At 60.7% G+C, this 57,671-nt stretch carries 48 protein-coding genes (1 of these 48 running past the window's edge); 15 read left to right on the top strand and 33 right to left on the bottom strand.

The genetic code is table 11. The features are described 5' to 3' along the window. The 3 genes in view from mfd to N8H71_RS26125 are tightly spaced (at most 11 nt apart) and all read left to right on the top strand, a layout consistent with a single transcriptional unit that may run on beyond the window. Positions 1 to 215: the final stretch of a transcription-repair coupling factor gene (gene mfd / locus N8H71_RS26135; RefSeq protein ID WP_262196205.1), read on the top strand. The gene continues 3,235 nt to the left of window position 1, outside the view; 215 of the gene's 3,450 nt are visible here — the last part of the coding sequence; its start codon lies beyond the left edge, outside the window; the stop codon is at positions 213 to 215. Between the two features lie 10 nt (positions 216 to 225). After that, the gene (locus tag N8H71_RS26130) at positions 226 to 792 is read left to right on the top strand and encodes a peptidoglycan binding protein CsiV (RefSeq protein ID WP_262196203.1); all 567 of its coding nucleotides are present in this window, start codon (positions 226 to 228) and stop codon (positions 790 to 792) included. 11 nt (positions 793 to 803) lie between these two features. After that, a complete protein-coding gene (locus N8H71_RS26125; protein WP_262196202.1) occupies positions 804 to 3,494 on the top strand; it encodes a DEAD/DEAH box helicase in 2,691 nt (896 codons plus the stop codon). Between the two features lie 100 nt (positions 3,495 to 3,594). Here N8H71_RS26125 and N8H71_RS26120 read toward each other — a convergent pair whose 3' ends face one another. From N8H71_RS26120 to N8H71_RS26110, 3 genes are all read right to left on the bottom strand, one after another. After that, positions 3,595 to 4,332 carry an S-methyl-5'-thioinosine phosphorylase gene (locus N8H71_RS26120; protein WP_262196200.1) on the bottom strand — a complete coding sequence of 246 codons (738 nt, stop codon included), beginning with the start codon at positions 4,330 to 4,332 and terminating at the stop codon, positions 3,595 to 3,597. 13 nt (positions 4,333 to 4,345) lie between these two features. Further along, entirely contained in the window at positions 4,346 to 5,344 is a 999-nt protein-coding gene (gene nagZ, locus N8H71_RS26115; RefSeq protein WP_262196214.1) for a beta-N-acetylhexosaminidase, read from the bottom strand. A 170-nt stretch (positions 5,345 to 5,514) separates the two neighbouring features. Further along, complete coding sequence (locus N8H71_RS26110; protein WP_007953037.1) at positions 5,515 to 6,222, bottom strand: TetR/AcrR family transcriptional regulator; 708 nt, start codon at positions 6,220 to 6,222, stop codon at positions 5,515 to 5,517. 230 nt (positions 6,223 to 6,452) lie between these two features. Between N8H71_RS26110 and lexA the strand changes: the two genes are divergently transcribed. Continuing rightward, the gene (gene lexA / locus N8H71_RS26105) at positions 6,453 to 7,061 is read left to right on the top strand and encodes a transcriptional repressor LexA (RefSeq protein WP_007953044.1); all 609 of its coding nucleotides are present in this window, start codon (positions 6,453 to 6,455) and stop codon (positions 7,059 to 7,061) included. A 10-nt stretch (positions 7,062 to 7,071) separates the two neighbouring features. Further along, positions 7,072 to 7,545 (top strand): SOS-induced cell division inhibitor SulA, encoded by a 474-nt coding sequence (gene sulA / locus N8H71_RS26100; protein ID WP_262196199.1) that lies wholly within the window; start codon positions 7,072 to 7,074, stop codon positions 7,543 to 7,545. 86 nt (positions 7,546 to 7,631) lie between these two features. Here sulA and N8H71_RS26095 read toward each other — a convergent pair whose 3' ends face one another. The 7 genes from N8H71_RS26095 to N8H71_RS26065 form a co-directional block, all read right to left on the bottom strand. Then, the gene (locus N8H71_RS26095) at positions 7,632 to 7,865 is read right to left on the bottom strand and encodes a hypothetical protein (protein WP_007953047.1); all 234 of its coding nucleotides are present in this window, start codon (positions 7,863 to 7,865) and stop codon (positions 7,632 to 7,634) included. A gap of 106 nt (positions 7,866 to 7,971) precedes the next feature. After that, positions 7,972 to 8,496: a DUF6586 family protein gene (locus tag N8H71_RS26090; RefSeq protein WP_262196198.1), complete on the bottom strand. Its 525-nt coding sequence runs from the start codon at positions 8,494 to 8,496 to the stop codon at positions 7,972 to 7,974. 174 nt (positions 8,497 to 8,670) lie between these two features. Continuing rightward, entirely contained in the window at positions 8,671 to 11,301 is a 2,631-nt protein-coding gene (topA, locus tag N8H71_RS26085; RefSeq protein WP_262196196.1) for a type I DNA topoisomerase, read from the bottom strand. 114 nt (positions 11,302 to 11,415) lie between these two features. Next, the gene (locus N8H71_RS26080) at positions 11,416 to 11,652 is read right to left on the bottom strand and encodes a DUF1653 domain-containing protein (protein ID WP_065260700.1); all 237 of its coding nucleotides are present in this window, start codon (positions 11,650 to 11,652) and stop codon (positions 11,416 to 11,418) included. 99 nt (positions 11,653 to 11,751) lie between these two features. Then, the gene (gene fadA / locus N8H71_RS26075; RefSeq protein ID WP_262196195.1) at positions 11,752 to 12,927 is read right to left on the bottom strand and encodes an acetyl-CoA C-acyltransferase FadA; all 1,176 of its coding nucleotides are present in this window, start codon (positions 12,925 to 12,927) and stop codon (positions 11,752 to 11,754) included. A 29-nt stretch (positions 12,928 to 12,956) separates the two neighbouring features. Beyond that, a complete protein-coding gene (fadB, locus tag N8H71_RS26070) occupies positions 12,957 to 15,104 on the bottom strand; it encodes a fatty acid oxidation complex subunit alpha FadB (protein WP_007953061.1) in 2,148 nt (715 codons plus the stop codon). Between the two features lie 540 nt (positions 15,105 to 15,644). Beyond that, positions 15,645 to 16,082: a hypothetical protein gene (locus N8H71_RS26065; RefSeq protein ID WP_262196194.1), complete on the bottom strand. Its 438-nt coding sequence runs from the start codon at positions 16,080 to 16,082 to the stop codon at positions 15,645 to 15,647. Between the two features lie 103 nt (positions 16,083 to 16,185). On the opposite strand from N8H71_RS26065, the gene N8H71_RS26060 reads away from it, so the two are divergent. After that, positions 16,186 to 16,623, top strand: coding sequence for a universal stress protein (locus tag N8H71_RS26060; protein ID WP_007953063.1), 438 nt, complete (start codon positions 16,186 to 16,188; stop codon positions 16,621 to 16,623). Between the two features lie 76 nt (positions 16,624 to 16,699). On the opposite strand, the gene N8H71_RS26055 is transcribed toward N8H71_RS26060, so the two are convergent. Next, complete coding sequence (locus N8H71_RS26055; RefSeq protein ID WP_011335198.1) at positions 16,700 to 18,622, bottom strand: ATP-binding cassette domain-containing protein; 1,923 nt, start codon at positions 18,620 to 18,622, stop codon at positions 16,700 to 16,702. Positions 18,623 to 18,837: 215 nt separating this feature from the next. On the opposite strand from N8H71_RS26055, the gene N8H71_RS26050 reads away from it, so the two are divergent. Further along, positions 18,838 to 20,766, top strand: a complete 1,929-nt coding sequence (locus N8H71_RS26050; RefSeq protein WP_074689255.1) for a transglycosylase SLT domain-containing protein — start codon at positions 18,838 to 18,840, stop codon at positions 20,764 to 20,766. Positions 20,767 to 20,871: 105 nt separating this feature from the next. Here the strand turns inward: N8H71_RS26050 and N8H71_RS26045 are convergent, their stop codons facing one another. After that, entirely contained in the window at positions 20,872 to 22,665 is a 1,794-nt protein-coding gene (locus tag N8H71_RS26045; RefSeq protein WP_262196193.1) for an ABC transporter transmembrane domain-containing protein, read from the bottom strand. A gap of 259 nt (positions 22,666 to 22,924) precedes the next feature. On the opposite strand from N8H71_RS26045, the gene N8H71_RS26040 reads away from it, so the two are divergent. Continuing rightward, a complete protein-coding gene (locus N8H71_RS26040) occupies positions 22,925 to 23,104 on the top strand; it encodes a PA1571 family protein (RefSeq protein WP_074689257.1) in 180 nt (59 codons plus the stop codon). Between the two features lie 57 nt (positions 23,105 to 23,161). On the opposite strand, the gene pdxB is transcribed toward N8H71_RS26040, so the two are convergent. Further along, positions 23,162 to 24,304 (bottom strand): 4-phosphoerythronate dehydrogenase PdxB, encoded by a 1,143-nt coding sequence (pdxB, locus tag N8H71_RS26035; protein WP_262196192.1) that lies wholly within the window; start codon positions 24,302 to 24,304, stop codon positions 23,162 to 23,164. A gap of 180 nt (positions 24,305 to 24,484) precedes the next feature. Here pdxB and N8H71_RS26030 point away from each other — a divergent pair, with 180 nt between their 5' ends. Continuing rightward, a complete protein-coding gene (locus N8H71_RS26030; RefSeq protein WP_262196191.1) occupies positions 24,485 to 25,894 on the top strand; it encodes an MATE family efflux transporter in 1,410 nt (469 codons plus the stop codon). A gap of 51 nt (positions 25,895 to 25,945) precedes the next feature. On the opposite strand, the gene tusA is transcribed toward N8H71_RS26030, so the two are convergent. Together tusA and rlmM are read right to left on the bottom strand one after the other, a co-directional pair. Continuing rightward, the gene (gene tusA / locus N8H71_RS26025) at positions 25,946 to 26,197 is read right to left on the bottom strand and encodes a sulfurtransferase TusA (RefSeq protein ID WP_007953079.1); all 252 of its coding nucleotides are present in this window, start codon (positions 26,195 to 26,197) and stop codon (positions 25,946 to 25,948) included. Between the two features lie 65 nt (positions 26,198 to 26,262). Then, on the bottom strand, positions 26,263 to 27,336 hold the full coding sequence (rlmM, locus tag N8H71_RS26020) for a 23S rRNA (cytidine(2498)-2'-O)-methyltransferase RlmM (protein WP_064598139.1): 1,074 nt from the start codon (positions 27,334 to 27,336) through the stop codon (positions 26,263 to 26,265). A gap of 222 nt (positions 27,337 to 27,558) precedes the next feature. Here rlmM and acnA point away from each other — a divergent pair, with 222 nt between their 5' ends. Next, complete coding sequence (gene acnA, locus N8H71_RS26015; protein ID WP_262196190.1) at positions 27,559 to 30,300, top strand: aconitate hydratase AcnA; 2,742 nt, start codon at positions 27,559 to 27,561, stop codon at positions 30,298 to 30,300. A 289-nt stretch (positions 30,301 to 30,589) separates the two neighbouring features. Here acnA and N8H71_RS26010 read toward each other — a convergent pair whose 3' ends face one another. Further along, positions 30,590 to 31,405 (bottom strand): aminoglycoside phosphotransferase family protein, encoded by an 816-nt coding sequence (locus N8H71_RS26010; RefSeq protein ID WP_262196189.1) that lies wholly within the window; start codon positions 31,403 to 31,405, stop codon positions 30,590 to 30,592. Next, positions 31,398 to 31,886: an SRPBCC family protein gene (locus N8H71_RS26005; protein ID WP_007953087.1), complete on the bottom strand. Its 489-nt coding sequence runs from the start codon at positions 31,884 to 31,886 to the stop codon at positions 31,398 to 31,400. The genes N8H71_RS26010 and N8H71_RS26005 overlap by 8 nt, the downstream gene beginning before the upstream one ends. Before the next feature lie 196 nt (positions 31,887 to 32,082). Between N8H71_RS26005 and N8H71_RS26000 the strand changes: the two genes are divergently transcribed. Together N8H71_RS26000 and N8H71_RS25995 are read left to right on the top strand one after the other, a co-directional pair. Further along, entirely contained in the window at positions 32,083 to 33,000 is a 918-nt protein-coding gene (locus N8H71_RS26000; RefSeq protein WP_262196188.1) for an ADP-ribosylglycohydrolase family protein, read from the top strand. A gap of 58 nt (positions 33,001 to 33,058) precedes the next feature. Next, the gene (locus tag N8H71_RS25995; RefSeq protein WP_262196187.1) at positions 33,059 to 33,463 is read left to right on the top strand and encodes a lysozyme inhibitor LprI family protein; all 405 of its coding nucleotides are present in this window, start codon (positions 33,059 to 33,061) and stop codon (positions 33,461 to 33,463) included. Between the two features lie 112 nt (positions 33,464 to 33,575). Here the strand turns inward: N8H71_RS25995 and peaD are convergent, their stop codons facing one another. The 5 genes from peaD to N8H71_RS25970 all read right to left on the bottom strand — a co-directional run bounded on the left by peaD (position 33,576) and on the right by N8H71_RS25970 (position 38,940). Continuing rightward, positions 33,576 to 34,697, bottom strand: coding sequence for a quinohemoprotein amine dehydrogenase subunit beta (gene peaD / locus N8H71_RS25990; protein WP_262196186.1), 1,122 nt, complete (start codon positions 34,695 to 34,697; stop codon positions 33,576 to 33,578). A 23-nt stretch (positions 34,698 to 34,720) separates the two neighbouring features. Then, positions 34,721 to 35,044, bottom strand: a complete 324-nt coding sequence (gene qhpC / locus N8H71_RS25985; protein WP_008016081.1) for a quinohemoprotein amine dehydrogenase subunit gamma — start codon at positions 35,042 to 35,044, stop codon at positions 34,721 to 34,723. A gap of 1 nt (position 35,045) precedes the next feature. After that, the gene (gene peaB / locus N8H71_RS25980) at positions 35,046 to 36,476 is read right to left on the bottom strand and encodes a quinohemoprotein amine dehydrogenase maturation protein (protein WP_262196185.1); all 1,431 of its coding nucleotides are present in this window, start codon (positions 36,474 to 36,476) and stop codon (positions 35,046 to 35,048) included. 82 nt (positions 36,477 to 36,558) lie between these two features. Next, positions 36,559 to 38,139: a quinohemoprotein amine dehydrogenase subunit alpha gene (gene peaA, locus N8H71_RS25975; protein WP_262196184.1), complete on the bottom strand. Its 1,581-nt coding sequence runs from the start codon at positions 38,137 to 38,139 to the stop codon at positions 36,559 to 36,561. 600 nt (positions 38,140 to 38,739) lie between these two features. Further along, complete coding sequence (locus N8H71_RS25970) at positions 38,740 to 38,940, bottom strand: hypothetical protein (protein ID WP_085686895.1); 201 nt, start codon at positions 38,938 to 38,940, stop codon at positions 38,740 to 38,742. A gap of 356 nt (positions 38,941 to 39,296) precedes the next feature. On the opposite strand from N8H71_RS25970, the gene N8H71_RS25965 reads away from it, so the two are divergent. Next, positions 39,297 to 40,787 carry an aldehyde dehydrogenase family protein gene (locus N8H71_RS25965; RefSeq protein ID WP_262196183.1) on the top strand — a complete coding sequence of 497 codons (1,491 nt, stop codon included), beginning with the start codon at positions 39,297 to 39,299 and terminating at the stop codon, positions 40,785 to 40,787. Between the two features lie 16 nt (positions 40,788 to 40,803). Here N8H71_RS25965 and qhpG read toward each other — a convergent pair whose 3' ends face one another. The 7 genes from qhpG to N8H71_RS25930 all read right to left on the bottom strand — a co-directional run bounded on the left by qhpG (position 40,804) and on the right by N8H71_RS25930 (position 50,357). After that, positions 40,804 to 42,099: a flavin-dependent monooxygenase QhpG gene (gene qhpG, locus N8H71_RS25960; RefSeq protein ID WP_262196182.1), complete on the bottom strand. Its 1,296-nt coding sequence runs from the start codon at positions 42,097 to 42,099 to the stop codon at positions 40,804 to 40,806. Beyond that, positions 42,096 to 42,773, bottom strand: a complete 678-nt coding sequence (gene qhpE / locus N8H71_RS25955; RefSeq protein WP_262196181.1) for a subtilisin-like serine protease QhpE — start codon at positions 42,771 to 42,773, stop codon at positions 42,096 to 42,098. The genes qhpG and qhpE overlap by 4 nt, the downstream gene beginning before the upstream one ends. After that, positions 42,763 to 44,481 carry an ABC transporter ATP-binding protein gene (locus tag N8H71_RS25950; protein WP_262196180.1) on the bottom strand — a complete coding sequence of 573 codons (1,719 nt, stop codon included), beginning with the start codon at positions 44,479 to 44,481 and terminating at the stop codon, positions 42,763 to 42,765. The genes qhpE and N8H71_RS25950 overlap by 11 nt, the downstream gene beginning before the upstream one ends. Then, entirely contained in the window at positions 44,481 to 46,385 is a 1,905-nt protein-coding gene (locus tag N8H71_RS25945) for a sigma-54-dependent Fis family transcriptional regulator (protein ID WP_262196179.1), read from the bottom strand. The genes N8H71_RS25950 and N8H71_RS25945 overlap by 1 nt, the downstream gene beginning before the upstream one ends. A 248-nt stretch (positions 46,386 to 46,633) precedes the next feature. Next, entirely contained in the window at positions 46,634 to 47,659 is a 1,026-nt protein-coding gene (locus N8H71_RS25940) for a histone deacetylase family protein (protein WP_262196178.1), read from the bottom strand. A gap of 135 nt (positions 47,660 to 47,794) precedes the next feature. Then, positions 47,795 to 49,024 carry a Zn-dependent hydrolase gene (locus tag N8H71_RS25935; protein WP_262196177.1) on the bottom strand — a complete coding sequence of 410 codons (1,230 nt, stop codon included), beginning with the start codon at positions 49,022 to 49,024 and terminating at the stop codon, positions 47,795 to 47,797. A 22-nt stretch (positions 49,025 to 49,046) separates the two neighbouring features. Next, a complete protein-coding gene (locus N8H71_RS25930) occupies positions 49,047 to 50,357 on the bottom strand; it encodes an MFS transporter (protein WP_262196176.1) in 1,311 nt (436 codons plus the stop codon). 162 nt (positions 50,358 to 50,519) lie between these two features. On the opposite strand from N8H71_RS25930, the gene N8H71_RS25925 reads away from it, so the two are divergent. Beyond that, a complete protein-coding gene (locus N8H71_RS25925) occupies positions 50,520 to 51,455 on the top strand; it encodes a LysR family transcriptional regulator (RefSeq protein WP_262196175.1) in 936 nt (311 codons plus the stop codon). Here N8H71_RS25925 and N8H71_RS25920 read toward each other — a convergent pair. From N8H71_RS25920 to N8H71_RS25910, 3 genes are read right to left on the bottom strand one after another with little or no spacing between them, the layout of a single operon-like run. Continuing rightward, a complete protein-coding gene (locus N8H71_RS25920; RefSeq protein WP_262196174.1) occupies positions 51,449 to 52,378 on the bottom strand; it encodes a 2-hydroxyacid dehydrogenase in 930 nt (309 codons plus the stop codon). The two genes, N8H71_RS25925 and N8H71_RS25920, sit on opposite strands and share 7 nt — an antisense overlap. Next, on the bottom strand, positions 52,375 to 53,130 hold the full coding sequence (locus N8H71_RS25915; RefSeq protein ID WP_262196173.1) for a class II aldolase/adducin family protein: 756 nt from the start codon (positions 53,128 to 53,130) through the stop codon (positions 52,375 to 52,377). Before N8H71_RS25915 ends, N8H71_RS25920 begins: the two co-directional genes overlap by 4 nt. Continuing rightward, positions 53,127 to 54,428 carry an MFS transporter gene (locus N8H71_RS25910; protein ID WP_262196172.1) on the bottom strand — a complete coding sequence of 434 codons (1,302 nt, stop codon included), beginning with the start codon at positions 54,426 to 54,428 and terminating at the stop codon, positions 53,127 to 53,129. Before N8H71_RS25910 ends, N8H71_RS25915 begins: the two co-directional genes overlap by 4 nt. 144 nt (positions 54,429 to 54,572) lie before the next feature. Here N8H71_RS25910 and N8H71_RS25905 point away from each other — a divergent pair, with 144 nt between their 5' ends. Continuing rightward, on the top strand, positions 54,573 to 55,532 hold the full coding sequence (locus tag N8H71_RS25905; protein WP_262196171.1) for a LysR family transcriptional regulator: 960 nt from the start codon (positions 54,573 to 54,575) through the stop codon (positions 55,530 to 55,532). A 12-nt stretch (positions 55,533 to 55,544) separates the two neighbouring features. Here the strand turns inward: N8H71_RS25905 and mrdA are convergent, their stop codons facing one another. Beyond that, positions 55,545 to 57,437, bottom strand: a complete 1,893-nt coding sequence (gene mrdA / locus N8H71_RS25900) for a penicillin-binding protein 2 (RefSeq protein ID WP_262196170.1) — start codon at positions 57,435 to 57,437, stop codon at positions 55,545 to 55,547. Between the last annotated feature and the right edge of the window lie 234 nt (positions 57,438 to 57,671).

The following is a 57,671-nucleotide window of genomic DNA, read 5'->3' as shown; positions in this document are numbered from 1 at the left end:
AAGTCGATGGCGGACCGCAAGGTGGGCGCATCGAGTTCGCGGCGCAGACGCCGGTCGACCCGATGACCCTGATCAAACTGATCCAGAGCCAGCCAAAACGCTACAAATTCGAAGGCGCCACGATGTTCAAGTTCCAGGTGCCGATGGAGCGCCCGGAAGAGCGCTTTAATACTGTGGAGGCGCTGTTCGAGCGCCTCATCCCGAAATCTGTTTGAAGGACGCCAAATGCGCCTGTTCCGCTCTCTGACTTTGCTGCTGACATTGGTAGCCCCTTCGGTCTTTGCTGATGACCTTTATCAGGTCGAAATGATTCTGGTGCGCCAGAACGCAGTTCCGGCGATTGTCAGCCGCGCCGCACCCGAAGACTGGGCGGCCGGTGCCCAACGTTTGGGCGATGACAGCAAACGCACCCCAGCGCTGAACGACGTAGTGACCAAACTCACCGCCAGCGGCGAGTACAGCGTGCTGATGCACAAGGCCTGGCAACAGACACTCGGCGAAACGCCGGCGAAGGTCGCGGTCAGCGAAGGTCAGGAGCAGTTCGGCCAATTCCCGATCGAAGGCACGATTGAAATGAAGCTCGGGCGCTTCACCGACGTGAACGCCGACTTCTGGGTCAATCAGATCGACGCCAACGGCATGGTCACCGCCAGCGAGCGCCTGAAACAGGACAGCCACACCAAGAACGGCCAGCTCAACTACCTCGACAATGGCCATCTGGCCCTGCTGATCAAGATCACTTCACTGACGGCGCCCGCGCCTCGGGAAGCGCCTGAAGTCGTTCCGGACTGATAGAAGTCCTTATGTCTTCGCCTCTGAGCAAACCGCTGGCATCCTCTTGGGTCAGCCGATTCAAGGAACAAAGTCTGGAGCGTGGCCGCCGCTACGCGCTGGAAAACCGGGTGCGGATCGTGCAGGTCGGCGATGCGACCATTACCGCCAGCTGCGAAGGCTCTGGCGGTAATGTCTACCGTCAGACGATTCATCTACGTGAGTCAGCCAAAGGCACGCTGCTGATGGTCGACGCCACTTGCACATGCCCGGTGCACAGCAACTGCAAACATTGCGCGGCGGTGCTGCTGCAAGTGCAGGAAACCCTCGAATACCCCGCCGCCGCCAAAGACGCCGAACTGCTGGAAAAACTCCAGGCCGTGCTGGAAAACCGCAGCCCGAAGGCGCCGCCGCAAGTGCTGGTGGACAATGTGCAACCAGTGCCGCGCCTGTGGCTGGCGAGCGTCGAGTTCAGCGCGTTTGAACCGCGCAACGGCAAGATGCAGCGTTACATCCAGCACCGTGCGGCGCTGTCCTTCAGCTACCTCGACGAATACGTCAGCGGCCAGAAAAACAGCGACATCCTGATTCGCCAGGAAGCCCAGACCCTGCGGGTCAAACGCCATCCGGATGTCGAGCAAAGCTACCGCGAGCAGCTGCGAATCCTCGGTTTTCGCATCGCCACCCGGCAGAGCAAGGCCCTGCCGGAAAGCGCCGGCGAACTCTACGAGATGGTCAACGACAGCGCCTGGCTGACGTTCACCCTCAACGATCTGCCGAAGCTGCGCACCCAGGGCTGGGAGCTGCTGGTCGACGATGAATTCGGCTTCGACCTGACTGCCGTAGACGACTGGTACGCCACCGTAGAGCAGACGCCGGAGCGTGACTGGTTCGATCTGGAGCTGGGGATCATCGTCAATGGCGAGCGCCTGAGCCTGCTGCCGATCCTGCTCAATCTGATGCGCTCGCACACGGAAATCCTCAACCCGGAACGTCTCGCTCGCCGTCGCGACGATGAACTGATTCTGGTGAACATCCCGCAACGCAACAGCGAGCACGGGCCGTTGCAGGTCGCCCTGCCCCTCGGCCGGCTGAAGCCGGTGCTGGCAACCCTTGGCGAGTTCTATCTACAAGAGCCCGGCGAGACCACCCTGCGCCTGAGCAAGGCCGACGCCACGCGCCTGAATTCGCTGGAAGGCATTCCCCTGCTGTGGGAGGGTGGCGAGCAGATTCGCAGCTTCGCCCAACGCTTGCGCGACATCCGCGATTACAGCGCCAAAGCACCGAAGGGACTGAATGCAACGCTGCGCCCTTATCAGCTCGAAGGCTTGAGCTGGATGCAGTCGCTGCGGCAACTTGAGGTCGGCGGGATTCTCGCGGATGACATGGGCCTGGGTAAAACCCTACAGACGCTGGCACATATTCTCAGCGAGAAGAACGCCGGACGCCTGGATCGGCCCTGCATGGTGGTGATGCCTACCAGCCTGATTCCCAACTGGCTCGATGAAGCAGCGCACTTCACGCCACAGCTCAAGGTTGTCGCCCTGTACGGTGCCAGCCGTAAAAAGCATTTCGAGCATCTGGCCGAATATGACTTGATCCTCACCACTTATGCGCTGCTGCCCAAGGATGTCGAACGTCTGGCCCGGCAGCCACTGCACGTGCTGGTGCTGGATGAGGCGCAGTACATCAAGAACCCGAACAGCAAAGCCGCCCAGGCAGCCCGCGAATTGAACGCTCGTCAGCGTCTGTGCCTGAGCGGGACGCCGCTGGAAAATCACTTGGGCGAACTGTGGTCGCTGTTCCACTTCCTGCTCCCCGGCTGGCTCGGCGACGTCAAAAGCTTCAACGCCGATTACCGCGTGCCGATCGAAAAGCGCGCCAGTGAAGTCAGACTTCAACACCTCAACGGTAGGATCAAACCGTTCCTGCTGCGCCGCACCAAGGAACAGGTCGCGACCGAGCTGCCGCCGAAAACCGAGATCATCCATTGGGTCGAACTCAACGAAGCGCAGCGCGACGTGTACGAAACCATGCGCCTGGCCATGGACAAGAAGGTTCGCGACGAGATCACCCGCAAAGGCGTGGCGCGCAGTCAGATCATCATTCTGGAAGCACTGCTCAAGCTGCGGCAGGTTTGCTGCGATTTGCGCCTGGTCAATGACGCCACCCTGCCCGCTCGCGGCAGCACCTCAGGCAAGCTCGACAGCCTGATGGAAATGCTCGAGGAGTTGTTTGAGGAAGGCCGGCGGATTCTGCTGTTTTCGCAATTCACTTCAATGCTGTCACTGATCGAGGACGAGCTGAAAAAACGCAATGTCGCCTATGCACTGCTGACGGGACAGACCCGTGATCGGCGTACACCAGTGAAGGAATTCCAGAGCGGCAAGCGTCAGATCTTTCTCATCAGCCTGAAGGCTGGCGGCGTGGGTCTGAACCTGACGGAAGCGGATACGGTGATTCACTACGATCCGTGGTGGAACCCGGCGACCGAGAATCAGGCAACCGACCGCGCGTATCGCATTGGTCAGGAAAAACCGGTGTTCGTCTACAAGATGATTGCCCGGGGCACGGTCGAAGAGAAAATTCAGCACTTGCAGCGGGAAAAATCCGACCTGGCGGCCGGCGTGCTGGATGGGCGCAAGGCCGGGGACTGGAAATTGCAGAGCGATGATATCGAGGCGCTGTTTGCACCGCTGCCGGACAAGCTTGAAAAGCGCTGAGATTCTCAGCGTCAGCAGGAAAGCCATCGCTAGCAAGCTCGCTCTCACTGGACTTGCGTAAATCCTGTGGGAGCGAGCTTGCTCGCATCTGACGCCAGACTCAGCCTTTGAGCACCCGCGCCAACGTCGACTTCACCTTGCCCATGCCATCGTGCAACGCCTGCTCGATCTCGGCCATGGTGATCACTTCAGTGGTCTTGCCCGCTGCCGGGTTCACCACCAGCGACAGGCAGGCGTAATCCAAATCCAGCTCACGGGCCAGCGCCGCTTCCGGCATGCCGGTCATGCCGACGATATCGCAGCCGTCACGCTCCAGCCGTACGATCTCGGCCACGGTTTCCAGACGCGGGCCCTGAGTGCAGGCATACACACCTTGATCGCTGTATTCGCAGCCCTCAGCGGCCAACGCAGCAATCAGTTGCTGACGTAGCGGTTCGCTGTAGGGAAAGCTGAAGTCGATGTGTGTGACATGTTCCAGATCATCCGCGAAATAGGTGTGCTCACGGCCGCTGGTGTAGTCCACGATCTGATGCGGCACGCAGAAATGTCCGGTGCCCATTGCAGGATGAATCCCGCCCACGGCGTTGACCGCGATGACCGCTTCGGCTCCAGCCTGCTTCAACGCCCATAGATTGGCGCGATAGTTGACCTTGTGCGGCGGGAAGCGATGCGGGTGACCGTGACGAGCGAGGAACAGCACTTCCTTGCCGGCGTATTCGCCAATCTGAACCTCGGCCGATGGCGCGCCATAAGGCGTATCCACCGCCAGCGACTGACGAATGCTCAGGCCTTCCAGCTGGGTCAGGCCGGTGCCGCCAATGATTGCGTAAACCGTCATAGCGAAAAAATCCTTAATCGATCAGTTGAGCGTCTTTGAGCGCGCCGACAGCGGTCAGCCAGCGCGGATCCTGACGGTATTCGGTGTTGGCGAACGCCTGACCGCACATACGTGCGATCCGCGGGGACGGCTTGACCTTCATGCGCTGCGCGGCGCTCAGGGCCAGTTCGGCGGCTGCTCGGTCGTTGCACACCAGGCCCATGTCGCAACCGGCACTGAGCGCGGCTTCGATACGGCTGGCGGCGTCGCCCACTACATGCGCGCCGGCCATCGACAGGTCATCGCTGAAGATAACGCCGTCGAACTGCAGCTCACCGCGCAGGATGTCCTGCAACCAGCGCCGGGAGAAACCGGCGGGCTGTGCGTCGACTTGCGGATAAATCACGTGAGCCGGCATGACGGCGGCCAGTTGCTTTCTGAGCCTGGCGAACGGCACGAGGTCGTTGGCGCGGATCTCTTCGAGGCTGCGCTCGTCGTTGGGGATTGCGACGTGGGAGTCGGCTTCCGCCCAGCCGTGGCCGGGGAAATGCTTGCCGGTGGCGGCCATACCGGCGCTGTTCATGCCTTTGATGAAAGCACCGGCGAGTAGCGCGGCGCGCTCCGGATCGCCCTCGAACGAACGGGTGCCAACTACAGCACTGCGCTGGTAATCCAGATCCAACACAGGAGCAAAACTCAGGTCGAGTCCGACTGCCAGCACTTCAGTAGCCATGATCCAGCCGCATTGCTCGGCCAGATACTCGGCGTTCGGGTTGTCAGCGATGGCGCGCATGGCTGGCAATCGGACGAAGCCCTGACGCAGACGCTGAACGCGACCGCCTTCCTGATCGACAGCCAACAGCAAGTCCGGACGAATGGCACGGATCGCCGCGCTCAGCTCACGCACCTGACGCGGATGCTCGATGTTGCGGGCAAAGATGATCAGGCCGCCCACTTCGGGCTGGCGCAACAATTGGCGATCTTCAGCCGTCAGCCAGGTACCGGCGACGTCCACCATCAACGAGCCTTGCAGGCCAGCAGTCATAGAGATTCCTTGAAAACGAAAAACCCGTCGCCCACGAAATCACCAGCTGGGGCATGGCCCGGCGGGTTGGTGATTTCAATGAGGGACGGGTTCAGAACGAGAGTCGACATGGGCGGCTAGCTTAGCGGATGTCAGCTGCCGCGCCCACCCATGGACGGTTAAACCTTGGCAGGTGCCGGTGCGGACTTGCTGCGTGGTCGCAACTGCGCAGTGGCCATCGCCGTGTCGGTGACGCCGGTTTCGGCACGCATGCCGGCTGCCAGGAACGGCACCATCAGACGCATCACCTGCTCGATGGAGGTGTTGACGCCGAAATCGGTCTCGGCAATCGCACGCAGGGCCTTGATACCCGACATGCTGAATGCTGCGGCACCGAGCATGAAGTGCACGCGCCAGAACAGTTCGATAGGAGGAATGCGCGGTGCAGCTTCGTTCACCAGCAACATGTAGCGACGGAAAACCTTGCCGTACATGTCCTCCAGATAACGGCGCAAGTGACCCTGACTCTGACTGAATGCCAGACCGAGCAAGCGCATGAAGATCGACAGATCGTTGCCGCTGCGTGGCTGAACCACTAGCGCTTGCTCGACGAGAATTTCCAGCAGCTCTTCGAGCGAAGGCTTGTTCTCTGGTTTGGCCTGGCGGCGCTCCAGCTCTTTGTCGAGGCTGATGCAGAACGGACCGAGGAAGCGCGAGAAAACCGCCTGGATCAGCGCCTTCTTCGAGCCAAAGTGATAGTTCACCGCAGCGAGGTTGACCCCTGCCTTGCTGGTGATCAGACGCAATGAGGTTTCAGCGAAACCTTTTTCCGCGAACAGCTGTTCTGCAGCATCAAGAATGCGTTCAACGGTTTCCGACTGGGCCATGGCTACTCCGCCTGACAAACACTTGTTTGAAACATACGTTTCAGCCTATGCCTTGTCAAGCCTGCCAGTTCGTTTTGGGAATGGTCGGTCAGTTATTTAACCACAACAAGGACGCCACATTAATCAGCGTCGTCACTGACCGTCCGGCGGCATGGCAAAAAACGATCATTGCCAAGACTGCTTCACTGTATATAATCCCAGTCACTGTATAAAAAGACAGAGCGATCAATATGCTTAAGCTGACGCCACGCCAAGCCGAGATTCTGGCCTTTATCAAACGCTGCCTCGAAGACAACGGCTACCCGCCGACCCGTGCGGAAATCGCTCAGGAACTGGGATTCAAATCGCCCAACGCGGCCGAAGAGCACCTCAAGGCACTTGCCCGCAAAGGCGCGATCGAGATGACTCCCGGCGCCTCTCGCGGCATTCGCATCCCTGGCTTCGAAGCCAAGGTCGACGAATCCACCCTGCCGATCATCGGTCGAGTGGCTGCCGGCGCGCCGATTCTCGCCCAGCAGCACATCGAAGAGTCCTGCAACATCAATCCGGCCTTCTTTCATCCACGTGCCGACTACCTGTTGCGCGTCCACGGGATGAGCATGAAGGACATCGGGATTTTCGACGGCGACCTGCTGGCGGTTCACACCACCCGCGAGGCACGCAACGGTCAGATCGTGGTTGCCCGGATCGGCGACGAAGTCACCGTCAAACGCTTCAAGCGTGACGGCAGCAAAGTCTGGCTGATTGCCGAAAACCCCGAGTTCGCCCCTATCGAAGTCAACCTGAAAGACCAGGAACTGGTCATCGAAGGCTTGAGTGTCGGCGTCATCCGCCGCTAAAGGAGGCTTTATGCAGTTCCCACACGTACCTCAGCAAACACAACTGCCGTTGTTCGAGGCATTCCTGGCACAACCGCTTGCCCCCATCCTCAAGGATGTAACCGAGCGTACATGGAATGTAGAACCCGAAGCATTCAGTGAACTGTCACTGCGTGGCGCGGCCGGGAACTGCCTGAACCTGCTGGCACCGATTCTTCGCGAATTGAGTGAGGATCAGGACGCACGCTGGCTGACCCTGATTGCACCGCCAGCCAGCCTGACCCAGACCTGGCTGCGGGACGCAGGATTGAATCGCGAACGCATCCTGCTGTTACAACCGCGCGGCGCTCAAAGCGCTCAGCAACTGGCCTGCGAAGCATTACGCCTGGGCCGCAGCCACACGGTCGTCACGTGGCTAAATCCACTGAGCGCAGGGGCGCGGCAACAACTGATCAGCGCCGCCCGCACCGGGGACGCTCAAAGCCTGAACATTCGTCTGGGGTGATTCAGCAACAATGCGCGCCATGTAAAGCGCTGGGCTTCTCCAGGGATAGAGAAGCCGATCTGGAGCAGTAACTGACAGACAGCGGATCAATGAAGAACCCGCGGCCCCTCATCCTTATCGAATTCGCCTTCAACCATACGCCCTGCCATTTGCACGCCGACGCTCAACATCGCTTTGGCAATTTCAACGTGCTGCCCCTGCAGAAACGCCTTGGCATCCTCGGAGAAATCCAGAGTCACCAGAGAACCCTCGTCCTCGGCCCTGCGCAGTTCGATTCGGCCGTCTGGTAGCTCGACAATTTCTAGAAAGGACGTTGGCATATAGGTCTGTTCTCCACGAAAGGCAGGGATTATATAGACATCATTCAGGCTTCGCTCAGGATCTTGACCAGCAGCACGCCTCTCGTCGCCGCCAGTCCACAGTTCCTCAGCACTCGTTCAAGCCTTCACGGAAACGGATCGCCAGCCCCTTGAGGTTCTGCCGCCAGCTTTCGAGCTCTTCACGGCTCAACTCTTCAACCACCTCTTCCTCATCCAGATTCACGGCTTGAATCAACGGCTGCGTCACATCGCCCTTCGGCTTATGTGGCACCCGTGGCGGCTGAAACAGCGCCGAGTGTGCAGCCAGCAACTTAGACAGCCAGGTCTCCGGATTGCCCGCCAGCTCAATCATCTCCGCCAACTCCGGAATGGCAATCGACTCCAGCACTTCGCGGGTCAGCAGGGATTCCGCCCGCGACGCACTGGCTTGCGGCAGACGGTAGAAGCCGGCGATTTCATGACACAGCCCCAACAACGCACCGTAGAGATGAAACAGTGCGGATTCGCGCCCGGCCTGAATCAGCGCCAGCGAATTCATCGCCCGCCCCTCTTCGGCCCTGGCCAGCGCTTCCAGCGACAAACCCGCGAAATAGATCTTCTGATTGGTACGGGTATAGAGTTCGTGGGCCATGTCGGCACTCTCCACAACGAAATAATTGCTTCACACAGGCCGGACAGTGTCATGGATCAGCCGATCCGACCGCAAGCTTTAAACAAAAAGGCCGCATGAAAACCCGAAGGTTGTCATGCGGCCTTTTGTTGTATTGGGCCGATAACATCAGCCCATTACAAGGTCAGAGTCAGTTCAAGCCTTGGCTTTCGCCGGACGCTTGTCTTCGACCGTCCACTTGCCACCGTCAAAGAACGCTTTCCAACCAGTCGGCTTGCCGTCGACTTCGGTCTGGACGTATTGCTCCTTGGTCTTGCGGCTGTAGCGGATCACGGCTGGCAAACCATCCGGATCTTTCTGCGGCGCGTCGCACAAGAAGTGGTACTTCGGATCGATCTCGTCCTTGTGCGGCAGAATTTCGATCACCAGCGGAGCACGGGTCTCGCGGTTTTTCGGGAATTGGCTGGCGGCCAGGAACAGACCGGATGCACCGTCACGCAGGATGTAGGTGTCGTTGACCTTTTCGCATTTCAGCTCAGGCATCTTCACCGGATCCATCTTCGGCGGCGCCGCATCACCGCTCTTCAGCAGCTTGCGGGTGTTCTTGCACGTCGGGTTGGTGCAACCGAAGAACTTGCCGAAACGGCCGGTCTTGAGCTGCATCTCGCTGCCGCATTTGTCGCATTCCAGGCTCGGACCTTCGTAGCCCTTGATGCGGTAGCTGCCTTCTTCGATTTCGTAGCCGGCGCAATCCGGGTTGTTACCGCAGATGTGCAGCTTGCGCTTCTCGTCGAGCAGGTAGGCGTCCATCGCTGTGCTGCAGATCGGGCAGCGATGCTTGCCGCGCAGTACCAGGGATTCCGACTCACCCTCGTCGTCCGCCGCAATTTCATCGCCCGGCACCAGGTTGACTGTCGCCTTGCAGCGCTCTTTAGGCGGCAGGCTGTAACCCGAGCAGCCGAGGAACACGCCGGTCGACGCAGTACGAATCTGCATTGGACGGCCGCAGGTGGTGCACGGAATGTCGGTCATCACCGGCTGATTGGCACGCATGCCGGCTTCCGGATTCTCCGCCACTTCGAGTTTTTTCTTGAAGTCGCCGTAGAACTCGTCCAGCACGTTTTTCCAGTCGCGCTCGCCTTGGGCGACGTCATCGAGGTTCTCTTCCATGCCGGCGGTGAAGCCGTAGTCCATGAGGTTCGAGAAGCTTTCCGACAGACGCTCGGTAACGATGTCGCCCATCTTTTCCGAATAGAAACGACGGTTGTGCAGGGTCACGTAGCCGCGATCCTGAATGGTCGAGATGATCGCTGCGTAGGTCGAAGGACGGCCGATGCCGCGCTTTTCCATTTCCTTCACCAGGCTGGCTTCCGAATAACGGGCCGGCGGCTTGGTGAAGTGCTGGGACGGATCGAGCTTGATCAGCTTCATCACGTCGCCCTGCGCCATGTCGGGCAGAACGTCATCGTCGCCAGGCTTGGTGATTTGCGGCAGCACGCGGGTGTAACCGTCGAACTTCAGGATGCGGCCCTTGGCGCGCAGCTCGAAGTCACCGGCAGCGACGCTGACGGTGGTCGACAGGTATTGCGCCGGCAGCATCTGGCAAGCCAGGAACTGGCGCCAGATCAGCTCGTAAAGGCGCTCAGCGTCGCGCTCCATGCCGGCCAGCTTGGCTGGCGTGGTGTTGGCGTCGGAAGGACGAATCGCTTCGTGAGCCTCTTGTGCGCCTTCCTTGCTGCTGTAGACGTTCGGCGACTCCGGCAGGTACTTCTTGCCGAACTCGGTTTCGATGTAATCGCGCGCCATCGCCACGGCATCAGCCGAGAGGTTGGTCGAGTCGGTACGCATATAAGTGATGTACCCGGCTTCGTAGAGACGCTGGGCCATCATCATGGTTTTCTTCACACCGAAGCCCAGGCGGTTGCTCGCGGCCTGCTGCAGTGTGGAGGTGATGAACGGTGCCGAAGGCTTGCTGCTGGTCGGCTTGTCTTCACGCTTGACGATGCTGTAGCTGGAGGATTTGAGCTTCTCCAGCGCGGCCGTCGCCTGCGCTTCGTTCAGCGGCTTGAAGGCTTCGCCCTTCTCGCGAGCCACTTCGAAACGCACGGTCGAGCCTTTGGCGGTGCCGAGGTCGGCATGCACTTCCCAGTACTCTTCCGGGTTGAACGCACGAATCTCACGCTCACGCTCGACCACCAGTTTCACCGCAACCGATTGCACGCGACCGGCGGACAGGCCACGGGCGATCTTGGCCCACAGCAGTGGCGAGACCATGTAGCCAACGACACGATCGAGGAAACGACGGGCCTGCTGCGCGTTCACTCGATCGATGTCGAGTTCGCCCGGCTCCGAGAAGGCTTCCTGAATCGCCTTCTTGGTGATTTCGTTGAACACCACGCGCTTGTAGCGGCTGTCGTCACCACCGATGGCTTCGCGCAGGTGCCAGGCAATGGCTTCCCCCTCGCGATCCAAGTCGGTTGCGAGATAGATGGTGTCAGCATCCTTGGCGAGCCGGCGCAGCTCTTCGATGACCTTTTCCTTGCCCGGGAGGATCTCGTACTTGGCTTTCCAGCCATGCTCGGGATCGACACCCATGCGCGAGACCAGCTGCTTGCGCGCCTTCTCTTTCGGCGACAGCGCTGGCGCTTCGCCCGCAGCAGCCTTGCCGCGCTTGGCGGCAGGCTCCTTGCTGGCGCTAGCCGAACCGCTGGTGGGCAGGTCTCGGATATGGCCGATACTCGACTTCACCACGTATTGGTTGCCCAGATACTTGTTGATGGTCTTGGCCTTAGCCGGGGATTCCACAATGACCAGCGATTTGCCCATGGATCAGAAAATTCCTGAATTCTAGAAGTGAAAGGCGGTTGGCGCCTGACGCGGCACCGCTATATATAGTGGCTACAAGGTGAGGTCAAGCGCAGGGTTTTGCGCGCACTCGCCTTACGGCTTCGAAAAAAGGCTCGGTTCGGCTTGCACCAAAGCAAAGCGTGGGACCCGCTCCCCGTCAACCTCGACGGACTCCAGGAACATGCTCAAGGGACGTACCCAAAAGCCGTAATCGCCATACAGGGCTTGGTAAAAGACCACTTCTTCTTCGGTCTCGGAATGCCGCGCAACACTGAATACGCGGTACTGCGGACCTTTGTAATGTTGGTAGAGCCCAGGTTGTATCGGCATGCTTCGGCCCTCACTCAAATTTTTTCAAAATAAAAACAAAAATAAATCCGCAAAAACAAAAACCGGGGCACTTGGCCCCGGCTTCCATCGACGAGACGCTTAAACGCGTTCGAAGACGGTGGAGATGCCTTGGCCGAGGCCAATGCACATGGTGGCCACCCCGAAGGTGCCGCCATTCTGCTTCATCACGTTCAGCAAGGTTCCGGAAATACGGGCACCGGAGCAACCGAACGGGTGACCCAGGGCGATCGCGCCGCCGTGCAGGTTAACCTTCTCATTCATCTTGTCGAGCACTTTCAGGTCTTTCAGCACTGGCAGGGCCTGTGCGGCGAACGCTTCGTTGAGCTCGAAGAAGTCGATATCGTTGATACCCAGGCCGGCACGTTTCAGTGCTTTCTGAGTCGCCGGTACCGGACCATAGCCCATGATCGCCGGATCCACACCTGCCACCGCCATCGAACGAATCACGGCCAGCGGCTGAATGCCCAGGTCCTGCGCACGCTGTGCCGACATCACGATCATGCACGAAGCACCATCGGTGATCTGCGACGAAGTACCGGCAGTCACGGTGCCGCCCTTTGGATTGAACGCCGGCTTCAGAGCCGCCAGACTTTCCAGGGTGGTTTCCGGACGAATGGTTTCGTCGTAGTTGAAGGTTTTCAGGAAACCGTTCTCGTCGTAACCCTGCATCGGAATGATTTCGTCCTTGAACTTGCCTTCCACAGTCGCCTTGTGGGCCAACTGGTGGGAACGCACGCCAAAGGCGTCCTGCTGTTCGCGAGTGATGCCGTGCATTTTGCCCAGCATTTCAGCGGTCAGACCCATCATGCCCGAGGCTTTCGCGGCGTACAGAGACATGTGCGGGTTCGGATCGACACCGTGCATCATGCTCACGTGACCCATATGCTCGACGCCGCCAACCACGAACACGTCACCGTTGCCGGTCATGATCGCTTGCGCAGCGGTGTGCAGCGCGCTCATCGACGAGCCGCACAGACGGCTGACGGTCTGGCCGGCCGAGGTGTGCGGGATCTGGGTCATCAGCGACGCCATGCGCGCGATGTTCCAGCCTTGTTCCAGGGTCTGGTTCACACAGCCCCAGATCACGTCTTCGACTTCGGCAGGATCGACCTTGGTGTTGCGTTCCAGCAGTTTGCTGATCAGGTGCGCCGACATGTCTTCGGCGCGGGTGTTGCGGTGCATGCCGCCCTTGGAGCGGCCCATCGGAGTACGACCGAAGTCGACAATCACGACGTCTCTAGGATTCAAGCTCATAAGTTCACTCTCACTCTAGTTGGGGGCGCTTAACCGAAGAAGCTCTGGCCGTTCTTGGCCATTTCGCGCAGCTTCGCGGTCGGGTGGTACAGCGCGCCCAAATCAGCGTACTGGTCGGCCAGGGCAACGAACTCGGCAACACCGATCGAGTCGATGTAGCGCAGCGCACCGCCACGGAATGGAGGGAAACCAATACCGTAGACCAGACCCATGTCGGCTTCGGCGGCGGTTTCGACGATGCCGTCTTCCAGGCAACGCACGGTTTCCAGGCACAGCGGGATCATCATCCAGTTGATGATGTCTTCGTCAGTGACTTCGCGCTGCTCGTAGACGATCGGCTTGAGCACTTCCAGTACCGACGGGTCGGCGACTTTCTTCTGCTTGCCTTTCTTGTCGGCCTCGTAGGCATAGAAGCCCTTGCCGTTCTTCTGACCCAGACGCTTGGCTTCGTAAAGCACGTCGATGGCCGAACGACGGTCGTCCTTCATACGGTCCGGGAAGCCTTCGGCCATTACGTCACGACCGTGGTGGCCGGTGTCGATACCGACCACGTCCATCAGGTATGCCGGGCCCATCGGCCAGCCGAATTTCTCCATGATCTTGTCGATACGGACGAAGTCCACACCAGCGCTGACCAGCTTGGCGAAACCGCCGAAGTACGGGAACAGTACGCGGTTGACCAGGAAGCCCGGGCAGTCGTTGACGACGATCGGGTTCTTGCCCATTTTCTTGGCGTAGGCAACGGTGGTGGCAATCGCCAGCTCGCTGGACTTCTCGCCACGGATCACTTCCACCAGCGGCATCATGTGCACCGGGTTGAAGAAGTGCATGCCGACGAAGTTTTCCGGACGCTTGAGGGCCTTGGCCAGCAGGCTGATGGAAATGGTCGAGGTGTTGGACGCGAGGATGGTGTCCTCTTTAACCTTGTCTTCGACTTCCGCCAGAACGGCTTGCTTGACCTTCGGGTTCTCGACCACGGCTTCAACGACCAGGTCGACGTGACCGAAATCACCGTAGGACAGGGTCGGACGAATGCCGTTGAGCACTTCAGCCATTTTCGCGGCGGTCATGCGGCCTTTATCAACGCGACCGACCAGCAGCTTGGCGGCTTCAGCCAGACCTTGCTCGATGCCGTGCTCGTTGATGTCTTTCATCAGGATCGGCGTACCTTTGGAAGCCGACTGATAGGCGATACCGCCACCCATGATGCCGGCACCCAGTACGGCAGCCTGCTTCACGTCTTTGGCGATTTCGTCGTAGGCCTTGGCCTTTTTCTTCAGTTCCTGATCGTTCAGGAACAGACCGATCAAGCTCTGCGCGGCAGAGGTCTTGGCCAGTTTCACGAAACCTGCGGCTTCGACTTCCAGCGCCTTGTCACGACCGAAGTTCGCGGCTTTCTGGATGGTCTTGATCGCTTCGACCGGGGCCGGGTAGTTCGGGCCAGCCTGGCCAGCCACGAAACCTTTGGCGGTTTCGAAAGCCATCATTTGCTCAATGGCGTTCAGCTTGAGCTTTTCCAGCTTCGGCTGGCGCTTGGCCTTGTAGTCGAACTCGCCGGAGACGGCGCGTTTGATCAGTTCAAGGGCGGCATCCTGCAGTTTTTCAGGGGCAACCACGGCATCGACGGCGCCGACTTTCAGCGCGTCTTCAGGACGGTTTTCCTTGCCGGCGGCAATCCACTCGATGGCGTTGTCGGCACCGATCAGACGCGGCAGACGCACGGTACCGCCGAAGCCCGGGTAAATGCCCAGTTTGACTTCCGGCAGACCGATCTTGGCCTTGGTCGACATGACGCGGTAGTCCGCTGCCAGGCACATTTCCAGGCCGCCACCCAGGGCTATGCCATTGATCGCGGCGACGGTCGGAACGTTGAGGTCTTCGAAATCGCTGAAGATCTTGTTGGCTTCGAGATTGCCAGCAACCAGCTCGGCATCCGGCAGCTTGAAGTTGTCGACAAATTCGGTGATGTCGGCGCCGACGATGAACACGTCCTTGCCACTGCTGACGATCACGCCCTTGATCGAAGCATCTGCCTTGATGGTGTCTACGGCCTGACGCAGTTCGTTCAGGGTAAGACGGTTGAACTTGTTGACGGACTCACCCTTGAGGTCGAATTTCAATTCGACGATGCCACTTTCAAGAGCTTTAACCGTGATGGCTTTACCTTCGTAAATCATCAACTGATCTCCACGATATGGAAGCTGAACAGTACACGTCGGACGCAGGCAAATGGCTCGGCAGGACGCTTTTTCGTCGATGCTGACACCCATCCACCCGGCACACCCGCCAACGCGATAGTCGGGATTCTGTAGGAGCAGTCTGCAATACAAACGCTCAATTCATACGCCCGTTTGATTTGGGTACGCCACCTTCACGGAATTTCCGACAATTGTCAATCGCCCTAAATGCGGGTTGAAATGCGACTTTGCGGTCATTTCTGTAGGACGCAGCCCGGCCACACACGCTTGCATGTGAGGGCATTCATAAGATTAATAGTTAGAAAAGTCGCCCTAATTCACCGCAAGCCTTGTTTAACAGGCTACGCTGGCTGGACTACGAAGGAAAACAGGCGCAGATTTGCTGACCGGATGACTCCGGTTCAAAGTCAAAAAGAATTTCCGGCCTGCCTGGCCAACCCCGCCCGATGAATCATGTCGGGCTTTTTATTGCACGTCTGCCGGACGTTTCGCACCGTTGCAGCGCGAAAAGTCCGCAAGTCATGCCAGCGCTTTCAGCGTGGCATCAATCTCCAGCAAAACCGACGCATCACCCTTCTCGCCCCAATAGAGGGCGATCATCTGCTTGTCGGCCTCAACCTTGAAAACATTGCCCGGCAATTTTTCGAAATGATTCAGCAGCAGTGGATCCTCACAGACTTCCTGCCACTGATTCACCCAAACACCCGGGGATTTCTGCCAATACGTCCAGCACGCCGGCTGCTTGCCCCGGCGTGGCCGATGGTATTGCGCGCACGGGTTTGGCGGCTCCTGGCTCAGCCAGTGCGGCCACTCCTGGGGCGCCAGTTGCATGGCCAGCCCGATGCGCCGGGCCTCGGTGCGCAAGGCTATCCGGCCACTCTGTACACGGGACGGACGCAACCACGCCAGGGGACTCAACACCACCAGCAGGATTGACACCACCAGCCAGACCGTCATATCTCTACTCCCGAATCTTGATGAGCCCATTGCGTCACTTTGGAACCAATGCGCTTGAAACCAGCCATACTTAACAATATTGATCCCTCACGAGGAGCACCTCATGCCCTACCACCATATCCTGGTCGCCGTAGATCTGACCGAAGAGTGCGACCCTGTGATCCACCGCGCCCGAGAGCTGTCGGTGAGCAATGGCGCCAAGCTGTCGCTGGTGCATATCGTCGAACCGATGGCCATGGCCTTCGGCGGCGACGTGCCGATGGATCTGTCACAACTGCAACAACAGCAGTTCGATCAGGCCAAGGAACGCCTGGAACGCCTGAAGCACAAGTACACCGAGCTCGAAGGCGCCAACTGCCACCTGACCTACGGCCAGCCGCGTCAGGAAATCCACCATTTCGCCAAGGAACAGGAATGCGACCTGATCGTGGTCGGCAGCCATGGCCGGCATGGCCTGGCACTGTTGCTGGGCTCGACCGCCAATGACGTGCTGCACGGCGCACCGTGCGATGTGCTGGCGGTGCATCTGGTCAAACGCTGATCCAACTCTCTTATGAAAAGCTAAAAAAGCCCGGCGTCCATCACTGGACGCCGGGCTTTTTCATGCCTTGAAACAATCAGGCGTCCAGCTCGGCCCAACGCTCCACCAGCGCATCCAGTTCAGCCTGCAGCTGCTCCAGAGAAGCAATCACCTTGGCGGTCTCGGCCGGAGGGCGCTGATAGAAGCCGGCCTCAGCCATTTCAGCCTCGACAGCAGCAATCTGCTGCTCCTTGGCGTCGATGTCTCCCGGCAGCGCTTCCAGTTCGCGCTGAAGCTTGTAGCTCAGCTTCTTCTTCGCAGCCGGGGCCGCAGCGACAGGTGCAGCAACCGGAGCCGGTTCGGCAGTGACCACCGCCGAATTCAGGTCGGCCTTGCCGGATTTGCTCTCGGTCACGCCCAGCAGACGCGGCGAGCCGCCCTGACGGATCCAGTCCTGATAGCCGCCGACGTATTCGCGAACCTTGCCTTCACCTTCGAAGACCAGGGTGCTGGTGACCACGTTGTCGAGGAATGCCCGGTCGTGGCTGACCATCAGCACAGTGCCGTTGAAGGTCAGCAGCACTTCTTCGAGCAGCTCGAGGGTTTCCACGTCAAGGTCGTTGGTCGGTTCGTCGAGTACCAGCAGGTTCGCCGGCTTGCTGAACAATTTGGCCAGCAACAGACGCGCACGCTCGCCACCGGACAACGCCTTCACCGGCGTGCGGGCACGCTGCGGACTGAACAGGAAGTCGCCGAGGTAGCTCAACACGTGACGGCTCTGGCCGTCGATATCGATGAAGTCACGACCTTCGGCGACGTTATCGATCACGGTCTTTTCCAGATCCAGCTGATGACGCAGCTGGTCGAAGTAGGCCACGTCGATCTTGGTGCCCTCTTCCACTTTGCCGCTGGTCGGTTGCAGACCGCTGAGCATCAGTTTCAGCAGAGTGGTCTTGCCGGTACCGTTGGCACCGAGCAGGCCGATCCGGTCGCCGCGCTGCAGCACCATGGAGAAATCGCGGATCAGGAACGGACCGCCCGGATGCGCGAAGCTCACGTTATCCAGCACCATCACCTGCTTGCCGGACTTCTCCGCTGTTTCCAGCTGGATGTTGGCCTTGCCGGTGCGCTCGCGACGCTCGCTGCGCTCCACGCGCAATGCTTTCAGCGCACGTACGCGGCCTTCGTTACGAGTGCGACGGGCCTTGATGCCCTGGCGAATCCACACTTCTTCCTGGGCCAGACGCTTGTCGAACAGCGCGTTGGCGGTTTCTTCGGCGGCCAGTGCGGCTTCTTTATGGACGAGGAAACTGGCGTAGTCGCCGTTCCAGTCGATCAGGCCACCGCGATCCAGTTCGAGGATGCGGGTGGCAAGGTTTTGCAGGAAGGAACGATCGTGCGTGATGAACAGCACGGCGCCCTGGAAATCCTTCAGCGCTTCTTCAAGCCAGGCAATCGCACCGATGTCCAGGTGGTTGGTCGGCTCGTCGAGCAGCAGCAGATCCGGCTCGGACACCAGCGCCTGCGCCAGCAGCACGCGACGACGCCAGCCGCCGGACAGTTCGGCGAGGGTCTTGTCGGCCGGCAGTTGCAGGCGGCTCAGGGTGCTGTCGACCAGGGTCTGCAAGCGCCAGCCATCGCGGGCTTCGAGGTCGTGCTGGACGTGCATCAGCTTGTCCAGATCGGCATCGGTGACGATGTTCTGGCTCAGGTGATGGTATTCGGCGAGCAAGGCGCCAACGCCGTCGAGGCCTTCGGCAACCACGTCGAACACTGTCCGCTCGTCGGCCACCGGCAATTCCTGCGGCAATTCACCGATTTTCAGACCGGGGGCACGCCACACCGAGCCGTCATCAGGCTTCTGGTCGCCCTTGACCAGTTTCATCATGCTGGATTTGCCAGTGCCGTTGCGGCCGATGATGCACACCCGCTCACCACGGGCGATCTGCCAGGACACCTTGTCCAACAACGGCATCGCGCCGAATGCAAGGGACACATCGCTGAATTTGAGCAGGGTCATGAGCTTCTCCAAAAACCGGGCGCGCATTCTACCTGAATCGGGGCCCGAGCAGGCCGGCAATTTCGCCGCTGACGCACTCTGCACAACAATTGTTGCGAACTTGTGCTGCAAGGCCGGCAAAGCTTTCGCCCCCTGCTGGCAAAAGGCTAAGCTACAGACAATTCAGTGCGGGTTTTGGGCCGGCACTTGTCATGATTTCTCTGCCCGGATGTCTCATGCGCAGTCGCCTCTTCAGTGTTTTGTCATGTTTGCTGCTTTCCGCCGCTGCCGTTCAATCCGCCCAGGCGGTGGACCTGTCCACCCAACGCCAGTATTACGATGAAGCCAAGCGCGCCCTGGCCAAGGGCGATAGCGGCCCGTATTTCCGTTACAGCCAGGCCTTGGCCGACTATCCGCTGGAGCCGTACCTGGCTTATGACGAGCTGACCGCCCGGCTGAAAACCGCCAGCAACGCGGAGATCGAAAAATTCCTCGCCGAACACGGTGACCTGCCCCAGGCCAACTGGATGAAGTTGCGTTGGCTGCGCTGGCTGGCCGATCGCGGCGACTGGGCGACATTCGTCAAGTATTACGACCCCAAGCTGAATTTCACCGAACTCGACTGTCTGAACGCGCAGTACCAGATCAGCCACAACAAGAAGGCCGAGGGCTACGCCAACGCCGAGAAGCTGTGGCTGACCGGCAAATCCCAGCCCGCCGCCTGTGACGCGCTGTTCGGCATGTGGGCCGCAGAGGGTCAGTTGACCGAACAGAAACGCTGGGAACGCGCCAAACTCGCCGCCCAGCACCGCAACTATCCACTGGCCAACAGCCTGGTCAACGGCCTGACTACCCTCGCCCCGCGCGGTCGCCTGCTGGTGGACGTGGCGCAAAAACCGGAACTGCTCAACCAGCCGTCGCGCTTCACGCCGGCCGATGAACCGATGTCCGACGTGGTCAGCCTCGGTCTGCGCCGCCTCGCGCGCCAGGATCCGGACAAGGCCATGGCCCTGCTCGACGGCTATGCCAGCAGCATGCATTTCTCCCGCGATGAAAAAGTCGCGATCGCCCGGGAAATCGGCCTGACCCTGGCCCGCCGCTTCGACAGCCGCGCGCTGGACGTGATGACCAAGTACGACCCGGAACTGCGCGACAACACCGTGTCCGAATGGCGCCTGCGTCTGCTGTTGCGACTGGCGCGCTGGGACGACGCCTACCAACTGACCCGCCGTCTGCCGCAGGATCTGGCCACCACCAACCGCTGGCGCTACTGGCAGGCCCGCAGTCTGGAACTGGCGCAACCGCAGAACCCGGAAGCGCAGACGCTGTACAAGAATCTGTCGCGGGAACGGGATTTCTACGGTTTCCTCGCCGCCGACCGCTCGCAATCGCCGTATTCGCTGAACAACAAGCCGCTGGTGCTCAGTCAGGCGCTGATCAACAAGGTGCGCAACACTCCCGGCGTGCGTCGCGCGCTGGAGTTCCACGCCCGTGGGCAGATCGTCGACGGTCGCCGCGAGTGGTATCACGTCAGCCGGCATTTCAGCCGCGACGAAATGGTCGCCCAAGCGAAACTGGCCTACGACCTGAAATGGTATTTCCCGGCCATCCGCACCATCAGCCAGGCACAGTACTGGGATGATCTGGACATCCGCTTCCCGATGGCCCACCGCGACACTCTGGTGCGCGAAGCCAAGGTGCGCGGCCTGCATTCGAGCTGGGTGTTCGCCATCACCCGTCAGGAAAGTGCGTTCATGGACGACGCCCGTTCCAGCGTCGGCGCCAGCGGCCTGATGCAACTGATGCCCGGCACCGCCAAGGAAACCGCGCGCAAGTTCAGCATTCCATTGGCCTCGCCGCAGCAGGTGCTCGATCCGGATAAAAACATCCAGCTCGGCGCCGCTTACCTGAGCCAGGTACACAGCCAGTTCAACGGCAACCGCGTGCTCGCCTCCGCCGCCTACAACGCCGGCCCCGGCCGCGTGCGCCAGTGGCTGCGCGGCGCCGATCACCTGAGCTTCGACGTGTGGGTGGAAAGCATCCCGTTCGACGAAACCCGCCAGTACGTGCAGAACGTGCTGTCCTACTCGGTGATCTACGGCCAGAAACTCAACTCGCCGCAACCGCTGGTGGATTGGCATGAGCGGTATTTCGACGATCAGTGATCGGGGCGTGTTTCGCCGATAGATCGACGTAAACAAAAATGCCCGCATCGAGAGATGCGGGCATTTTTTATGGCGTTCTACTGGGTCGGTTACATGGTCGGTTACTTAGTCGGTTACTTGGTCGGTCGAAGCCTGATGACCATCACTGAACTGCAACGCCGCCAACCGCGCATACAGAGGATTGCTGGCGATCAACTCCTGATGCGTGCCGATCGCAACCAGTTTGCCCTGATCCATCACCGCGATCCGGTCGGCGTTTTTCACCGTGGCCAGGCGATGGGCGATGACCAGTGTTGTGCGGTTTTGCATCAGGCTCGGCAGGGCCTGCTGGATCAGATGTTCGCTCTGGGCATCGAGGGCGCTGGTGGCTTCGTCGAGCAGCAGGATCGGCGCGTCGACCAGCAGCGCCCGGGCGATGGCCAGACGCTGGCGTTGTCCACCAGACAGGCCGAGGCCGCCGTCGCCCAGGTGGGTCTGGTAACCGTCGGGCATCTGTTCGATGAAGTCGTGGGCGTGAGCGATTTTCGCGGCTTCCCGCACCTGCTCCAGCGTGGCGGTCGGGCAGCCGTAGCGAATGTTCTCTTCGACACTGCCGAAAAACAGCGCCGGGGTTTGCGAGACCAGCGCGAAGCAGCGACGCAGATCCAGAGGATCAAGGCTGGTCAGCGGCACGCCGTCGATCAGGATCTGTCCTTCCCGGGGATCGTAGAAACGCAGCAACAAGTCATACACGGTGGACTTGCCCGCGCCGGACGGGCCGACAAGCGCGAGGGTTTCGCCGGCGTTGATCGTCAGACTCAAGCCATCGACAGCAAGGCTTTCGGGACGCGAAGGGTAGGAAAAACGCACATCCTGCAATTCCAGCTCGCCTTTGACTCGCTCCGGCAGCGTCACTAGTCCGGTGGTCGGTGGCTGAATGATGTTCTCCGAACGCAGCAATTCGGCAATGCGCTCGGCGGCGCCAGCCGCTCGCTGCAATTCACCGATGACTTCACTCAACGTGCCAAACGCACTGCCAACGATCAGGCTGTAGAACACGAACGCCGCCAGTTCACCCGCAGAAATCCGACCTGCAATCACGTCCATGCCGCCGACCCACAACATCACCGCGACGGCGCCGAGCACCAGCACGATCACCAGGGTGATCAGCCAGGCCCGCTGGAAAATCCGTTTGCGCGCAGTCTCGAACGCCTGCTCGACGGTGCTGGCGAAACGCTGTTCGTCCTGCACCTGATGGTTGTAGGCCTGCACGGTTTTGATCTGGCCAAGGGTTTCCGAGACGTAGCTGCCAATGTCGGCGATCCGGTCCTGGCTCAGCCGGGAGAGGTTGCGCACGCGGCGGCCAAAAATCAGGATCGGCGCAATCACCAACGGCAGTGCGATCACCACGATGCTGGTGAGCTTGGGGTTGGTAATGAACAGCAGCACCACACCGCCAATGACCATCAGCAGGTTACGCAGGAACAGCGACAGCGACGAGCCGATCACCGATTGCAGCAGCGTGGTGTCAGCGGTCAGCCGCGACTGGATTTCCGAACTGCGATTGTCCTCGTAGAACCCGGGATGCAGGTACACCAGATGGTTGAACACCTGCCGGCGAATGTCTGCCACCACTCGTTCGCCAATCCAGGACACCAGATAAAACCGCGCAAAGGTGCCGACCGCCAAGCCGAACACCAGAAGCATGAACAGGCCGATGGATTGGTTGAGCAGGTGCGGCGACTGGGTCATGAACCCTTGATCGACCAGCAGCTTGATACCCTGCCCCATCGACAGGGTGATGCCCGCCGTGACGATCAGCGCAAGCAGTGCGCCGAAGGCCGGCCAGCGATAAGGGGCAAGGAAATGACTGGTCAGGCGCAAGGCCCGGCGGTGGCGCGAGGAAAGCATCGGGATCATTCAGGTTCACGTCGTGTGCTGATGGATAGGGCCAGCCTACACACTCAAATGGGGTGGAACTCTGCAAATCACAATGAGTCAGGTTAATTATGACCGGCAAGACTACCCCCTAGATGCTATTGGTCTAAGGTCCGGGTTGAGACAGACGGTCATTTCTGTTTGAGTGGAGATGCCGTTCCGGACCGACCGCAGGGAGTTGTCACAGCCTGGTCACCTGACGGTTTTATCTTAGGCACACAACCTGATGAGGAGACAGGCCATGTCCTTGCAAAACAGCAGCGATGACAAGATTGAAGTGATCCGCACCAAGCCCGGCCAACCTCTGGGTTGCTCGATCATCGACGAAAACGGGCGTGAAATCGAGATCACCGAAGACATGATCCAGGATGCCTGCCGCGAACTGGAGAAGCGATTGGTCAAGCCTGCCGAACAAAAGTGATATCGCCACCGTCTTCCTGACCCGGCCCCTGCAGGCCGGGTTTTTTCTGTCCGATATTTAAACGGCCACCGCACCCAACGCCGACACAATCTGCCGCAAGGCTGGTGAATCCCCCTCTATTCTTACTTTCAGTCCTTCAATCTCGCGACGTACCGGATACTGCTTGCGCAACACATCGAACGATGCACGCTGCTCACCGACGCTACCCAGCAAGGTGCGACGAAAATCCGCATCGTCCCGGCGCGGGTCGAACACGCCGCGGCACAACATCGCCAGTGCCCAGGCAGGATCGCTGTCGGCATGCAGGGAAACTTCCGACAACCACGGTGCCGGCAACAGATCGCAAAGCTGAATGCTGGCCGGTTGCCCGATGAAATCGCAGTAAGCCTGATAGATCTGCGCCGTTCCGCGCTGCTTGCCATCGAGGCTATAACCCGCAATGTGCGGCGTTGCCAGTACGCAAAGTTCGGCCAGCGCCACATCAACTTGCGGTTCCGCCTCCCAGACATCGAGCACCGCTTGCAGGTCTTCACGCTCCAGCAGCACTTCGCGCAACGCGGTGTTATCCACCACCGGACCGCGAGCTGCGTTGATCAGCCAGGCACCGGGCTTGAGCTGCTGCAAACGCTGCTCGTCGAACAAATGCCAGGTCGCGCCATCACCGTTGCGGGTCAGCGGGGTGTGCAGGCTGATCACGTCGCACTGCGCGATGATCTGCTCCAGGCTGACATAGTCGCCGCCCTCGGCCGCCTGACGTGGCGGATCGCAGACTTTCACGTTCCAGCCCAGACCTTTCAGAACCTTGATCAGGCGACCGCCGACTTCACCGGCACCGATCACACCGTAAGTGCGCTCACTCAAATCGACGCCTTCGATTTCGGCCAGGGTCATCAGGCTGCCGAGCACGTAATCGACCACGCCCCGGGCGTTGCAGCCGGGCGCGCTGGACCAGGTGATACCAGCCTCGTTGAAGTATTCGAGATCCAGATGATCGGTGCCGATGGTGCAGGTGCCGACAAAACGCACCTTGCTGCCTTCCAGCAGTGCGCGGTTGACGTTGGTCACCGAGCGCACCAGCAATACATCGGCCTGTTCGACCGTGGCCCGGTCGATGGAACGGCCCGGTACCCGGCGGATCTCGCCGAAACCGGCAAAAAAGGCATCGAGCAGCGGGATATTTTCGTCGGCAACAATCAGCATGGCGGGGCTCCTTGGGCGGATCGGCAGTGTAGGCGCTGGGGCTGCGATGAGCCAGCAGGCTGTTCTTTCTTGATCGGTCGAAGGCGATTACAAATCCGCAACAGAGGATTTTTCCTGACCATAACGTCAGCGGCGTAGAATGCCCGGCCTTGCGCATCAACCCCTGTGGACGCTTTGCCTGTGAATTCCGTGACTGACCGCCCCGCCGCCGTTTCCCTCAACCGCCCTGCCCGGGTTCGCCTGGAGCTGAAGAATCTGCTCGGTCTGGCCCTGCCGATCATGATCGCGCAGCTGGCAACCACTGCCATGGGCTTCGTCGATGCGGTGATGGCCGGGCGCGTGGGGCCCAAGGATCTCGCGGCCGTGGCGCTGGGCAATTCGATCTGGGTGCCGGTGTTCCTGCTGATGACCGGCACCCTGCTGGCCACCACGCCGAAAGTCGCCCAACGCTTCGGCGCCGGCACCCACAGCGAAATCGGCCCGATCGTGCGTCAGGCCTTGTGGCTGGCACTGGTAGTGGGCCTGATGGCGACCGGCATGCTGTTCAGCGCCGAGCCGATCCTGCACCTGATGAAAGTCGATCCGGAGCTGATCGGCCCGTGCATGCAGTACCTGCACGGCATCGCCAGCGGTCTGCCGGCCGTGGCCTTCTACCATGTGCTGCGCTGCACCAGTGACGGCCTCGGCCGCACCCGCCCGGCGATGGTGCTGGGCCTGTGCGGTCTGGCGCTGAACATCCCGCTCAACTACGTGTTCATTTATGGCCACTTCGGCGTACCGGCCATGGGCGGTGTCGGTTGCGGCTGGGCCACGGCCATCGTGATGTGGGTGATGGCGCTGGGTCTGGCCGGTTACGAGCGCTGGGCGTCGGCCTACAAGTCGAGCGAACTGTTCAGCCGTTTCGACTGGCCGCAATGGGCGGTGATCAAGCGCTTGCTGGCCATCGGTCTGCCGATCGGCGTCGCGGTGTTTGCCGAGTCGAGCATTTTCGCGGTGATCGCGCTGCTGATCGGCAGCCTCGGCGCCACCGTGGTGGCCGGACACCAGATCGCGCTGAACGTCAGCTCGCTGGTGTTCATGATTCCGTACTCGCTGGGCATGGCCGTGACCGTGCGGGTCGGCCAGGCCCTGGGCCGTGAAGAACCTCGCGAAGCGCGTTTCGCCGCGGGTGTCGGCATGGGCACCGCGCTGGCTTACGCCTGCCTGTCGGCGAGCATGATGCTGCTGATGCGCGAACACATTGCTGCGATCTACACGTCGGATCCGATGGTGATTCACATCGCGGCGATGCTGATCGTGTACTCGGCGCTGTTCCAGTTTTCCGACGCGATCCAGGTCACCGCCGCCGGCGCCCTGCGCGGTTATCAGGACACCCGCGTGACGATGATCCTGACCCTGTTCGCCTATTGGGGCATCGGCCTGCCGGTGGGTTATGCCCTCGGCCTGACCGACTGGCTCGGCGAACCTCGCGGCCCGAGCGGCCTGTGGGAAGGCCTGATCGTCGGCCTCAGCTGCGCGGCGCTGATGCTGTCGATCCGCCTGACGCGCAGCGCACGCAAGCGCATTCGCATCAGCCGCTCGATGGGCTGACCGGCCATAAAAAAAAGACCTGCACATGCAGGTCTTTTTTTCGCCTTCCGATCAACCGGATTTCTTGCGGATCCAGTACAGATAGGTCCCGGCCTCTTCGTGCTGCCCCACCAGTTCGTGGTCGAGAAACACGCAGAATTTGGGGATGTCGCGGCGGGTCGACGGGTCGGTGGCGATCACCTTGAGCAGGCCGCCGGGCACCAGGTCACGGATGTGCTGGTGCAGCATCATCACCGGCTCCGGGCAGTTGAGGCCCGTGGCGTCGAGGGTGCCGTCGACCGGCGTATCAATCATTTCACTCATGATTCACTCCTGAAACTGGCCGGCATTGTCGCCCAATGCCGGGGGTTCGGTCACCTGTCGCTCGCTCAGCGGGCTTTGGCTTTCTTCACGTCATGGCGGCGCAAATGGCAGGTCACTTCCTCGCGGTCGTGGTACAGCTGTTTGCAGCCGATATCGACCTTGATCCCGCGGGCCTTGAAACCGTCGGCGATACGTTCGAGCAAGCGCTTCACTTCGGCGTATCGCTGCTTCATCGGCAACTTGAGATTGACCACCGCTTCCCGGCAATGCCCCTCGCCGATCCACTCTTCGAGCATCGCGGCGTTGCGCGCCGGTTTCTCGACGATGTCGCAGACCATCCAGTCCACCGGTTGCTTCGGTTTGAAGGTGAAACCGTCAGCCATCAAGTGCTGCACCAGACCGGTGTCCATCAGGCTTTCAGCCATCGGGCCGTTGTCGATGGCGGTCACCAGCATGCCGCGATTGACCAGTTGCCAGGTCCAGCCCCCCGGCGCCGCGCCGAGGTCGACGCCGGTCATATCGCTGTGCAGGCGATCTTCCCACTGGTCGCGGGGGATGAAGTGGTGCCAGGCCTCTTCCAGCTTCAGGGTCGAACGGCTCGGTGCCTCGCGTGGGAACTTCAGGCGCGGAATGCCCATCGGCCACATCGCCGAGTTACCGGCATCGGCCAGACCGAGAAACACCTCACGACCGCTTTTGAAAGTCAGCAACAGACGTGGCTTGCTGGCGTCTTCCACCAGTTTGCCGGCGCCGGTCAGCGCCTTGCGCAGTGGGCCTTCGAATTTCTTGCAGAAGTTCGACAGTTCCTTGCCGTCGTTGGTGTCGACGACTTCCAGCCACAGGCTGCCGCACACCGGGAATTCAGCCATGTGCGCGAGGATCACGCTAATGCGGTCGTTTTCCGGCAGATCGATGAAAAAACCGCGCGCCCACTGGCGCGGGAAGATCAGCTCGGCGAAGCGCTGGCCGCGCATCAGGCGCTCGGCACCGTCTTCTTCGGTGCAGACGAACTCGGCGCAAGCGGTGGCCGGTTTGGCCTTGGCGTAGCCGGCCACGTTGAGTTGGGCGGCGAGGTCGGAAATCTCCGAGCAGACTTCGCCTTCGAAGCCTGGCCGGCAATGCATGAATAGGGTGTTCATTCTTACTCCTGGGCAGAGGGCGATCATTCATCCCCTGCGCGATGCCCAGACCCTGCGTTGAAGCAAAGCCTGTCACGAAAACCGGCGCATGATAGCCGATGTCGGAACCTTGGACTTGCCCATAGAGTCCAGTTATTAGCCAGCTACTGAAAACAGGGCTACGTTGATAGCTCTGCCCGTCCCCTCAGTCCGTAGCCGTGCGGACTCAAAGGAGTGATCGTAATGCCGTCCCTCGATAGTCTGAAATCCCTTACAACTCTGAAAGTCGACGACAAGACTTACCACTATTTCAGCCTGCCGGATGCCGCCAAGACCTTGGGCGATCTCGACAAGCTGCCGATGTCGCTGAAAGTCCTGCTGGAAAACCTGCTGCGCTGGGAAGATGAAAAAACCGTCACCGGCGCCGACCTCAAGGCCATTGCCGCGTGGCTCAAGGAGCGCCGCTCCGACCGGGAAATCCAGTACCGCCCTGCCCGCGTGCTGATGCAGGACTTTACCGGCGTCCCCGCCGTGGTCGATCTGGCCGCGATGCGCGCCGCCATGGCCAAGGCCGGCGGTGATCCACAGCGAATCAACCCGCTGTCGCCGGTGGATCTGGTGATCGACCACTCGGTGATGGTCGACAAATTCGCCAGCGCCAGCGCCTTCGAACAGAACGTCGACATCGAAATGCAGCGCAACGGCGAACGCTACGCCTTCCTGCGCTGGGGCCAGAGCGCGTTCGACAACTTCAGCGTGGTGCCGCCGGGCACCGGGATCTGTCACCAGGTCAACCTCGAATACCTCGGCCGCACCGTGTGGACCAAGGACGAAGACGGCCGCACCTATGCCTTCCCTGACACGCTAGTCGGCACCGACTCCCACACCACCATGATCAACGGCCTCGGCGTACTCGGCTGGGGCGTCGGCGGGATCGAGGCGGAAGCGGCGATGCTCGGGCAACCGGTGTCGATGCTGATTCCAGAAGTGATCGGCTTCAAACTCACCGGCAAGCTCAAGGAAGGCATCACCGCCACCGACCTGGTGCTGACCGTGACCCAGATGCTGCGCAAGAAAGGCGTGGTCGGCAAATTCGTCGAGTTCTATGGCGACGGCCTCGCCGACCTGCCGCTGGCCGACCGCGCGACCATCGCCAACATGGCCCCGGAATATGGCGCGACTTGCGGCTTCTTCCCGGTGGATGACGTGACCCTCGACTACCTGCGCCTGTCCGGCCGTCCGACTGAAGTGGTGAAACTGGTCGAGGCCTACACCAAGGCCCAGGGTTTGTGGCGCCTGCCCGGTCAGGAGCCGGTGTTCACCGACAGTCTGGCGCTGGACATGGGCAGCGTCGAAGCCAGCCTCGCCGGGCCGAAACGCCCACAGGACCGGGTCTCGCTGCCGAATGTCGGTCAGGCGTTCAGCGACTTTCTCGACTTGCAATTCAAACCCACCAGCAAGGAAGAAGGACGCCTCGAAAGCGAGGGCGGCGGTGGTGTGGCAGTAGGCAATGCCGATCTGGTCGGCGAAACCGATTACGAGTACGACGGCCACACCTATCGCCTGAAAAACGGTGCCGTGGTGATTGCCGCAATCACCTCCTGCACCAACACCTCCAACCCGAGCGTGATGATGGCCGCCGGCCTGCTGGCGAAAAAAGCCGTGGAGAAAGGCCTGACCCGCAAACCGTGGGTGAAGAGTTCGCTGGCACCGGGTTCGAAAGTCGTCACCGATTACTACAAAGCCGCCGGATTGACGCAGTATCTCGACCAGCTCGGTTTTTCGCTGGTCGGATACGGCTGCACCACTTGCATCGGCAACTCCGGGCCGCTGCCTGAACCGATCGAAAAAGCCATCCAGAAAGCCGATCTGACCGTGGCTTCGGTGTTGTCCGGCAATCGCAACTTTGAAGGCCGGGTGCATCCACTGGTGAAAACCAATTGGCTGGCCTCGCCGCCGCTGGTGGTCGCTTACGCACTGGCGGGCAGTGTGCGCACCGACATCAGCAGCGAACCTCTGGGCAATGACCAGCAGGGCAACCCGGTTTACCTGCGTGATATCTGGCCGAGCAGCAAGGAAATTGCTGACGCGGTGAATCAGGTCAATACGGCGATGTTCCACAAGGAATACGCAGAAGTGTTCGCCGGTGACGAACAGTGGCAAGCCATCGAGGTGCCGCAAGCCGCGACTTACGTCTGGCAGGCGGATTCGACCTACATCCAGCACCCGCCGTTCTTCGACGACATTTCCGGGCCTTTGCCGGTGATCGCCGATGTGAAAGGTGCGCGAGTGCTGGCGCTATTGGGCGATTCGGTGACCACCGACCACATCTCCCCCGCCGGCAACATCAAGGCCGACAGCCCGGCCGGGCGTTACCTGCGCGAGCAAGGTGTGGAGCCACGGGACTTCAACTCCTACGGTTCACGCCGGGGCAACCACGAAGTGATGATGCGCGGCACGTTTGCCAACATCCGCATCCGCAACGAAATGCTCGGCGGCGAAGAAGGTGGCAACACGATCTACATTCCGACCGGCGAGAAACTGGCGATCTACGACGCTGCCATGCGTTATCAGGCCTCGGGCACGCCGCTGGTGGTGATTGCCGGGCAAGAATACGGCACCGGTTCCAGCCGCGACTGGGCCGCCAAGGGCACCAACCTGCTCGGGGTCAAAGCGGTGATCGCCGAAAGCTTCGAGCGGATCCACCGTTCCAACCTGGTGGGCATGGGGGTGCTGCCGTTGCAGTTCAAGCTGGATCAGAACCGCAAGAGCCTGAACCTCACCGGCAAGGAAACCCTGGATATCCAAGGCCTGAGCGGGGTCGAGCTGACGCCACGGATGAACCTGACTCTGGTTATCACCCGTGAAGACGGGCGTCAGGAGAAAATTGAAGTGCTGTGCCGCATCGACACCTTGAACGAGGTGGAGTACTTCAAGTCCGGCGGGATCCTGCATTACGTGTTGCGCCAGTTGATCGCCTCGTAAAACCTGCAGATGCAGAAACACCGCCGATTGGCGGTGTTTCTGTTTGGGCACGGCACTTTTCTACGGGCGAAAAAAAACCCGCCGAAGCGGGTTTTTCCCAAGACCATTATCGACTCCCTGTCGGCAGCGATCCTTGCTAATGGTCGATCATCCGTGATCCTGAAACACTCCCTGTGCTTCAGTTGATGAGGCTAGATTACGCTGTGGATCCAATCGGCAATAGTCGAAATAGCTACCATCGCGTGTAAGACATTCGCCATAGCGGGCCTTCCGAAAACCCTTAGACGTGTCAGGCATCCAGCGCAGAAGCCGCCAATTGCGCGACTTTCAGCTGTCCTTTTGCCGCGGTTTGCTCGTCATCTTCCATGAACCACGCGGCGGACAGTCCGGCGAACGCCAGCACCCATTGCAACAGGCGTTTTCGCTCGATTCCCGCTGCTTCGCAGATCACGTCGACTTGCCGCCGAAAGCGCTCGGGATCAGTTGCCGTCGGCAAATCCGGGTTGCAGATCAGGTTGGCATAGTCGTAACCGCGCTCGCCCTGCACCCGCTTGGGGTCGATGGCCAACCAGCCCCGTGGGCCGAAATCAAGAACGTTGTCGTGGTGCATGTCGCCGTGCAGCACCACTACGTCCTGCGGTTCGGCGAGCAAGGTCTGGGCCGTTTGCAGGCAATTGGCGTAGGGGCCACCGTATCGGGCTGCGGCCATTTTTAATGATGCGAACCACGGCCCCAGCTCCACCAACGGCGGTGGCGGTGTCGGTCGCGGTGCGTGCAGACGAGCCAAGGCTCGACACATGATCCGTGTGGCTTCGTCATCCTCGCCGTTGAGCGCCATGTACATCAACGAACGCTGACCCATCGCCCGCTCAAGCAACAGGCCTTCCTCGTGATGAGCGAGCACCCGGGCGGCACCATCGCCGTCCCACCAGGTCATCAGCAGGTTGCCGTACTTTTCCTCGTCATCCACCGCGAATTTCAGCATGGCCGGCACATCGCCCTGACGCACCGGCAACAGGCGGCTGCCCGGGGTGATGATCGGCTCGCCGTCCGGTGCCAGCGCCCAGCGTTCCAGCCACGGCGTGAACAGGTCGAGATCAGCCACCTTCGCGCTCGCGGGCCCGGTCGCTCTCCGTGAGGAAGTGTTCAAGCCGACTCAACTGTTCCTCCCAGCCACGACTGTCCATGTAGTAGGCCTCTTTCTGGCGCACGTCGGGAATGTGCGCGAAACCTGACTCGGAGACCTTCAGCAGCGTGCCGTTCTCGTAGTCCTGCAGTTCGAATTTGACCAGGGTGGTCGGTTCCTGGGAGTAGTCGATTTTCGGGTTCACCGCGTACGGGTGCCAGCGGAAGGAGAACAGCTGCTGCGGCTCGACCCTCTCCACCAGCACGTTCCAGAGCACATGTTCATAACCGGGGTACGTCACCTGCCCTTGCGTCCATTCGCCCGCGATAAACCGCCGGCCCTCCAGCGCAACGCCGAACCACTGGCCGAACGCCTCGGCATCGACCAGGGCGCGCCAGACATGGGAGCGCGGCGACCTGAGCATGATTTTACGTTCAAAGCTGTTGGGTACTGGTTTCATACGTCACCTCCTGTTTTGAACAGTAGGCTTGTATGACCACATGTCCAATGCGAAGTTGTATCAATCCAGTGCAACGGTCGGATCTGATTGAAATATCCGGCAGTATTTTGCGGCGCCGGTTCGTCAGAATGCGCACGGATCAGCGCTGCGAAACTGATAACGTTCGCAGCGAATTGAACGACACAAGGACGTCATCATGCAGCCCTCCCTCCCCGAACGTTACCGTGGCGCCCTGCTCGGACTGGCCTGCGGCGATGCCGTGGGAACCACCGTCGAATTCCAGCCTCGCGGCAGCTTCCAGCCCCTGACCGACATGGTCGGAGGCGGGCCGTTTCACCTGAAGCCCGGTCAATGGACCGACGACACCTCGATGGCGCTGTGCCTGGCGGAAAGTCTGCTGAACAAAAACGCATTCGATGCCGCAGACCAGATGGGCCGCTATCTGAACTGGTGGCAATGGGGTTATCTGAGTTCGACCGGCGAATGTTTCGATATCGGCATGACCGTGAGTCAGGCGCTGGATCGCTATCAACACACCGGTGAGCCGTTTGCCGGCTCTACTGACCCGCACAGTGCCGGCAATGGTTCGTTGATGCGATTGGTGCCCGTGGTTCTGTTTTATTTCCCCGATGCCCGGAAAACCATGCGATTCGCCGCCGACAGTTCGCGCACCACGCACGCGGCGCCCGAGGCCATCGAATGCTGCCAACTGTTTGCCGACCTGCTCGGCAAAGCGCTGGAAGGCGCATCGAAAGCGCAACTGCGCACTCTGCCGCCAACAGCCTTCAGTCAGCCAAAGGTGGCGGCGATTGCCCGGGGCGAGTACCTGCACAAGACCGAGCGCGACATTCGCGGCAGTGGTTACTGCGTCGAATCCCTGGAAGCGGCGTTATGGTGCTTCCAGCACACCGACAGTTTTGCCGCGGCCGTCCTGCAAGCGGCGAATCTGGGCGATGACGCGGATACCACGGCTGCCATCGTCGGCCAGTTGGCCGGCGCCTATTACGGCGTGCAGGGAATCCCGTTCGGGTGGCTGGAAAAACTGCATGACGGAGAAGAAATTGCGGCGACAGCGGAGCGGTTGCTCAACGCATCAAGACAACACCAACCCTGATGGCGCCACGAAGTCGATAAACTGCCCGGCACGTTCATTCATCAAAGCGAGATGACTCATGTCCCCACGCCTGCTCTTGGCCCTGACACCCTTTCTTTTCACTTCCGTTGCTCACGCTGCCATGGACTGTGCCAATGCCAGCGATCAGACGACGATGAATCAGTGCGCCGCGCAGGAAAACAAGGCGGCGGATAAGGAGTTGAACACGGTTTATCAGCAAATTACCGCCCGGCTGAAGAACAACCCTGATGGCAAAAAACTGCTGGTGAGCGCGCAACGAGCGTGGATCGGGTTTCGTGATGCCGAGTGCAAGTTTTCGGCATCCGGCGTGGCAGGCGGGAGTGTTTATCCGTTGATCTACAACAATTGCATCGCCTCGGTGACCAAGACGCGAACCGAGGCGCTCAAGCAGTATTTGAAATGTGAGGAAGGTGACATGAGCTGCCCGGTGCCCGGGGCCTGATTTTTCGATTCTTTCAGAACCTCTTCGCGAGCAAGCTCGCTCCCACCTTTGGAATGCGGTTCGAATGTGGGAGCGAGCTTGCTCGCGATGGCGTCATCCCTGACGCCGGCAATCAACGGACGAAAATTTGCGCCGTGGTTATCGCCATGTCCCCACCCGGCAACTTGATGCTGCCAGTCTGTTTCATGGTTTCGGCATCAAAGATCGCCACGTCGTTGAAGGTCCCGGCCAGATAGATCTTGCTCCCTTCCTTGTTGAACGAAATGCAGTAGTAGGAATGATCCAGCGTCGCCGCCTGAATCAGCTTCTTCTGCTTGATGTCGTACTTGGCCAGACGATTGAGCACGCCGAACATCAGGTTCGGATCCTTCGGCGAGCGCATGCCGCTGAAGTAGATCTCGGTTAGCGGGCCGAAATCGGTGGTCTCGGTCTTGCCGGTTTTCAGGTCGACGCTGAACAAACCGTACAGGTATTCAGCGGTGGCCGGATCCTGCTTCTTGTCCTTGAACTTGGCGGCGGTGTACAGCAGCGAAAAGTCATGCCGATAAGTCTGCTGGTTCCACACGTAAAGCACGTCCGGCGCGCTGTAGTTCGGGCGCTTCCAGTGACGGCTGGGGATCAGCACGTCGAACTTGCCGCTCTTCACATCGACCTTGTACACATCGGCGCCAGCCACATACAACGTGCCGTCATCGCCGCTCTGCATGATCGTCAACTGTCGTGGCGCCGGGAAGCTGCGCACCGGTTTGGCATTCATTCCGGCATCGGTGGCGTATACGTCCAGACGCGGTTGTTTGACCTCGTAGCGGTCGTTGAGCATCTGGGTCGGGTTGGCGATGGTGTACAACTCCTTGCCGTCATGGCTGACGGTGAATGCGAACATCGACCGCGCCTTTTCCCCCGGCTGCTGGGTGATGCTGGCGTGGAACACCTGCTTGCAGGTGTCCAGTTCGACACCGTAGACATCGGCATAATGGTTGTTCAGCACGTACGCTGTCTTGCGATCCGGCGAAAGCTGCACAGTGCCGGGGCCAAAGGCGTCGGGCATCCTGCAGGTCTTGTACAGGCTGTCGGTCGCCAGATCGATGACGTGCAGGTTGTTCGGGTAGTTGGTGGTCAACATGTACTCGTGACCGTCTTGCAGCGCGGTGTTTTCATCGGCCAGAACCGGGAGCGAACAGGTGCTCAGAACCGCGAGTGCGGCAAGGCCGCAGGCTTTGTTGAGGCTAGGCATGCTGGAATCCTTCTTCTTAGGGATCACTTGTCTTTCGGAAAGACAGTGCCGAGGTTGCGCCAGTTGTCGTTGGACGCCTGGGCATCCTTGTTCCAGTCCGGGTAGGTGCTCATCATGTCCGGCACCTGGGCCGGCCACCAGCACGGATCGGAGCAGCCGTAGAGGTCAGCTTCCATCGGCTGGCACAGCGACGAAACCCCGCCGAACGCATCGATTTCCCAACCCGGGTCGGTGGTCGAGGCGCAGCCCGCGACGGAGCTCATCGCCACCACCTCTTCGATGCGGTTCTCGTCCGCGGCCTGATCCAGCTTCAACGCTTTGTTATTGATTGCCTTGAGATGTTTCATATCAGTGAGCCTTGCGCGGAGTGATGTAGCTGCTGATGAACGCAGGGTTGTTGGCCATGATCCGGGTGTAGACCTCGATGCCGAAGTCGACCCAGTCACGCATCAGTTCGCAGTAGTGATAAGTCGGGTGCGCCGGGTCGCCGTAGCGGGCGTAGCTCTCGTGATAGCAACCGCCCGAGCACAGGTTGCGGATCTGACAGTCATGGCAACCGGTGTTGGTGCGATCCAGGCGCTGGGACAGGAAGTCGTTCAACTCAACCTGCTTAACGCCGCTATGAACATTGCCAAAGGTCGGCAGCGACGAGCCGGTGAAGCGATGGCACAGGTTCAGTTCGCCCTTGTGATCGACCGCCAGCATCTTCAGCCCGGCACCGCACGGCAGGGCCTTTTTGTGGCCTTCGTGAATGTCGGTGATCAACTGATGCAGGTTGGAGAACCCAATGTTGCGGTGCTCCAGCGCGGCTTCCAGATAACGCCGACCGAGGCGTTTCATGCTGGCAAAGACTTCGATCAACTCGTCGTTGGTCAGATTGAAGCTGCTGATATCGCCGGACGTTACCGGAGCAAATCCAACCTCGGCAAATCCCAGTTCGTTAAACAGGTGATCCCAGATGGTTTCAACGTCGGTGACGCCGGTAGTCAGTGTCACCCGCGCTCCGACCGGGCGGCTGTTGTAGCGCGACAGCAGCATTTCGGCCTTGCGCCGCACCACGTCATAGGTGCCCTGCCCGCCCACGGTGATGCGGTTACGGTCGTGCACGGTTTTCGGCCCGTCGATGCTCACTGACAGCCCGAAGCGGTGGGCATTCAGGTAGTCCACGGTTTCTTCGGTAAGCAGCGTGGCATTGGTGGTCATCACGAATTCGACAAACTTGCCGGCCTCGGCAAATCGCTTCTCGCAATAATCGACCATGTACTCGATCAGCTTGCGGTTGCTCAGCGGCTCGCCACCGAAAAACACCACGGTGAAACGTTCTTCGTCGGGGGATTCACGCAACAGCATTTCCACCGAGGCGATGGCGGTTTCGACATCCATCTTCTTGCCCGCGGACGGCTTGTCGAGGTCTTCCTTGTAGCAGTAGGTGCAGCTCAGATTGCAGCCGGTGTTGACGTTGAGCACCACGGTGTTGATCGCCGTGCGCTCGACGCGTTTGACCGCGATGTCCGGCGTCAGCGGCGAGCCGTCGCTGACCAGCTCCAGCGAAATCAGCTCGCGCAGGGTCTCGTTGATTTCCTCGCCGTTGAACCGCGCGCCGAGGCGCTGGATCAGGTCTTCCGAGGAGCAGCCAGGGCCGCGCAACGCATCGATGATGGTGCCGGTCAGTTCATCGCTGGCAAACAGCGAACTGCTGGGGATATGAAACAGCATACGGTCGGCGTCGACGTGCACTTCGTGCAGGTTGCGTTCGACCAGATTCAAGATAGCGCCCATTGCAAACCTCCTGTGCAAGCCCCGTTTGGCGGGACTTGCGATCATTCCGAAAAGTGTCTGAATCGCTGAGGTCCAGGACAACTCATGGAATGGGTGGGTTGTTCCAGCGCTGCACGGTGACGATCAGGTGGCCTTCGCCGGTGAGGGATTTCCCTGCGTCGTCGACGGCGGCGATCACCTTGAGGTTGCCGGCATTGTTGGTGGACATCTTGCGCGCCGGATTCGGCCCGGCATCGCCCGGGGTGAACACGCCCGCGTCGGCCTGCATGGTGCCGGCGAACTTGACGTCCTCATCCTCTTTGGCGCGCTCGTCGAAGGCTTCGACTTTCCATTGCGCCGGGAACACGCCGATGCGATAAGGCTTGCCGTCGGCACTCTTGCCCCAGGCTTCGGCGTCGAAGCGGCCCTGGACTTTCGGCGTCGAACCGCCACCCTCGCCGATTCGTGCCACCGAGAATTCCGGCACCACTTTGACCGAAGCAATCTTGCTGTACACCGACAGACTCGGGCCTTTCAGGCTGCCGACGCTGACCGCGCGCAGGCCCGGCTGGGCATTGGCTGCCGCTTTGACTTTGACCTTGATCCGGTCGGCGCTCTGTTCGACCACTTCGACCACGTCCACGCCTTTGCCGAAGTTCGGCTTGCCGCTCAGACCGCTGCCGATCAGGGTCACTTCGGTTTCGCTGCCCGCCTTCACATAACCCGGCTGTACCGCCAGCAAGCGCTGCGAACCCTGTTTGGCAGCGACGAAGTCCAGACCACGCTCATCGTGCTCGGCCTCGAACATCCGGCCCTGCATGGCGTTGCCTTGTGCAGCGAACACCTGCCGCATGGTCACGCCATCGACGGTCACGTTGCCGCGCCACTCGTAACCGCTGTAGAGAATCGCGCTGCCGTCGCCGTTAAACGGGCTGCCATCGGCGTAATGACCTTTGACGGCGACCTTGAAGGTGTCACTGCCATCGGCGGTGACGCTCATGGTGCCGGCCAGTTCACCCTTGCCCGGCAGGTGGCCGCTGAAACTCCAGTCGCCGACCAAAGCTTCGGCTTTCGGTGCGGTTTTGACCCAGGTCTGCCACGCCGGGTTGTCGAGCGGATAACGCTTGGCCAACAGCGGGACCATTTCCTTGCGGGCGATATCGAACCAGTCACGATCACGGGCCAGCGCCTGATACTCCAGCGACGGCCATTGGCCGAGGTGGAAGTTCACCAGACGTTCCCACTCCTGAGCCGGACGCCGTTGCAGAGCGACCCGCGCACCGGAGTGGCAGCGGCCACACATCTGCGCGGTTTTCTCGTCGAACTGCTCGATGGTGTTCAACCGCCGTTCCAGCGCGTAACGCACGCCGTCGGTTTCGCTGGGCGCCAAGCCCTGGGTGTCGGCGAGGTATTTGACCAGCGTGCGACGATCGTCATCGCTGATCTGCAAACCGTGCATGGTCTGCATCCGGGCGATGCTCATCAGCCAGCCTTCCGGGGTCTTGCGCTGGTGGCTGATGCGGCTCAACTGCTCGCCCGCTTCAGGGGTATGACAGCCCTGACAGGTTTCCTTGAGGATGGTCTGGGCATCGCGGGCCGCCAGGCTGTACGGCGAATGCAGGGCCACGCAAGCGGCCACGGCCAGCAGGCTGGCGCTCATGCCTGATCGGAGTTTTCTCTTCATCAACGTCGAACCTCGCACGGTGCTTTCTTATTGTTGTGGCTTATCGTTTTTATGGTTTCTGCCGTTCGTGGCGCTGCACGAACGGAGGCAAGCGAAACGTCTGCTGTGAGCAATACACGGAGCGTGCCAGCTTGCCGATAAGCTTTTCAATCAAGCAGTTACGTGAAGATCAAGGCGAAGTGGCGGTGTCGGCGGTGCTTGCCGGCGTCCAATTTCGCGACAACTGTTGCAGTCTGAGACAAGCATAGTTGTTGCGGCGTCAGCGACATTGCATCGCGCGACAGATGACCCGGAGCTGACAGCATCCCCCATGAAAAACCTCCAGGAGAGTGACGCCTGCCGAACCCACACGAAAACAAGCCCCGCCAATGACGGGGCTCTTGTATTGGTTGTTGACCCGCGCCTAGCGAACAGAGTTGTCCGGGTGAACCTTGTAACGCCCACAAAACTCGCAAACCATCGAGCATTCACCTTGCGCGTAGGCCTTCGCTGCCAATGAACCGGAATCGCGCCGGGCAGCTTGAATTCGACGCTCCCGGTAAAACGCATACGTGATCAGCAAACTAAAGGCCAATGACCAAAGACACAGAATTAAAGCCGTCATGATTTATCCTCAAGCATGGCAACTGCGAAAGAAGTGGCGATCAAGAAAATACTGCTGGTAGCCATCAAGGCACCTGCCCGAATCGTATCCACATCGGTCAGATCGCCGATCAACAGCGCCGCAAACCCCGTCACCAGAAATCCAGTCCCCACGCCTATCATGAAATTGGTTAGCCATCGAATGGTTAAGTTGTTCATCGACATCCTTGTGAAGACACTGACCCGCCAAATCCATGGCAGGAAAACCCTATACACAAAGCAACTTAGCTCGTACTTCATGCCTCCACCAGTCAGTAAAAACTGTCAGACGCGCGGCTTTTCCTACACCTGAAACGGCCCGATTTCGCCCAGGCCCCGCCACAGCGGCATTGGCTTTGTAGGACGCGTATCTTGCTTCTCAATGGGTGTCGCGTTTTGAGACAAATTCACGCCGGTTAGCACTTAAATTCTTCCTCCGCCAGCCCATGCAACGGGGCTGTACGCCACCTTCGAGCATTTGGCACAACCATTGCGAAAGCCCCTCTCGATCCCATCGAACAACAAGAGGTTTCGCCATGCCCCTGCCCTATCTGCTCCCTGCCACTTCGGCCTTCATCCAGCGCCCGCCACGCATGCTGATCGGCGGCGACTGGGTCGAAGCCGCCGACGGCCAGACCATGCCGCTGCACAACCCGGCCACCGGTGAAGTGCTGTGCGTGGTGCCTCGCGCCACCCCGGAAGATGTCGACCGCGCGGTGCTCGCCGCCCGGCAAGCCTTTGATGATTCAACCTGGAGCCGCACCCGCCCGCGCGAGCGGCAGAACCTGTTGTGGAAGCTCGCTGACCTGATGCAGCGCGACGCCGAGCTGCTGGCGCAACTGGAATGCCTGAACAACGGCAAGAGCGCGGCGGTGGCGCAGGTGATGGACGTGCAACTGGCCACCGACTTCCTGCGCTACATGGCTGGCTGGGCGACCAAGATCGAAGGTTCCAGCGTCGACGTTTCGTTGCCGCTGATGCCCGGCGATCAGTTCCACAGTTTCATTCGCCGCGAAGCAGTCGGCGTGGTCGGCGCCATCGTCGCCTGGAACTTTCCGTTGCTGCTGGCCTGCTGGAAACTCGGCCCGGCGCTGGCCACCGGTTGCACCGTGGTGCTCAAACCGGCTGACGAAACCCCGCTGACCGCGCTGAAACTGGCGGAACTGGTGCTAGAGGCGGGTTATCCGGAAGGCGTGTTCAACGTGGTCACCGGCACCGGCATCACGGCCGGTTCTGCCCTCACTCACAACCCGTTGGTCGACAAGCTGACCTTCACCGGCTCCACCGCCGTCGGCAAGCAGATCGGCAAGATCGCCATGGATTCGATGACCCGGGTCACCCTGGAACTGGGCGGCAAATCACCGACCATCGTCATGGCCGACGCCGACCTGAAAACCGCTGCGACGGGAGCTGCCAGTGCGATTTTCTTCAACCAGGGCCAGGTCTGCTGCGCAGGATCCAGGCTGTACGTGCAGCGCAAGCATTTCGACAATGTGGTGGCCGATATCAGCGACATCGCCAACGCAATGAAACTCGGCAACGGCCTCGATCCAAGCATCGATATGGGCCCGCTGATTTCCGCGCGCCAGCAGGAGCGGGTCTACAACTACATCGAAATGGGTCGGGAAAGCGGCGCGACCATCGCCTGCGGCGGCGAGCAGTTCGGGCCGGGATTCTTCGTCAAGCCGACGGTAATTGTCGATGTCGATCAACAGAGTTCGCTGGTTCAGGAAGAGATCTTCGGGCCGGTGCTGGTGGCGATTCCATTTGATGACGAGGCCGACGCGCTGCGCATGGCCAATGACAGCCCTTATGGTTTGGGCGCGAGCATCTGGTCGAACGATCTGGCGGCGGTGCACCGGATGATTCCGCGGATCAAGTCAGGCTCGGTGTGGGTCAACTGTCACAGCGCGCTGGACCCGGCGCTGCCGTTTGGCGGCTACAAGATGTCCGGTGTCGGGCGCGAGATGGGGTATGCGGCGATCGAGCATTACACCGAGCTGAAGTCAGTGTTGATCAAGTTGTAATGACTGCGTTCATGGCTCAGGGTTTGAAACCCTGGGCCAACAGCCACCCGCGAACCGCCCGCCCCTGCTCAAGCGTCAATCCCGCCAACACCTGATCCGCCGGCTCATCGCGCAAGCGCCGCACCAGCGGAGCCAGCTCGACACCTTGCACATGCCAGATCCCCAGCGGCTGATCCGCCGTGATCACCACCTCGGCTTCATCGACAAACCCGTCACGCAACACCGGCATCCTCTCAATGCGCAAAGCGGCAAAATCCGCTGCCGCATGGGCCACTTCAGCATCAGGCCACTGCCGCCGCGCCTGCCAGAACGGCCGATCGAGCCAGCGCTGTTCATCGGCATAAAAGTCCCGGCCGATTCGCGCAAAACGCAGGAACAACTGCTCCACTCGCTGCCGATGAAAACGCCGGGCCAGCTCCGCACGATCGGGTTTGCGCAACAGCGTGTTGATCACCACCGGTGCCTGCAACGCCGAGGACAGCGACTGAAAAATCCCGTTGCCCGACAGCGGGTCCACCGCCATCGCTGCATCGCCTACACGAATCCAGTTATCACCGCACACCTGCGGCGCAAGGATTGCGGTGCTGCTGCGAGCGTGCAGTTGCAGATCGACTTCAGGCGCTAAGGAAAAAAACGCTTGAGAAAAACCCGAAGCCTGACGCCGAGCGCGACAGTAATCGAGCAACTGCGCCTTGCCCGGCAACCCGGCACTCGCAACATCCACCGTCCATTGCCAATAACACTGTCCATCGTCCCGTCGAGCCATCCACGCCCAGCCGTCTTCAAGGCTTTCCACCGCGCTGGCCGTCACACCTGGCGCACCTTGCCAGCGATTGAGCAGGCTGACTGTCTCCGGCCCTCGCAGACCTTTGCCAGATGCCGGCGCCTGTCGCCCACGGGCTTCCACCAGATAATCAGCCGTTAGCGTCTGACCACCATCGAGCTCGACCCGATGCCCCTCCGGCGAAAAAAGAACATTCAGGACTCGCCCTTCAATCACCTCGACCCCGGCCACCCGCAAGTCTTCCCGCAAGCCGCGATCAAAGGTCGGACGATCCAGCAGAAACTCGATGTTCTGCGCATGTTGCTGGCCGTTCCACGAAACCTGCCTTTGGGACGGCAACGTCGCATTCGCCACCCCGTGATTCAACCCGGCACCGCGCAACGCCTCCAACACCCGTTGCGACACGCCTTCGAGCGCCTCAAACCGCCGCCACTCGCTGACCAGCGTCACGTCGAAGCCCAGTCGTCGCAGCCCCAACGCCACCGCCGCACCGGCCGGCCCGGCACCGAGAATCAGGATCGAAGTCATGGTCCAAAACGCCGTTCCGGGCTGCGATAACGAGCGTGCTGTTTAAGCCAGTCGATGACCTCGGCATTGCTCGCCTGCGGATGCTCCAGCAGATAACCGGCAATATGCCCGCTCAACGCTGCACACCCCAGGCTGGCCCCTGACTGCCCCGGATAGGTACCGCGAACACAGGCGGCAAAATCCGCCTGCGCACTGTCGAGCCATGACCATTGTTCATCGGTGCAACGGGCATCTCCGGTCACCCGCAGCACCTGCGGATAACTCGCCGGAAACACCGCCGCGCCCTGCGCCGGACTCGACGCACACAGCAACACATCACGAGCCACCGCCGCCGCGCAGGCCTCGCGCAACAGGCTGCGATCCTGGCGCAGACCGAGGCTCAGATTGACCAGCCGCACGTCCTGCGCCACCAGCCAGTCAATGGCTGCAGAAATCTGCAAGGCACTGGTGACGCCGCGCTGGTCGAACACCTGAGCCACGCAGATTTGCGCGGCCGGTGCACGACGACTGATCGCTTCGATCACCGCGCTGCCATGGCCAAGTGGGTCGTCGCGCAGATCCGACTCGGCCAGCCCGTCCTCCAGCAACGAGAATCGCCGCCCGGCAACCACCTGCAGGCGTTGCGCCGCCGAGTGCCCGCTGTCGACCACACCAATCCGCAACTCAGGCTTCATGCAGCACCGTTTTCGAAATGAGCACTCCGTCGAGCAATTCGAAACGCAGATCGGCATCGGCCAGGGTCGACGGACGATGGCTGATGAGGATCCGCGTGCGCCCGGCAAACAACCGGTCGATGGCTTCGATCACCTCGCGCTCGGTGGCTTCGTCGACTGCCGACGTGGCTTCGTCGAGCACCAGAATCAGTGGATCCTGCAACAGCGCCCGGGCAATCGCGATCCGCTGTTTCTGCCCGCCGGACAATTGCTGACCGCGCTCGCCCAACGGACTGTCGAGGCCTTCGGGCAGCGACGCGATCAGGCTGTCGAGTTGCGCCAGCCGTGCGACCTCGGCGATAGCTTCGCGGCTGGCGTCCGGTACCGCGTAGGCCAAGTTGTCGGCGAGGCTGCCGCGAAACAGCACGATGTCCTGGCTGACCACGGCGATGTGTCGGCGCAGCTCGAACAGCTCCAGTTCACGCAGATCTACTTCGCCAAGCAGCACCCGCCCGGACTGCGGATCGTGATGCCGTTGCAGCAGATCGATCAGTGTCGACTTGCCGACGCCGGAACCGCCGCTCAAGGCAACTTTCAGACCGTAGGGAATCGTCGCTTCGATGCCGCTCAACGTGCTTGGTCGGCCCGGATGGCTGAAGTGCACCGCGTCAAAACGCAGCTCGCCCGAAGACGGAAACGGTTTCGGCGTGACCGGTGAAAACACCGTGGGTTCTTCGCCGCGCAACTCCATGACCCGACCAAGGCTGACGGTCATGCGCTGGATCGCCACGTATAGCCCCAACAGGCTCTGCACCGGCCCGACCGCCATCCCCAAATAGGTGGAAAACGCGATCAGCGCACCCAATTGCCAGGTGCCCCGCACCACCCAATAACCGCCGATCAAGAACGCGCAGGCGCGGGACAGCGACGTCAACGTACCGGGCACAGCCTGGGTGAAAAACTCGGTGACCTGCAGGCGCAGCAACTGGTTCATGTAGCCCTGCCCGAGGCTTTCCAGACGCCGCGCTTCACGCTGCTGCTGGCCGGCGGACTGAATGAATTTCATCACCGGCAGGGTCTCGACCATGAACGACGACATGTCCGCCGAACGCTCGCGCAACTGCCGCACATCGCGCTCGACCTTGCGCCGCATCCAGCGCAGCCAGAGCACGTCGAGCGGGATCAACACCAGCGCCAGCAACGACAGCTTCCAAGACAGCGTGAACAGCATCGCGATCGCGACCACCAGGCCGATCACACTCGATACCGCCGAGAACAACGAGTCCACGGCGAAGCGCTGAATCTCCGCCACATCACCGTCGAGCCGTGACATCAGATCGCCGATCCGCCGCTGGCCGTAGAAGCTTGGCGACAGTTTCTGCAAATGCCGGTAAAGGTCATCGCGCAGGGCAAACAGAATCCGCCCGGACAGGCGCGTGTGCAGATAGCGGTTGATCCCCGACAACGCCGTGCCGAGCAGCCCGGCGATAATCATCAGCACCGCGATCATTACCAGCATCGGGAAATTGCGCGCCAGCAGCCCGTCGTCGATCAGCAACTTGACCAGCCACGGCTGCACCAACACCAGCAACGAGGCGCATACCGACAGACCGAGCAGGCCGGCAATCGCCAGCCGCTGTGGTCGCACAAAACCATACAACCAACGCAACGCCGCTTGCAGTGCGGCGGGATTCTGGCTGTCGATCAGCCGCACGAACAGGCGCTGCATCACGAACGCAACTGTTTGAGTTTGCGGTACAGGGTCGCGCGGCTGATGCCGAGAGCGTCGGCGGCAGCCGAGACATTGCCCTGATGGGTATCGAGGGACTGGCGGATCATCTCCAGTTCGTTCTTGCGAATGCTGCCGGTCTGGGGTTTCTCGGTGGCGCAGAGTTCGTCGAGCATGCTGTCGGGCAGGTGATCAAGGGTCAGCACCGTTTCACCGGGTTCGCGCATCGCCAGCGCGGTGCGCAGCACCATTTCCAGTTGGCGGATGTTGCCCGGCCAGTGATACGCGCCGAGCAGGCGATTGAGATCGTCGTGCAGCACGGCGTTCGGTGCGTCGAGCTTGCCCAACAGCCGAGCGACCAGCGCGCTGAAGTCCTCACGCTCGCGCAGGGCCGGGAGCATCACGTTGATACCGTTGACGCGGTAGAAAAGGTCCTCGCGAAACTGCTTGTCCTCGACCTGACGTTTGAGGTCGCGGTGAGTGGCGCAGATCAGCGCGACGTCGATGTCCTGCTCCTCCCCGGCACCCAGCGGCGCGACTTTGCGATCCTGCAGAACACGCAGCAAACGCGCCTGCAGGGCCAGTGGCATGTCGCCGATCTCATCGAGGAACAACGTGCCACCGTGAGCCTGTTGCAGACGCCCGATCATCCCGCCACGGCGCGAACCGGTGAAGGCGCCTTCGCGGTAGCCAAACAGTTCCGACTCGATCAGGCCTTCGGGAATTGCCGCACAGTTCACGGCCACAAACGGTTTGTCGCTGCGGCTGCCGGCCAGGTGCAGGGCGCGGGCTATCACCTCTTTACCGGTGCCGGTTTCGCCGAGCAGCAGCACCGGCAGTTCATTGGCCAGGCCTTGACGGGCCATGCGCAGAGCGCGGGCATAGCGAGCGTTGTTTCCGGCCAGTGCTTCCAGATCCGGTTGCGCCTTGGCGGTTTTCCCCACGCTGCGCGGCGGGCCGCCGAGGTTCACCGAGCGCGCCGGGGCTCGCAGGGTCTTGTAGAAAAATTCGCCCTTGGCGGTCTGCACACTGCCGACGCCGCCTTGTTGCAGGCGGGTCAGCAATTGCACGCCATCGACCCCGAGGAATTCTTCGCAACGCCGTCCGACCAGCGCCGAGCGTTCGGCCCGCAGCAACTGGCAGGCCTGGGCGCTGACCGCCAGAATCTGCCCGCCGAGACTGACTGCCAGCAGCCCTTGCCACGGCGATTCCAGATACTGCCGGCGGCTGTGAAAGGCGAGGACGATCTGATCGGGAAAACTGTTGTTGAACACGCGGCTCTCGATCTGGCTGACCGCCATGCTCAGCAGCGCGGTGCTGTCGTGGACGCGGCCGAGAGGGCCTTCGCGGGTCAGGTCGAGGACGCCGAGAATTTCGCCCTGGGGGCAATGGATCGGCACCGAGGTGCAGGAAAAATCCGTGAGGCGATCGAGGTAATGTTCACCGCAATCGATCAGGGTCGGCCGCGCTTCGACCAGCGCCGTGCCGAGGGCGTTGGTGCCACGGGCGGCTTCGCTCCAGCAGGCGCCGAGGGTGATGTCCTGCAGGCCGCTGCCCTTGAGCCGGTCAGCGCGCCCCTCCACCGCAAGGATGGTGGCGTCGGAATTGGCGAGGATGATCAGGCCTTCCTTGCCCTGACGTTCGGCCAGGTAATCGATGGCCGGTATCGCCGCATCGATCAGCAAGCGATTGCTCGCCAGCAACACATCGAGACTCGCGCTCGATTCCAGCGCCAGCTCATGCTTGCCATTGAAATGCACGCCGTGGCTCAGACTGCGCCGCCACGAAGCATCGATCTCCGCACGCAACACGCCATCCGGGACCTGCCCTTCGAGATGGAGTTTTTCCCGGGCCAGCCGGGCTTCGTGGTGAGACTTGGGATCGGTTGTTTTTATAAGAGTCATCAAGCGCTCCGGAGCGGTCCGCTTTGCGCTTTTTTACATCAGCGCCCTGACGCCAATGTTTACGTTAACGTCAGGGCGATGGCAAGCACCGTAGGGCGCTTGTGTTCCGGCAGGTGGATCGGCTCAACATTCTTCGCGAGCAAGCTCGCTCCCACAGGGACTGGCATTGAATACAAATACTGAATTCAAATCGGTCATCTGTGGGAGCGAGCTTGCTCGCGAAAGCGATTGGTCAATCAACTCGACTATCAGGGTTGCCAGACCTCGGCATTCACGAAAAATGCCCGAGCATTGTCTTCGAGACTTTCCAGGTGATAGCCACCTTCCTGCACGATCAGGCATGGCAGGCCCAGGCTGCGAATCCGCTCACCCAGTGCTGTAAAGCCTTCGCGGGTGACGGCGACTTTGCTTTGCGGATCCAGCTCATAGATATCAAAGCCCAGCGACAGCACCAGCACCTCAGCGCCGAACTCACGCACCGCGTTCAATGCGACGTCCAGTTGCCCGAGGAAATCCGCTTCGCTTGAACCATGGGCCATCGGCAAGTTGAGGTTGAAGCCCTCCCCCGCGCCGCTGCCACGTTCGTCGGCGAACCCGGCGACGCCCGGATAGAAGTTGGTCGGATCGCCATGTACCGAGACGTAGAGCACGTCATCGCGGTCGTAGAAAATCTCCTGGATACCTTGACCGTGGTGCATGTCGGTATCGAGCACCGCGACTTTTTCAAACTTGTCGCGCAATACCTGCGCCGCCACCGCCGCGTTGTTCACGTAGCAGAAACCGCCCGCCGCTTCGGCCCGGGCATGGTGCCCCGGCGGACGGCACAAGGCGTAGGCCGCCGGCTCACCGTCGATCAGCGCCTGAGCCCCGGCCACTGCGCTTTGCGCCGACCAGTAGGCCGAGCGCCAGGTCTGCTCGCCGACCGGGCAACTGCCGTCCGCCAGATAGCGCGCCGCCTGGGCAAGGATGCCGCGCAAGGCGTTGGGTTCGTGGACGAAGATGTTCGACATCACCTCGTCGCCCCAGTCTTCGGGGATTTCCTTCCAGCGCGCATGCGCTTCCTGAAGGAACGTCAGATACGGCGCGCCATGCACCGCCAGCAACGGTGCGAGGCCGGCATCGACGGGCTGCTCGACACTGAAGCCCAAACCGTGGGCGGCCTGCACCAGTCGTTGCGCACGCTCGGGCACTTCCTGCGGCGTGCGCATCTGCCCGCGCGAGTAATAGCTGCGTGGATGGTGGAGCAATTGTTCGGGGTGGAAAAAGCTGCGCATGGGATGAACTCCTGTCAGTCAGCATGGTGTTCTACTGTGGGAGCGAGCTTGCTCGCGATGGCGGAGGGTCATCCAACAACTTCGGTGACTGATCGAACGTCATCGCGAGCAAGCTCGCTCCCACACAGGTCCTGTTTATTCAGCTCGACCGGCGCGGGCCAGCACGGCGTTGAGCAATACATCGGTGCCCTGCTTCACGTCTTCGGGCAGCACATCTTCGGCTTCGTTATGGCTCAGGCCGCCGACACACGGGATGAACACCATCGCCGTCGGGCAGTAGCGCGCGAGATGTATCGCGTCATGCCCGGCGCCGCTGACAATCGACTGCTGAGCGTAGCCCAGCGCATTCACCGCCTCTTGCACGGCCGCCACACATTCGGCGTCGAACGGCGTGGCCGGGCTGATCCAGTGCGGGGTGATCGTCAGGTTCAGGCCTCGGCCATCGGCAATGGCCTGCAAGCGGGCGCGGACTTGTTGCTCCATGGCAGCGATGGCGTCGTCGCGGTGATGACGCAGATCGACGGTGAAATTCACCAGCCCCGGAATGGTATTGCGCGAGGACTTGTTGATACTCAACTCGCCGACCGTGGTCAGGCCTTCGGGGGCAAAATCAGCTGCCAGACCTTCAATCGCCTGAATCATCCGCGCCGCGCCATACAGCGCGTCCTTGCGCAGCGGCATCGGCGTGGTGCCGGCGTGGGCGGCCATGCCGTCCACGCGCACATCAAGCCAGCGGATCGCCTGACCGCCCGTGACCACGCCGATGCTTTTGGCATTGTCTTCGAGGATCGGGCCTTGCTCGATGTGCGCTTCAAAATACGCATCCACCCTGCCGCCCAACGGGCGATCACCGGCGTAACCGGTACGCTGCAAAGCTTCTGCGACGCTGATGCCATCGACATCACGCACCGCCAGCGCGGCGTTCAGATCCATGATTCCGGTGAACACCGCCGAGCCAAACATGGCCGGGGTGAAGCGTGCGCCTTCTTCATTGGTCCACACCGCCACTTCCAGCGGTTTGCGAGTCTGGATGTTCAGATCGTTGAGGCAACGCACCACTTCCAGCCCGGCGAGTACACCGTAGACACCGTCGAAACGCCCGCCTTCGGGCTGGGTGTCGAGGTGGCTACCCATCATCACCGGCGCAGCGTCCGGATCGGTGCCGGCGCGACGGGCGAACAGGTTGCCGATGGCGTCTACGCTCAGGGTCATGCCGGCTTCGCGGCACCAGTGGGCGAACAGTTCGCGACCGGCCTTGTCTTCGTCGCTCAATGCCAGACGGCAGCTGCCGCCTCGGGCTGTCGCACCGATTTCGGCCATGGCCATCAGGCTCGCCCACAGGCGTTCGCCATTGATTTTCAACATGAGGTTCTCCTGAAATTCCGGGTTAGGCACGGGCCATTTCCGCGCGATGGGCACTGGCGTGACGACGGGCGAGAGACAGCACGCAGACCAGCGAGATGCCGGCGATCAGGCTGTAGAACACCGCCATCGGCCACCACTGCCCGGTGAACTTGTGCGCGAGCATCGTGCCGATCAGCGGCGTCAATCCACCGGCCACCGCGCCGCAGATCTGATAGGCCAGCGAGATCGCGGTGTAGCGCACACGGGTCTCGAACATGCCGCTGACGTACCCGGCGATCACCGCGTAGAACGAGGCCATGCACACCACCGCCAGCGCAATGCCAAGGATGATCAGCGGCGCCTGGGCCGAGCTGACCAGTACAAACATCGGATACGGCGAGGCCATCGCCAGCAGCGACACCAGGCACAGGAAACGCGTCGCGCCGATCTTCTCCGCCGTCCACGCAGCCAGCGGCTGGATACAGAACTGAATGAGCGCGACAAAGAACAGGCATTCAAGAATCAGCGAACGTGGCAGCGCCAGTTGCTGAGTGGTGTAGGCGATCATGAAGGTGTTGGTGAAATACACCCCGGCGATGCCCAGCGTGTTGGCGCCGATGCACAGAAACAGTGGACGCCATGCGGTTCGCAGGACTTCCATCACCGGCGCCTGTTCTTTCTTGATTTGCTTGCTGGCCTGCTCGCGGCTGGCGAGGAATTCCGGCGACTCGTTCACGCCCAGGCGAATCGCCAGGCCCACCAGCAGCAACAGCGCACTGGCGAGGAATGGCAGACGCCAGCCCCAGCTCATCAGATCTTCTTCCGGCAAACGGGTCACCGCGCTGAACGCCAGCAGCGACAGGATCAAACCCGCCGGGCTGCCCAGTTGCGCGAACGAAGCGAAGAAATTGCGCCGGCCCTTCGGCGCATGCTCGCCGGCCATCAACACCGCCCCGCCCCACTCGCCACCGACGGCGATTCCCTGGACGATACGCAGCAGAATCAGCAGCACCGGTGCTGTCGCGCCGATCTGCGCGTAGGTCGGCAGCAGACCGATGCACACCGTGACCACGCCCATCATCAACAGCGTGATGATCAGCGATTTCTTGCGGCCGATGCGGTCGCCGATATGACCGAAAATGATCCCGCCCAACGGCCGGGCAAAGAAGCCCACGGCAAAGGTGCCGAACGCCGCCATGGTGCTGAACAGCGGATCGTCGGAGGGAAAGAACAGCGCGCCGAACACCAGCGCGGCGGCGGTGGCGTAGATGTAAAAGTCGTACCACTCGATCATGGTGCCGATGAAGGCTGCGGCCGCCGCACGGCGCGGCTGGTTCGAAGCGTGGGGCTTCATGGGGTCGGGCTCCTTTGATTGTTTTTTTGGCAGGAGGAAAACTTAAATCCAAGGCGCTCTGGCGGCGCCTGTCGTGGGGTGATTTATCGTCCCGGTGCTATGATTAGTCAATTTTCTATTTATTATTCCGAGTATTACTTCACCTTATAATCGAGAGCCGCCATGGCCGAACGTGATGTGCAACGCCTGCTCAACGACCGCCTCGACTGGAACCTGCTGCGCACCTTCCGGGTGATCGGCCAGGAGCTGAGCATCAGCCGCGCCGCCGCACGTCTGCACTTGACCCAACCGGCGGTGAGTCAGGCGCTGAAACGTCTGGAGGAACAACTGGGTCGCCAGTTAATTGCCCGACGCGGTCCGCGCTTTGCCCTCACCGAAGTCGGCGAGCAAATCTTCGAACTGGCCGGCGAGATCTACGGGCAGATGTCCCAGGTCAGCAGCCTGTTGGAGCAACCGGCCGACGAAGTGATCGGCAAGGTGCGACTGCTGATCATCAGCCGTATCTTTTCCGAACGATTCGATGACTTCCTCGCTGTTTTTCATCGGCAGTATCCACGGGTCGATCTTGAGGTCGATGTGATGCGCAGTTCGGACATCGTCAGCGCGCTTCAGGAGAAAACCGCGACCCTCGGCCTGAGCCTCAATCGCCGCCCGCAACCGCGTCTGGAGCAGCGTCTGTTCCTTCGTCAGCGCTATGCGTTTTTCTGTGGCAAACACCACGCGTTATTTGGTCGGAAGGACGTCGTCGAGGGCGATCTGCAGCGGGAGAATTTCGTCAGTTTCACCAGTGACCAGATTGGTGGAATGCTCTCGCCACTGACGATTTTTCGCGACCAACAAGGCTTCAGCGGACGCATCGTCGCGTCATCGCCAAGCCTGGAAGAAGTGCGGCGACTGGTGATCGCCGGGTTCGGTATCGGTTGCCTGCCGGAGCACGTAGTGGCGGCGGACGTCGAGGCTGGATTGCTCTGGCGCCTGCCGCCCCACGAAGGGATCGCCGATGTCGACATTCATCTGCTGTGGAACCGCGATCAGCGCATGAGTCGTGCCGAGACGCTGTTCATCGAGCGCTTGCAGGCCTGTCTGGCGGATCAGTAACCGAGCAGCCGATCCGAGCTGTTTAGCAACGGTTCGCCGGCATTCAGACGGCGGAAGTTCTCGGCGATCTGCTCGGCGATGCAGTCGTGGGAGGCTGCCGAAGCCATGTGCGGGGTGATGGTCACGCCTGGGGTTTCCCACAGTGGATGATCGGCGGGCAGCGGTTCCTGTTCGAAGACATCAAGCAGCGCCCCGCGTAGTTTTCCACGGGCCAGCGCCTGTTGCAGATCCTCGATGTTCAGATGCCCGCCGCGACCGACATTGACCAGTGCCGCGCCGTTGGCCAATCGTTCGAAGGTCTGGCGGTTGAGGATGCCGCGAGTCTCGTGAGTCAGCGGCAACAGATTGATCAGCAATTCCACACCGTCGAGAAATGGATTGAAGGCATCAGTGCCGGCGAAGGTCTGCACGCCCGGCAGATACTTGCTGCTGCGCGCCCAGCCACGTACGTCGTAACCGGCGGTTGCCAGATCTTGGGCGATTGCGCTGCCGAGCGAGCCGAGGCCCATCACACCGATCCGGAACTCATGGGCCGGGCGTTGCAGCGGCCTCTCCCAATGCTGTTGACGCTGTTGTTCAAGGACTTGATCGAAGCCGCGATGGTAGTGAATCACCGCCCAGCGCACGTATTCGGTCATGCCCTGGCGATGGCCGGGATCGACCACCCGGCACACCGGCAGGTCCGGGCACGACGAATCGTGCTCCAGATGATCGATGCCGGCGGCGACCGAGTGAATCACTTGCAGATTGGGCAATGCGGCGAGGCTGCCCGGCAGCGGAAACCAGCACGCTGCGATCTGTGCATGCACCGCCCGGGGATCATCGGCCAGCACCACCGAAAGCTGCGGCGCGCGGCGGGCAAACGCTTCCTGCAATTGTTTGAGCAACAGCGAGTCGCGGGACATCAGTGCAACGGTGTTCATGACAGATAGGACTCGCGCTGGGATTCGATCAGGGTCAGTGCGGCCTCCCAGGCCAGGTCGATGATGTTGTCCTGTTCATCTCGGTCGAACTGTTCGGCGGTGTGGGCGCAGACCTCCGACGACGGGAAATGCAGCTCGCAGCCGCCGGCCAGTGCCTGCACTTGCGCCTGGCAGGCACGCTCCAGAAAGTGGATTTCCTGGAATGCCTGGGCTACGCCGGAACCGCCGACCAGCAGGCCGTGATTGCGCAGAATCATCGCCCGGTGCGGGCCGAGATCAGCGATCAACCGCTCGCGCTCATCCAGCGACAAGGCGATGCCTTCGTAGGTGTGATAAGCGAGTTTTCCGTAGAACTTCAGCGCGTGCTGACTGATCGGCAACAGGCCTTGTTTCTGCGCGGCGACAGCCATACCGGCGGCGGTGTGGGTGTGGATCACGCAGTTGAGATCCGGCCGCGCCATGTGGATCGCCGAGTGGATCACGAAGCCGGCGGCGTTGACCCTGTGCCCTGCGTATTCCGGGTCGACGATGCGCCCGTCCTGATCGATGCGCACCAGATCGGAGGCACGCATGCGGTCGAAAATCACCCCGTAGCGGTTGATCAGGAAATGATGCTCCGGCCCCGGAATTCGCAGGGTGATGTGGGTGTCGATCAGGTCGGTCATGCGAAAGTGCGCGATCAAGCGGTACAGCGCGGCGAGCTCGCAACGGGCTTGCCATTCGATCGGGTCAATGTGGGCGGGCTTACTCACGAATACACCTCTTTGTTGGTATGAAGGACGACCGGGTTGGCCCGCAGACGTGCGAGGCCACAGACACCTATCAGAGACAGGGCCGACAACAGCGTGAAGAACACCGCCAACGGCAGCCACTGGCCGGAGAACTTGCTGGCCAGCAGCGTGCCGATCAGCGGCGTGGTACCGCCGGCCAACGCGCAGCTCAATTGGTAGGCGATGGAGATCCCCGAGTAGCGCAGATGCACCGGGAAGGCCTGGGTCATGTATCCGGCGATAACCGCGTACAAGGCCGAGAGAATCACCACCGCGACAGCGATGCCGAGGGTCATCAGCAGGATGTTCTGAGTGCCGACCAGCAGGAACATCGGGTACGGCGTGACCATGCACAGCAACGCCACCAGCATCAGGAATCGCCCTTCGCCAATGCGCTCGGCGAGCAGCGCCGACAGCGGTTGCGAGAGCAATTGAATGACCGTCACCAGAAACAGGCAGTCGAGAATGGTCGCCCTTGGGATGCCTTGATATTGAGTGACGTAGGTGATCATGAAGGTGTTGGTGAAGAAGAATCCCGCCGAACCAATGGTGACGGCGGCGGCAGCGAACAGAATTTGCCGCCAGCACTGACGGATCACGTCTTTCACCGGATATTTCGCGGTTTCGTTGTTGTCCTTGGCTTTGGCGAATTCCGGCGATTCATGCACACCGGAGCGGATCATCAGACCGACCATCATCAGCACGCCGCTGGCGAGAAACGGCAAACGCCAGCCCCAGGCGAGGAAGTCTTCCGGCGACAGCGACGTCACCAGACGGAACGCGATCAACGCCAACAGCAAACCCGCCGGACTGCCGAGCTGGGCGAACGAAGCGTAGAAGGTTTTGCGTTTGGCCGGCGCGTGCTCACTGGCCATCAACACCGCCCCGCCCCATTCGCCGCCGACTGAGATGCCCTGAATCAGACGGAGAACAATCAGACCGATGGGCGCCCAGATGCCGACACTGGCATAACTCGGCAGCAGACCGATACCCGCAGTGGCCAGGCCCATCAGTGCCATGGTCACCAGCAGCATTTTCTTGCGACCGAGACGATCGCCCAAATGGCCGAACACCATCCCGGCCATGGGGCGGGCGATGAAGCCGACAGCGAAACTGCCGAACGCGGCGAGCGTGCTGGTCACCGGGTCGCTGCTGGGAAAGAACACCTGCCCGAGCACCAGTGCGGCGGCGGTGGCGTAGATGTAGAAATCGTAGAATTCGATGGTCGTGCCAATGAAGGCAGCGGCCGCGGCGCGACGCGGCTGAGCGGTGGTGTGCATGCAAGAACCCTGTGTATTTATAGTTTTGGGCAGGTGTCGAGGCGGCTGACGGTCGCGCTCTGTGGCGCTTGTGGGCTTTATCGCTTCCGTGACAGGATTAGTCAATTTTCAAAAACTTATCTTTACTATTAGCGTGTCTACTACATGACTTCTTCCGCTAATCCCTGGGTCGGCCGGCGTTTTCTCAACGACCGGCTGGACTGGAACCTGCTGCGTACGTATCTGGTAATCGGGCAGGAAGGCAGCATGAGCCGCGCCGCTGCGCGACTGCACATCACTCAGTCGGCGGTCAGCCAGGCGTTGAAACGTCTCGAGGAACAACTGGATTGTGTGTTGATTGCGCGCAGCGGACGGCGCTTTGATCTGACGGAAACCGGGGAAGAAGTCCTGCGGATTGCGGCGGATATCTACGGCGATATTTCCCGTCTGGGCACCGTGGTCGAGAACCGCCATGACGACGTGGTGGGCAAGATTCGCATACTCACTGTGAGTGGCGTGCAGGCGCGGCATTACGATGAGTTTCTTGCGGACTTCCACGAAACTCACCCGAAAATCGAGCTGGAAGTCGAGGTGATGGGCAGCTCGAACATCATCAGTTCATTGCTGCAAAAGACCGCTACGGTGGGGGTGGGATTGTGTCGTCTACCGCAGCCGAGGCTGGAACAACGAGTGCTGTTTCGCGAGCGCTATGCGTACTTTTGCGGGCAGCGGCATCGACTGTTCGGGCAGCAGAATCTGACGCTGGAGCAACTGGCGGCGGAGAACTTCGTCAGCTTCACCAGCGATCAGCTTGGCGGCAATCTTTCGCCGTTGACGCTGTTTCGTGACCAGCAGGGGTTTACCGGCAAAATCGTCGCCTCCTCCACCAGTTTTGAAGAGATTTACCGCCTGATCTGTGCAGGGTTCGGAATTGGCTGTCTGCCGATTCACCTGGTGCGACGGGACGTCGAACAGGGTTTGCTGTGGCGCTTGCCGCCGGAGGATGGGGTGGTGGATTTCGATATCCAGCTGCTGTGGAATCGCGAGCAGAAGATGACTCAGGCGGAAATGGTGTTCCTCGACAGCTTCCAGCACATGCTCAGCTTGCGCGAGCCTGTGCTGTGAAGCTGTGGCGGATTACACGTGAGGGTCGCCCGGCGCTTTGGTCGGCGCCGCGTATTGCGGCTTGAGGTGACCGTCCTGGTCGAGTAGCCAGGCGTCCATGATCTGCCGCACCACGGGACCTGCGACGCGGCCACCGGCCTCGCCGTTTTCGATCATCACCGAAATCGCGATCTTCGGATGCTCGGCCGGGGCAAACCCGACGAACAAGGCGTTGTCACGATGACGTTCGAGGGTTTTCTCGCGGTTGTAGCGCTCGCCCTGCTTGATCGCCACCACCTGCGCCGTACCACTCTTGCCGGCGATGCGGTATTGCGCACCGGCCGCCGCCGCACGTGCGATGCCTCGGGCATCGTGCATCACCATCTGCATACCGTGGTTGACCTGCTCCCAGTCTCGCGGATCCTTGAGCAGGATGTTCGGCATCGGGTGCTCGTCCACCGGAGCCACACCGTCGACGGTCTTGGCCAGGTGCGGACGGTTCCAGATGCCCTTGTTGGCAATCAATGCAGTGGCTTGAGCCAGTTGCAGCGGCGTGACCTGCATGTAGCCCTGACCGATGCCGAGGATCACGGTTTCGCCGGGAAACCAGGCTTGTCGGCGCGTGGCGCGCTTCCAGGCCTGGGATGGCATCAGACCGGGCGACTCTTCGAACATGTCCAGCGAGACTTTCTCGCCGAGGCCGAACATCGCCATGTAATCGTGCAGGCGATCGATGCCGAGCTTGTGCGCCAGGTCGTAGAAGTAGGTGTCGTTGGAGCGCATGATCGCTGCGTCCATGTCCACCCAGCCGTCGCCGCTGTGGTTCCAGTTGCGGTACTTGTGGTCGAAGTCCGGCAGTTGGTAGTAACCCGGATCGAAGACTCGGGTTTGTGGCGTGACCACGCCGGCGTCGAGTCCGGCAATCGCCACTTCCGGTTTGATCGTCGAACCGGGTGCGTACAGGCCGCGCAGCACGCGGTTGAACAGTGGGCGGTCGATGGAGTCACGTAGTGCCGAGTATTCCTTGGAACTGATACCGGTCACGAACAGGTTGGGGTCGAAGCTCGGATTGCTGACCATAGCCAGCACTTCTCCGGTCGATGGGTCCAGTGCAACGACTGAGCCGCGACGGTCGCCCAGTGCGGCTTCGGCGGCTTCCTGGAGTTTGACGTCGAGGCTCAGGACGATGTTTTTGCCTGGAATCGGATCGGTGTGTTTAAGCACGCGCAGTACGCGGCCCTGAGCGTTGGTCTCTACTTCCTCGTAACCGACGTGGCCGTGCAGCTGTGGCTCGTAAAAGCGTTCGATACCGGTCTTGCCGATGGATTGGGTGCCGCGGTATTCGACGGAGTCGAGGGTCTTGGATTCTATTTCGTTGATACGGCCGACGTAGCCGATTGAGTGCGCAAAGTGCGCACCCAATGGGTAGTTACGAACGAATTGTGGCTCGACATCCAGGCCCGGCAGGCGGAATTCATTGACTGCCAGCACGGCGATCTGTTCTTCGGTCAGCTCGTAGAACAGCGTTACGGGTGTAAACGGGTGGCGCGACTGCTTCATGGCCTTGTCGAAGACTGTTCGGTCTTCGGCGGGCAGGTGCAGAAGGCTGATGACTTCATCCAGCTCCTGGTTGACGTCAGTCGCGCGTTCTCTTGTGATCGTCAGGTTATAGCTGGGACGGTTATCGGCCAGCAACACGCCGTTGCGATCGTAAATCAGGCCACGTGTTGGCGGGATCGGCAGGACATGGACGCGGTTGTTTTCGGAGATAGTCGAGTGGTAGTCGAACTCGACGACTTGCAGGATGTACAGGCGCACAACCAGGGCGCAACTGATGGCGAAGACGAACAAGGCACAGGCGATCAAGCGTTTGTTGACCAGTCGCGTCTCTTTCTCGTGATCCTTGATAGGGATGGGTTCGGGCATTTCTGCAGCCACTCTTTGACAAAAAATGAGCGCCGATCCTTGGGCGTGACATCAGTCCGTTAAAAAACGAGCTGCACCATACCAAAAACGGAGCGGTCATTTCAGAGGGATTTCCCCAATGGTTGCTGTAACGACGGTCGGATCACTTTCCTGCGGGCAAAACAAAACCCCAACTGCTTTCGCAATTGGGGTTTCGGAATTTAATCTTGACGATGACCTACTCTCACATGGGGA

This window comes from Pseudomonas koreensis (genome assembly GCF_025447595.1).
Classification (GTDB): domain Bacteria; phylum Pseudomonadota; class Gammaproteobacteria; order Pseudomonadales; family Pseudomonadaceae; genus Aquipseudomonas; species Aquipseudomonas koreensis_H.
Note: the sequence above shows the minus strand (reverse complement) of the source record. Positions and strands in the feature narration are given on the sequence as shown.

What these genes read in the sequence shown, in the direction of transcription:
- N8H71_RS25970 (WP_085686895.1), bottom strand. Translation starts at nt 38,940, where the DNA reads ATGAACAACTTAACCATTCGATGGCTAACCAATTTCATGATAGGCGTG.
- sulA (WP_262196199.1), top strand. Translation starts at nt 7,072, where the DNA reads ATGCAGTTCCCACACGTACCTCAGCAAACACAACTGCCGTTGTTCGAG.
- N8H71_RS25965 (WP_262196183.1), top strand. Translation starts at nt 39,297, where the DNA reads ATGCCCCTGCCCTATCTGCTCCCTGCCACTTCGGCCTTCATCCAGCGC.
- N8H71_RS25905 (WP_262196171.1), top strand. Translation starts at nt 54,573, where the DNA reads ATGACTTCTTCCGCTAATCCCTGGGTCGGCCGGCGTTTTCTCAACGAC.
- N8H71_RS26050 (WP_074689255.1), top strand. Translation starts at nt 18,838, where the DNA reads ATGCGCAGTCGCCTCTTCAGTGTTTTGTCATGTTTGCTGCTTTCCGCC.
- N8H71_RS25925 (WP_262196175.1), top strand. Translation starts at nt 50,520, where the DNA reads ATGGCCGAACGTGATGTGCAACGCCTGCTCAACGACCGCCTCGACTGG.
- fadA (WP_262196195.1), bottom strand. Translation starts at nt 12,927, where the DNA reads ATGAGCTTGAATCCTAGAGACGTCGTGATTGTCGACTTCGGTCGTACT.
- N8H71_RS26040 (WP_074689257.1), top strand. Translation starts at nt 22,925, where the DNA reads ATGTCCTTGCAAAACAGCAGCGATGACAAGATTGAAGTGATCCGCACC.
- N8H71_RS26090 (WP_262196198.1), bottom strand. Translation starts at nt 8,496, where the DNA reads ATGGCCCACGAACTCTATACCCGTACCAATCAGAAGATCTATTTCGCG.
- N8H71_RS26060 (WP_007953063.1), top strand. Translation starts at nt 16,186, where the DNA reads ATGCCCTACCACCATATCCTGGTCGCCGTAGATCTGACCGAAGAGTGC.
- N8H71_RS26095 (WP_007953047.1), bottom strand. Translation starts at nt 7,865, where the DNA reads ATGCCAACGTCCTTTCTAGAAATTGTCGAGCTACCAGACGGCCGAATC.
- mrdA (WP_262196170.1), bottom strand. Translation starts at nt 57,437, where the DNA reads ATGCCCGAACCCATCCCTATCAAGGATCACGAGAAAGAGACGCGACTG.
- rlmM (WP_064598139.1), bottom strand. Translation starts at nt 27,336, where the DNA reads ATGAACACCCTATTCATGCATTGCCGGCCAGGCTTCGAAGGCGAAGTC.
- N8H71_RS26080 (WP_065260700.1), bottom strand. Translation starts at nt 11,652, where the DNA reads ATGCCGATACAACCTGGGCTCTACCAACATTACAAAGGTCCGCAGTAC.
- topA (WP_262196196.1), bottom strand. Translation starts at nt 11,301, where the DNA reads ATGGGCAAATCGCTGGTCATTGTGGAATCCCCGGCTAAGGCCAAGACC.
- N8H71_RS25910 (WP_262196172.1), bottom strand. Translation starts at nt 54,428, where the DNA reads ATGCACACCACCGCTCAGCCGCGTCGCGCCGCGGCCGCTGCCTTCATT.
- N8H71_RS26120 (WP_262196200.1), bottom strand. Translation starts at nt 4,332, where the DNA reads ATGACGGTTTACGCAATCATTGGCGGCACCGGCCTGACCCAGCTGGAA.
- N8H71_RS25950 (WP_262196180.1), bottom strand. Translation starts at nt 44,481, where the DNA reads ATGCAGCGCCTGTTCGTGCGGCTGATCGACAGCCAGAATCCCGCCGCA.
- N8H71_RS26000 (WP_262196188.1), top strand. Translation starts at nt 32,083, where the DNA reads ATGCAGCCCTCCCTCCCCGAACGTTACCGTGGCGCCCTGCTCGGACTG.
- N8H71_RS25935 (WP_262196177.1), bottom strand. Translation starts at nt 49,024, where the DNA reads ATGTTGAAAATCAATGGCGAACGCCTGTGGGCGAGCCTGATGGCCATG.
- N8H71_RS25940 (WP_262196178.1), bottom strand. Translation starts at nt 47,659, where the DNA reads ATGCGCAGCTTTTTCCACCCCGAACAATTGCTCCACCATCCACGCAGC.
- N8H71_RS26125 (WP_262196202.1), top strand. Translation starts at nt 804, where the DNA reads ATGTCTTCGCCTCTGAGCAAACCGCTGGCATCCTCTTGGGTCAGCCGA.
- N8H71_RS25920 (WP_262196174.1), bottom strand. Translation starts at nt 52,378, where the DNA reads ATGAACACCGTTGCACTGATGTCCCGCGACTCGCTGTTGCTCAAACAA.
- N8H71_RS25930 (WP_262196176.1), bottom strand. Translation starts at nt 50,357, where the DNA reads ATGAAGCCCCACGCTTCGAACCAGCCGCGCCGTGCGGCGGCCGCAGCC.
- peaA (WP_262196184.1), bottom strand. Translation starts at nt 38,139, where the DNA reads ATGAAGAGAAAACTCCGATCAGGCATGAGCGCCAGCCTGCTGGCCGTG.
- acnA (WP_262196190.1), top strand. Translation starts at nt 27,559, where the DNA reads ATGCCGTCCCTCGATAGTCTGAAATCCCTTACAACTCTGAAAGTCGAC.
- qhpE (WP_262196181.1), bottom strand. Translation starts at nt 42,773, where the DNA reads ATGAAGCCTGAGTTGCGGATTGGTGTGGTCGACAGCGGGCACTCGGCG.
- N8H71_RS26065 (WP_262196194.1), bottom strand. Translation starts at nt 16,082, where the DNA reads ATGACGGTCTGGCTGGTGGTGTCAATCCTGCTGGTGGTGTTGAGTCCC.
- peaD (WP_262196186.1), bottom strand. Translation starts at nt 34,697, where the DNA reads ATGCCTAGCCTCAACAAAGCCTGCGGCCTTGCCGCACTCGCGGTTCTG.
- N8H71_RS25995 (WP_262196187.1), top strand. Translation starts at nt 33,059, where the DNA reads ATGTCCCCACGCCTGCTCTTGGCCCTGACACCCTTTCTTTTCACTTCC.
- N8H71_RS26055 (WP_011335198.1), bottom strand. Translation starts at nt 18,622, where the DNA reads ATGACCCTGCTCAAATTCAGCGATGTGTCCCTTGCATTCGGCGCGATG.
- peaB (WP_262196185.1), bottom strand. Translation starts at nt 36,476, where the DNA reads ATGGGCGCTATCTTGAATCTGGTCGAACGCAACCTGCACGAAGTGCAC.
- N8H71_RS26130 (WP_262196203.1), top strand. Translation starts at nt 226, where the DNA reads ATGCGCCTGTTCCGCTCTCTGACTTTGCTGCTGACATTGGTAGCCCCT.
- lexA (WP_007953044.1), top strand. Translation starts at nt 6,453, where the DNA reads ATGCTTAAGCTGACGCCACGCCAAGCCGAGATTCTGGCCTTTATCAAA.
- fadB (WP_007953061.1), bottom strand. Translation starts at nt 15,104, where the DNA reads ATGATTTACGAAGGTAAAGCCATCACGGTTAAAGCTCTTGAAAGTGGC.
- qhpC (WP_008016081.1), bottom strand. Translation starts at nt 35,044, where the DNA reads ATGAAACATCTCAAGGCAATCAATAACAAAGCGTTGAAGCTGGATCAG.
- N8H71_RS26005 (WP_007953087.1), bottom strand. Translation starts at nt 31,886, where the DNA reads ATGAAACCAGTACCCAACAGCTTTGAACGTAAAATCATGCTCAGGTCG.
- N8H71_RS26045 (WP_262196193.1), bottom strand. Translation starts at nt 22,665, where the DNA reads ATGATCCCGATGCTTTCCTCGCGCCACCGCCGGGCCTTGCGCCTGACC.
- N8H71_RS26110 (WP_007953037.1), bottom strand. Translation starts at nt 6,222, where the DNA reads ATGGCCCAGTCGGAAACCGTTGAACGCATTCTTGATGCTGCAGAACAG.
- qhpG (WP_262196182.1), bottom strand. Translation starts at nt 42,099, where the DNA reads ATGACTTCGATCCTGATTCTCGGTGCCGGGCCGGCCGGTGCGGCGGTG.
- N8H71_RS25945 (WP_262196179.1), bottom strand. Translation starts at nt 46,385, where the DNA reads ATGACTCTTATAAAAACAACCGATCCCAAGTCTCACCACGAAGCCCGG.
- tusA (WP_007953079.1), bottom strand. Translation starts at nt 26,197, where the DNA reads ATGAGTGAAATGATTGATACGCCGGTCGACGGCACCCTCGACGCCACG.
- pdxB (WP_262196192.1), bottom strand. Translation starts at nt 24,304, where the DNA reads ATGCTGATTGTTGCCGACGAAAATATCCCGCTGCTCGATGCCTTTTTT.